General features: G+C 39.1%; 46 protein-coding genes (1 of these 46 only partly in view). 40 read left to right on the top strand and 6 right to left on the bottom strand.

The features are described from left to right. The coding region (locus ACO6HM_RS06500) for a hypothetical protein (RefSeq protein WP_485390315.1) at positions 1 to 535 on the top strand (535 nt) is incomplete at its 5' end. After that, positions 510 to 3,350, top strand: coding sequence for a hypothetical protein (locus ACO6HM_RS06495; RefSeq protein ID WP_485390314.1), 2,841 nt, complete (start codon positions 510 to 512; stop codon positions 3,348 to 3,350). The genes ACO6HM_RS06500 and ACO6HM_RS06495, both read left to right, overlap by 26 nt. A gap of 250 nt (positions 3,351 to 3,600) precedes the next feature. On the opposite strand, the gene ACO6HM_RS06490 is transcribed toward ACO6HM_RS06495, so the two are convergent. After that, entirely contained in the window at positions 3,601 to 5,502 is a 1,902-nt protein-coding gene (locus ACO6HM_RS06490; RefSeq protein WP_485390313.1) for a flagellar hook-length control protein FliK, read from the bottom strand. A 217-nt stretch (positions 5,503 to 5,719) separates the two neighbouring features. On the opposite strand from ACO6HM_RS06490, the gene ACO6HM_RS06485 reads away from it, so the two are divergent. Both ACO6HM_RS06485 and leuS read left to right on the top strand, forming a co-directional pair. Next, positions 5,720 to 6,493 carry a PilZ domain-containing protein gene (locus tag ACO6HM_RS06485; RefSeq protein WP_485390312.1) on the top strand — a complete coding sequence of 258 codons (774 nt, stop codon included), beginning with the start codon at positions 5,720 to 5,722 and terminating at the stop codon, positions 6,491 to 6,493. A gap of 53 nt (positions 6,494 to 6,546) precedes the next feature. Then, positions 6,547 to 9,000 (top strand): leucine--tRNA ligase, encoded by a 2,454-nt coding sequence (gene leuS, locus ACO6HM_RS06480; protein ID WP_485390311.1) that lies wholly within the window; start codon positions 6,547 to 6,549, stop codon positions 8,998 to 9,000. A gap of 185 nt (positions 9,001 to 9,185) precedes the next feature. Here leuS and ACO6HM_RS06475 read toward each other — a convergent pair whose 3' ends face one another. Continuing rightward, positions 9,186 to 9,596 carry a PIN domain-containing protein gene (locus ACO6HM_RS06475; protein WP_485390310.1) on the bottom strand — a complete coding sequence of 137 codons (411 nt, stop codon included), beginning with the start codon at positions 9,594 to 9,596 and terminating at the stop codon, positions 9,186 to 9,188. After that, on the bottom strand, positions 9,580 to 9,816 hold the full coding sequence (locus ACO6HM_RS06470; protein ID WP_485390309.1) for a hypothetical protein: 237 nt from the start codon (positions 9,814 to 9,816) through the stop codon (positions 9,580 to 9,582). Before ACO6HM_RS06470 ends, ACO6HM_RS06475 begins: the two co-directional genes overlap by 17 nt. 220 nt (positions 9,817 to 10,036) lie before the next feature. Between ACO6HM_RS06470 and ACO6HM_RS06465 the strand changes: the two genes are divergently transcribed. After that, positions 10,037 to 10,879, top strand: coding sequence for a hypothetical protein (locus ACO6HM_RS06465; protein ID WP_485390308.1), 843 nt, complete (start codon positions 10,037 to 10,039; stop codon positions 10,877 to 10,879). Positions 10,880 to 11,041: 162 nt separating this feature from the next. Continuing rightward, complete coding sequence (gene purB, locus ACO6HM_RS06460; RefSeq protein WP_485390307.1) at positions 11,042 to 12,475, top strand: adenylosuccinate lyase; 1,434 nt, start codon at positions 11,042 to 11,044, stop codon at positions 12,473 to 12,475. Between the two features lie 72 nt (positions 12,476 to 12,547). On the opposite strand, the gene ACO6HM_RS06455 is transcribed toward purB, so the two are convergent. Further along, entirely contained in the window at positions 12,548 to 14,065 is a 1,518-nt protein-coding gene (locus ACO6HM_RS06455) for an ABC transporter permease (RefSeq protein ID WP_485390306.1), read from the bottom strand. Further along, positions 14,062 to 14,787, bottom strand: a complete 726-nt coding sequence (locus ACO6HM_RS06450; RefSeq protein WP_485390305.1) for an ABC transporter ATP-binding protein — start codon at positions 14,785 to 14,787, stop codon at positions 14,062 to 14,064. The genes ACO6HM_RS06455 and ACO6HM_RS06450 overlap by 4 nt, the downstream gene beginning before the upstream one ends. 172 nt (positions 14,788 to 14,959) lie before the next feature. Between ACO6HM_RS06450 and ACO6HM_RS06445 the strand changes: the two genes are divergently transcribed. The 19 genes from ACO6HM_RS06445 (at position 14,960) to ACO6HM_RS06355 (ending at position 36,335) form a co-directional block, all read left to right on the top strand. Next, positions 14,960 to 15,667 (top strand): response regulator transcription factor, encoded by a 708-nt coding sequence (locus ACO6HM_RS06445; protein WP_485390304.1) that lies wholly within the window; start codon positions 14,960 to 14,962, stop codon positions 15,665 to 15,667. Next, positions 15,664 to 16,872 carry a sensor histidine kinase gene (locus tag ACO6HM_RS06440; RefSeq protein ID WP_485390303.1) on the top strand — a complete coding sequence of 403 codons (1,209 nt, stop codon included), beginning with the start codon at positions 15,664 to 15,666 and terminating at the stop codon, positions 16,870 to 16,872. Before ACO6HM_RS06445 ends, ACO6HM_RS06440 begins: the two co-directional genes overlap by 4 nt. A 150-nt stretch (positions 16,873 to 17,022) precedes the next feature. Continuing rightward, positions 17,023 to 18,111, top strand: a complete 1,089-nt coding sequence (gene leuB, locus ACO6HM_RS06435; RefSeq protein WP_485390302.1) for a 3-isopropylmalate dehydrogenase — start codon at positions 17,023 to 17,025, stop codon at positions 18,109 to 18,111. 155 nt (positions 18,112 to 18,266) lie between these two features. Then, on the top strand, positions 18,267 to 19,940 hold the full coding sequence (ilvD, locus tag ACO6HM_RS06430; protein WP_485390301.1) for a dihydroxy-acid dehydratase: 1,674 nt from the start codon (positions 18,267 to 18,269) through the stop codon (positions 19,938 to 19,940). A gap of 34 nt (positions 19,941 to 19,974) precedes the next feature. After that, positions 19,975 to 21,681 (top strand): biosynthetic-type acetolactate synthase large subunit, encoded by a 1,707-nt coding sequence (ilvB, locus tag ACO6HM_RS06425; protein ID WP_485390300.1) that lies wholly within the window; start codon positions 19,975 to 19,977, stop codon positions 21,679 to 21,681. A gap of 107 nt (positions 21,682 to 21,788) precedes the next feature. Beyond that, on the top strand, positions 21,789 to 22,871 hold the full coding sequence (gene serC / locus ACO6HM_RS06420) for a 3-phosphoserine/phosphohydroxythreonine transaminase (protein WP_485390299.1): 1,083 nt from the start codon (positions 21,789 to 21,791) through the stop codon (positions 22,869 to 22,871). Positions 22,872 to 23,011: 140 nt separating this feature from the next. Beyond that, on the top strand, positions 23,012 to 24,172 hold the full coding sequence (locus ACO6HM_RS06415; RefSeq protein WP_485390298.1) for a phosphoglycerate dehydrogenase: 1,161 nt from the start codon (positions 23,012 to 23,014) through the stop codon (positions 24,170 to 24,172). Positions 24,173 to 24,493: 321 nt separating this feature from the next. Further along, positions 24,494 to 24,970 carry a hypothetical protein gene (locus ACO6HM_RS06410; protein ID WP_485378768.1) on the top strand — a complete coding sequence of 159 codons (477 nt, stop codon included), beginning with the start codon at positions 24,494 to 24,496 and terminating at the stop codon, positions 24,968 to 24,970. A gap of 9 nt (positions 24,971 to 24,979) precedes the next feature. Then, positions 24,980 to 25,435: a hypothetical protein gene (locus tag ACO6HM_RS06405; RefSeq protein WP_485390297.1), complete on the top strand. Its 456-nt coding sequence runs from the start codon at positions 24,980 to 24,982 to the stop codon at positions 25,433 to 25,435. A gap of 107 nt (positions 25,436 to 25,542) precedes the next feature. Next, on the top strand, positions 25,543 to 25,935 hold the full coding sequence (locus tag ACO6HM_RS06400; RefSeq protein WP_485390296.1) for a hypothetical protein: 393 nt from the start codon (positions 25,543 to 25,545) through the stop codon (positions 25,933 to 25,935). Between the two features lie 131 nt (positions 25,936 to 26,066). Beyond that, a complete protein-coding gene (locus ACO6HM_RS06395; protein WP_485390295.1) occupies positions 26,067 to 26,750 on the top strand; it encodes an ABC transporter ATP-binding protein in 684 nt (227 codons plus the stop codon). Beyond that, positions 26,743 to 29,154 (top strand): ABC transporter permease, encoded by a 2,412-nt coding sequence (locus tag ACO6HM_RS06390; RefSeq protein WP_485390294.1) that lies wholly within the window; start codon positions 26,743 to 26,745, stop codon positions 29,152 to 29,154. Before ACO6HM_RS06395 ends, ACO6HM_RS06390 begins: the two co-directional genes overlap by 8 nt. A 313-nt stretch (positions 29,155 to 29,467) precedes the next feature. Continuing rightward, positions 29,468 to 30,121, top strand: coding sequence for a YesL family protein (locus ACO6HM_RS06385; RefSeq protein ID WP_485390293.1), 654 nt, complete (start codon positions 29,468 to 29,470; stop codon positions 30,119 to 30,121). A gap of 31 nt (positions 30,122 to 30,152) precedes the next feature. Further along, positions 30,153 to 32,270, top strand: coding sequence for a glutamine synthetase III family protein (locus ACO6HM_RS06380; RefSeq protein ID WP_485390292.1), 2,118 nt, complete (start codon positions 30,153 to 30,155; stop codon positions 32,268 to 32,270). A 150-nt stretch (positions 32,271 to 32,420) separates the two neighbouring features. Continuing rightward, a complete protein-coding gene (locus tag ACO6HM_RS06375) occupies positions 32,421 to 32,978 on the top strand; it encodes a manganese efflux pump MntP (RefSeq protein ID WP_485390291.1) in 558 nt (185 codons plus the stop codon). 208 nt (positions 32,979 to 33,186) lie between these two features. Next, positions 33,187 to 34,182, top strand: a complete 996-nt coding sequence (locus ACO6HM_RS06370; RefSeq protein ID WP_485390290.1) for a transporter substrate-binding domain-containing protein — start codon at positions 33,187 to 33,189, stop codon at positions 34,180 to 34,182. Then, positions 34,182 to 34,856 (top strand): amino acid ABC transporter permease, encoded by a 675-nt coding sequence (locus ACO6HM_RS06365; protein WP_485390289.1) that lies wholly within the window; start codon positions 34,182 to 34,184, stop codon positions 34,854 to 34,856. The genes ACO6HM_RS06370 and ACO6HM_RS06365 overlap by 1 nt, the downstream gene beginning before the upstream one ends. Beyond that, positions 34,846 to 35,595 (top strand): amino acid ABC transporter ATP-binding protein, encoded by a 750-nt coding sequence (locus ACO6HM_RS06360; RefSeq protein ID WP_485390288.1) that lies wholly within the window; start codon positions 34,846 to 34,848, stop codon positions 35,593 to 35,595. Before ACO6HM_RS06365 ends, ACO6HM_RS06360 begins: the two co-directional genes overlap by 11 nt. A 398-nt stretch (positions 35,596 to 35,993) precedes the next feature. Further along, the gene (locus ACO6HM_RS06355) at positions 35,994 to 36,335 is read left to right on the top strand and encodes a hypothetical protein (RefSeq protein WP_485390287.1); all 342 of its coding nucleotides are present in this window, start codon (positions 35,994 to 35,996) and stop codon (positions 36,333 to 36,335) included. Positions 36,336 to 36,465: 130 nt separating this feature from the next. On the opposite strand, the gene ACO6HM_RS06350 is transcribed toward ACO6HM_RS06355, so the two are convergent. Beyond that, positions 36,466 to 37,740 carry an ArsB/NhaD family transporter gene (locus ACO6HM_RS06350; RefSeq protein ID WP_485390286.1) on the bottom strand — a complete coding sequence of 425 codons (1,275 nt, stop codon included), beginning with the start codon at positions 37,738 to 37,740 and terminating at the stop codon, positions 36,466 to 36,468. Between the two features lie 234 nt (positions 37,741 to 37,974). Between ACO6HM_RS06350 and ACO6HM_RS06345 the strand changes: the two genes are divergently transcribed. From ACO6HM_RS06345 to ACO6HM_RS06275, 15 genes are all read left to right on the top strand, one after another. After that, complete coding sequence (locus tag ACO6HM_RS06345; protein ID WP_485390285.1) at positions 37,975 to 39,504, top strand: YifB family Mg chelatase-like AAA ATPase; 1,530 nt, start codon at positions 37,975 to 37,977, stop codon at positions 39,502 to 39,504. Continuing rightward, on the top strand, positions 39,501 to 40,601 hold the full coding sequence (gene dprA, locus ACO6HM_RS06340; protein WP_485390284.1) for a DNA-processing protein DprA: 1,101 nt from the start codon (positions 39,501 to 39,503) through the stop codon (positions 40,599 to 40,601). The genes ACO6HM_RS06345 and dprA overlap by 4 nt, the downstream gene beginning before the upstream one ends. 107 nt (positions 40,602 to 40,708) lie before the next feature. Continuing rightward, positions 40,709 to 42,784, top strand: coding sequence for a type I DNA topoisomerase (gene topA, locus ACO6HM_RS06335; RefSeq protein ID WP_485390283.1), 2,076 nt, complete (start codon positions 40,709 to 40,711; stop codon positions 42,782 to 42,784). 320 nt (positions 42,785 to 43,104) lie between these two features. Then, on the top strand, positions 43,105 to 43,878 hold the full coding sequence (gene codY / locus ACO6HM_RS06330) for a GTP-sensing pleiotropic transcriptional regulator CodY (RefSeq protein WP_485373750.1): 774 nt from the start codon (positions 43,105 to 43,107) through the stop codon (positions 43,876 to 43,878). A 208-nt stretch (positions 43,879 to 44,086) separates the two neighbouring features. Further along, on the top strand, positions 44,087 to 44,482 hold the full coding sequence (gene flgB / locus ACO6HM_RS06325) for a flagellar basal body rod protein FlgB (protein ID WP_208428289.1): 396 nt from the start codon (positions 44,087 to 44,089) through the stop codon (positions 44,480 to 44,482). A 43-nt stretch (positions 44,483 to 44,525) separates the two neighbouring features. Continuing rightward, positions 44,526 to 44,969, top strand: a complete 444-nt coding sequence (flgC, locus tag ACO6HM_RS06320; RefSeq protein WP_208428290.1) for a flagellar basal body rod protein FlgC — start codon at positions 44,526 to 44,528, stop codon at positions 44,967 to 44,969. A gap of 49 nt (positions 44,970 to 45,018) precedes the next feature. Then, the gene (gene fliE, locus ACO6HM_RS06315; protein WP_485390282.1) at positions 45,019 to 45,342 is read left to right on the top strand and encodes a flagellar hook-basal body complex protein FliE; all 324 of its coding nucleotides are present in this window, start codon (positions 45,019 to 45,021) and stop codon (positions 45,340 to 45,342) included. A 34-nt stretch (positions 45,343 to 45,376) separates the two neighbouring features. Further along, positions 45,377 to 46,987 (top strand): flagellar M-ring protein FliF C-terminal domain-containing protein, encoded by a 1,611-nt coding sequence (locus ACO6HM_RS06310; protein WP_485390281.1) that lies wholly within the window; start codon positions 45,377 to 45,379, stop codon positions 46,985 to 46,987. 3 nt (positions 46,988 to 46,990) lie between these two features. Beyond that, positions 46,991 to 48,007, top strand: a complete 1,017-nt coding sequence (fliG, locus tag ACO6HM_RS06305; protein ID WP_208428293.1) for a flagellar motor switch protein FliG — start codon at positions 46,991 to 46,993, stop codon at positions 48,005 to 48,007. After that, the gene (locus ACO6HM_RS06300) at positions 48,000 to 48,830 is read left to right on the top strand and encodes a FliH/SctL family protein (protein WP_485390280.1); all 831 of its coding nucleotides are present in this window, start codon (positions 48,000 to 48,002) and stop codon (positions 48,828 to 48,830) included. Before fliG ends, ACO6HM_RS06300 begins: the two co-directional genes overlap by 8 nt. Before the next feature lie 21 nt (positions 48,831 to 48,851). Next, a complete protein-coding gene (gene fliI / locus ACO6HM_RS06295; protein ID WP_485390279.1) occupies positions 48,852 to 50,168 on the top strand; it encodes a flagellar protein export ATPase FliI in 1,317 nt (438 codons plus the stop codon). A 46-nt stretch (positions 50,169 to 50,214) separates the two neighbouring features. Then, positions 50,215 to 50,685, top strand: coding sequence for a flagellar export protein FliJ (fliJ, locus tag ACO6HM_RS06290; protein ID WP_485390278.1), 471 nt, complete (start codon positions 50,215 to 50,217; stop codon positions 50,683 to 50,685). Then, positions 50,678 to 51,505 (top strand): MotE family protein, encoded by an 828-nt coding sequence (locus ACO6HM_RS06285; RefSeq protein ID WP_485390277.1) that lies wholly within the window; start codon positions 50,678 to 50,680, stop codon positions 51,503 to 51,505. The genes fliJ and ACO6HM_RS06285 overlap by 8 nt, the downstream gene beginning before the upstream one ends. 85 nt (positions 51,506 to 51,590) lie before the next feature. Next, on the top strand, positions 51,591 to 53,075 hold the full coding sequence (locus tag ACO6HM_RS06280; RefSeq protein WP_485390276.1) for a flagellar hook-length control protein FliK: 1,485 nt from the start codon (positions 51,591 to 51,593) through the stop codon (positions 53,073 to 53,075). A gap of 17 nt (positions 53,076 to 53,092) precedes the next feature. After that, positions 53,093 to 53,594: the 5' portion of a flagellar hook assembly protein FlgD gene (locus ACO6HM_RS06275; protein ID WP_485390275.1), read on the top strand. Its footprint extends 401 nt past the window's final position; 502 of the gene's 903 nt are visible here — the first part of the coding sequence; its start codon is at positions 53,093 to 53,095; the stop codon falls past the right edge of the window.

Below are 53,594 nucleotides of genomic sequence, written 5' to 3'. Positions count from 1 at the left end.
CAGTACGGAGGATATTGCTGAAATTAGTGATACATTATTTCCTGTAAGGGTAGACATGGATATAGAAACATTGTATTCGCATATCAATGTTGGCTTGGCTTTTCCGGCTAATGATTCCGATCAAGACAAGGTATATGTAGTTAGTTTTAGTGTAGATGGTGGGAAAACTTTTAATGACAAAAAGTCTGAATCACACGAATCAGGTTTGTCAGTTGCACCTATAGAGGTTACTGTATCAGGGAAAAAATCAGAGAAACCGAATCCAGGAATAGATCCTGTTCCTGCTAAGAATCCTGCGGTTAGTGAGATAACATTATTACGCCAGTATGAAGAGATGATATCTTTATCTATTATAGGTAAAGATTTGACAGGAGCAAAGTTCAAGGAAAAGGTAACAAATGAGGACGGATCATTAGTTGAAGGATACAAGGCTGCTAAATGGGGCAAGGCCCTTGATACCGGAATCTCTCAGGTATTCTATCTTCCAACGAATGACACTGATAAAGAAATTGTTTATAATATATATCAGCATTGACGGCGGTAAGACCTTTCTTGATGACAAGGTTGTGACCGTAAAATTACCTGGGAAAGAACCTGTTTCAAATAATCAGGTGACTAAAATAAGAAAGACGGAGCACTCATTTGATCCAGATGGTGGAAGTTTAACAATTACAGTTACTACAAAAGAGGATACCACAAAGGATAAGATTAAAACTAAGGTAACCCGTATTTATAACGGTGTTGAAACAGAGGCAACAGATATAAGGCTAAGCATAACCAATGTCCCCGGTAAAAACAATATGTTTATGGTGGCTGTTGTTTTTCCTTCAAATACCCAAAAGAATTCTGTAGAATACAGGATAGCCTTTAATGCAAAGGGTTCTGATACAGAGTTTCAGTCAGAACCGGTGTTTAAGGCTACCGTTGCCGGCACAAGTGAAGATGAAGTACCAGCTATGCGGGTGCTTTCCATCAAAGCATCAAAACCTGTACTTCCTAAGGAAGGCGGAAAGTCCAATATTACCATTAAGGGTGAAAATATTGAAACAAGTAAATTAGAGCCTGAGATTACAAAGACAGTGGGCGAAGAGACTAAGCCTGTTACATTAAATGTAGAAAAAGTAGGAGGAGGAAGTTCTGCTTCATTTACTATTACCTTCCCTCAGACTGAAGGAGATAAGGCTGAGGTTTACAACATAAAAATAGGTGGAAAGAGCACTACTGTTACTGTGGGTGGCAGAATTGTAGGTACTTTACTTGATATACTTCCAAGCAGGGTGTACACCGATAAAGAAAAGAAAGTAATTACAGTATTTTTTGATGAGGATATTTTTGCTGTAGAAAGTGATTATAAAGCACTTAAAAACGGTATTACACTTAAGGCAAGAAAAGACGGAAAAGAAATAGAGCATAAGCTTACAGATGAAGATAAGGTAGTCATAGAGGGAAACAGAATAGTGATTACCCTTGCCACTCCTTTTGACGGAGAAATCAATTCAAAGATTGAAATTGATGAAAGACTTATAAAAGACAGTAAGGGAAATGAAGCAAAGAAGATTTCCTATATTATTGAGATAGCTAAAACCATAGTAAACTCTGCTGAGTTTATAAAGGGTGAGGTACTTACCAATAAAGGTGGAGACGTAGAGGTAAGGCTTGTAGGTGAGGGCTTTATGAAGGAAGTGCTCGGTATGAAAGCACCTGAAAATACACTGGTAAAGGTACTTGAAAATAATAAATCAAAGACTGAGCTCTACGGGATTACAACAAAGCTTGGTAAGAAAGTAAACGATGATAAGATTAAGATAACTACCAATGAAGAGGGGACAGAACAGATAATTTCATTTGCCCTTCCTTCCAATGAGACAGGAAAGACCAAGACCTACTCAGTAATGATATCACTTGACGGAGGTCGTACTTTTACTTCTGCTCAGGCAGTTAACATCCTTGAAAATAGGGCGAAGAGACTGGTAGCCTCAGTTCTTCCTACAGGCGAAAATGACGGCAAGCCAAGTCTTAGCTTTATGTCAATTACCTCTTATGGTACACAGGGTGGTGGAAAAGAAGAGGCAGACATTACCCATACAGAGACTCCTAATGGTCAGGAAAGTAAGAAGACTTGGGTAACTGCCTATGGTGCAAACCTTGACAAGAGCTTAACAAAGATAAGAATAATTGACAGAAATAATATTATCTGGTACCCGCTCCAGAATGAGGGCACTTCAGACAGTACCTCCAACTTCATCATGGTTAGCTCAGACGGAACAGGTATCTTCGGAAGCGGCAATACCCAGATGCTTGAAGTAATAGGTATGAACAATATCCTTACAACAGAAACCTTTACATACCAGCTCGCAGTAGATGGTAAGAACTACGACACAGAAACTGTGGTAACTGTTACAGTTCCTTATGATGGTGGAGCTAAAAACACCAAGAAAGAAATGACTGAAGACTTTATTAGAAATGTAAAAGTAAGTCATGTAACCGACACAGGAAAGGTTCTTGAGGCTGAAACAGTAGTGAGAGGTTATTCATGGTCAAAGCTTAGGTCATTTGGTATCAGAGCTAAGGAGTTTGCTAACTGTAAAGTACTTGGCTATAGGAAGGATGGAAGTGAAGAACTCACCCCTATGACCGGTCTTAATGAAGGGAATGTAGAGAATCTTAAGTCAGTTCAGTTTGTTTATGAGGAAAAAGCACCGGTTGTAGAACCAACCGCACCTGTAATCCCTTCAACGCCAGTAATTCCTATAGCACCTGCTGTAACTGAAAACTTTGTTGAAAATGTAATTAAGCCGGGCACAGAGATAAAGGATATAACAAAAGACGGTACTCCACTTGGTGGAAGTAAGGAGAATACAAACCAGAGCAATTCTAAAAAAATATCCTTTTCTACATCTAAAGAAACTTTCAAAATAAGTAAGGCATTTTTAAAAGCTTTAGATAAGAGTGAAAGAAACATAACAATAGCAGTTAAAAATGGCGAGGTTACATTATCCGGTAATGAGCTTAAAAATACAATAAAAGGCTCATCTTACCTAAAGATTGTTAAAAAGAATAATGCAAAAGAAGTCAAAAAAGCCCTTAAGAGTAAAAAACACACAGGGCTTAAGGCGGCATACGGAAAGAGGCTTTATGAGGTAAAACTTGTAGTAAATGGTAAGAATATCACTAAAACCGCTTCAGGTCTTACCATTTCCCTTAAGGCAGGAAAGATAGAAACAGGAAGTATATATGTGCTTAACCTTAAGTCAGGAAAGAAAATTAAGGCAAAGTATGACAAAAAGACAAAGTCAGTTGTATTTAGAACAATGGAGCTTGGAAAATTTGTGGTAACTTTGAAAAAATAATTAAACCTAAACTATTTGCGATATCACCTTATAGTCACATACAGCAAAATACTTATGCTACTACTCTATGTGGAATGAGAAATGTGACCTATGTAGTGAATAATTGCGGTTAAGAGTGGTTAGAATTAAAGAACCGGCCTGGGACATATCATATCCTAAGCCGGTTCTTTGTTGAGTGTCAAAGGATAATAAATTTTCCTGCAAGCAAGCCTCTCTCGAATTTTTATACTTTTAACACCGTATCACAAAACTACGCCCTCACATCAAAGGTATATCTGCTAAAATTATTGCTTTCAACCTCAGAAGGGATGAAGTCATTAACAGGGTTAAACTCGCCGGACAACAGCCTTTTTTCCTCTTCTTTATCAGTAGTCTTTATGACCTCGCTTTTTGGATTAAATCCCTGCTTTGTAAGCGCACTGTCAAGCTCGAAAAGATTGTCTGTTATAAGCTTTCCTGAGCTGTCATCATTAAGGAAGAACCTTGTAGACACTGTGCCCTCATTTAGCTCGATTCTTATATTCATTCCACCGAGACTCTTCATGTCAAGGTGTAGAAGACAGGATATACCATTTCCTCCTGACACCCTTTTTCTATGCTTATCCGAATAGACATATAAATCTCCGGTTGTGGTCTGACCGTTCATCCTTATAGGAAGTTCCGTAAAATTATACATCTGATTCATTTCATTCATAAAATTCATATTCTGTTTGGTCTGTCCCAAATCGGTAGAAAGCTTGGCAGAGGCCTGCCCCGCTGTGTTGTCAGCCAGAGTCTTAAGCTTGTCTATCTGTTCATCCATCCTCTTGTAGAGATTAAGAACGGCATCCTTTTCAGTTAACTCCTCCGCAGACAGAGTCCAATCAGTATGAACAAGCATCTTAAGAGTCTTGTGGAAATCATCCGACTTAAGAAGCGCCTGCTTAAGCTCAGGAGGAAGATTGGTGTTACTTAGTATATCTTTAATATGATTAGCGGCCTCACTAAGGGTTGCACTTTCAGGGAGAAGCTCGGCAAGCATGTCATTTGCGATAGGAAGTCCCTTTCCTGTTAAGTCAGTTACCTGCTTCATAAGATTATCAAGCTTTGATAGGTCAGCTTCAGGCAGGGTTTTTAAGAGGTCTGACAATTCACTGAGACTTATCTCTCCCTTTATGAGGTTTTGAAGCTTGGCTGCATCCACGTCTATGTCAGCATTTTCAAATAAGGTAAACACTTCAAGGCGTTGTTCTTCATTTAATATGGATGAAATAGGAGTTTCGCTTGTTAATGTGACATTTACAGGTTCTCCATCCTCAGTGATTAAACTAAGGTCAGTCACTGTAGCCCCCTCTCCTGCAAGGTTATCTAAAAGCTCTGCAAGATTTGTAGGGGCTGTGGCAGGAAGGCCAGCCTCGTCATTTGCCACAAGTGAAAGCACCAGCTCATCAGGCTCCTTGCCTATGTTGAATATATCAAGGAGGTCAGAGGCTAACTTTGCCCCACCCTCAACATTTCCATCAGAAAGGAGACCCTCTATCATTCCAAGCATGTCCTTGAAGTTCTGCTCGGTGGCAGCTGCAAGCTCAGTCCTGCCAGTGCTGTACATTTCAAAGAGCTTTGTAGATTCAGGATTTACATCTAAGCCAGCCTTATTCATAAGCACGAGATTAGTCATAGATATTTCAGGGTTTTTGAGGGATTGTTGGAGCATGCCATTTATCATCTGCTTGCTAACGGGGTATTCATTTTTAATGAGGGCCGTGACCAGCTCTTCATTTTTAGGGGAAAATGGCAGACCGGAGGCGTCAAGAGCCTTATACACTACATTTTCAAGGGTAGTCCCTGTCTGCATAGTTTTTAGCATAATATGTCCGTCCTCGCTGTCTACCACCCTAAACTTAGCCCCATCACCAATGGAAAGTTCGGAATTATTATCATACCTGGCTGTCATAGTCTGTCCGTTTTCAAGCTCTAAGGTAAGCTCCCCAGGGGATATGTTGGTCACTTGACCTGACAATACCTGCCCCTTAGACAAGCTGTCAGAATTCACTCCACCTGCAGTGGCGCCTGAAACAGCTACCTTAGAGACTTCACTGCTTTTTGCGACTGATGCCGATTCCCTTCCGCTTGAAACCCCTCCGCTTGGCACTCTTGATATATCTAATGGCATATTTCCTCCGTTATTCCTCCTAACAATTAACTCATATATTTATACTATCGGATAAAACAGGTGATTTCTGTAGTGATACTATTACTGTGGCAAAGGTAGATGATGTAAAACTAAAATGTGGAAAATTCCATAATTAGATAGACAGATAAGGCTTTGATAGTTATAATAACTAGAGAAGAGTCAGTACTTATTATTTGAAAGGAATTAGGTATCGGGCATGGATGCAATCAATACTGGAGTTATTAATATAAATGAACTGCTGCCGGGGGCAATGATAAGCCTGACAGCCAGAAAGGGTGATAAGTCTTACAGGTTTGAAAGCTTTGTTTTAGAGTTTCAAGAGAAGGAAGACCTGGATTATATAAAGACTCTAAAAGGTGACTATGTGATTGTTGAGCCAATAAGAGTAGAAGATAAGATAATCAAGTTTGCTGCTGAGGGAGTCAGTTATTTTTTAATAGGGAATCACAAAGAAAAACCTTATTTATTTGAAAAAGTATTCGTAGACAAGATAAATCTTCCCCTATACGGAACGGCGCATATCATCAGGTCGGAAGTGGAAGGAAAGAGATTCAACAGAAGAGATTACTTTAGGCTATGGCTTGGACAGCACTGTAATATTGCTCTAAGAGGCAGCAAAGCTCAGCACGATGCTATGGTGAAGGACATAAGCAGTACAGGTGTCGGCCTTATCGTTAAAAAGGAGTATGAAGTCAATGTCGGAGATGCCATAGAGATTCAGTTTAATTTTGAAAAATACAATGAGCAAAAAGAAGACTATACCTTTTCACTCCATACCCTTTTGGGGGAAGTAGTAAGGGTGGTTGATAAAAATGAAAAGGCTAACCTGGTAGGTTGTAAGTTAACCGAAGGACAGGAAGAAGTAAGCAAATTTATTGCCCAAAGGCAGAGGGAAAGAAACCGGGTAGGAAGAAAAACAAATGACCTCATAAGTATGTTTGTGGGAAAAGACAACAGTGAAGAGAATTAGTTTAGATTAGAAGTTTGTATATTTTTTTAGTTTAGATAAAAGGAGATAAGAAAATGCCTGATAATGAAAGAAAACCATATAATCCTGCCGAGATAGAGCCTAAGTGGCAGAAATACTGGGCAGAAAATGAGACCTTTAAGACAGATGTATGGGACTTTAGTAAGCCTAAGTACTATGTGCTTGATATGTTCCCATATCCATCGGGAGTGGGCCTTCACGCAGGGCATCCTGAGGGCTATACAGCTACAGATATCGTATCAAGGATGAAGAGGATGCAGGGCTACAATGTACTTCATCCAATGGGGTATGATTCATTTGGCCTTCCTGCGGAGCAGTATGCGGTAAGCACAGGTAATAACCCAAATGGCTTCACCGAGAAGAATATAGTGTCATTTTCAAATCAGCTTAAAGAACTTGGCTTTGACTATGACTGGTCAAAGATGATAGCTACTTCAGACAAAAATTATTATAAATGGACTCAGTGGATATTTGAGAAGCTCTATGAAAAGGGTTATGCAAAATATATGGATATGCCTGTAAACTGGTGCGAAGAGCTTGGTACAGTGCTTTCCAATGATGAAGTAATTGACGGCAAGAGTGAGCGTGGCGGCTTCCCTGTGGTTAGAAAGAACATGAAGCAGTGGGCTATCGACCAGGTTGCCTTTGCTGAAGAGCTCCTTGAAGGCCTTAACGAGATAGACTGGCCTGAATCAACCAAAGAAATGCAGAGAAACTGGATAGGAAAAAGCGAGGGCGTAGAGGTTGATTTCAAGATAGTCGGTGGTGGGGAATTCTCCATCTATACAACCTGTATAGAGACTATTTACGGTATCACCTTTATGGTGCTTGCCCCTGATGGTGAGACAGTTAAGAGCCTTATGCCAAGGATTAAAAATAAAGAAGCAGTACAGAAATACATAGATGAAACCCTCAAAAAGAACGATATGGATAGAACTGAGCTTAATAAAACAAAGTCTGGCTGTGTGCTTGAGGGAATATATGCTATAAATCCTGTAAACGGTAAGGAAGTCCCTGTATACATAGGTGACTTCGTACTTGCAAGCTATGGTACAGGAGCTGTTATGGCGGTTCCAAGCCACGATCAGAGAGATTTTGAGTATTCTGAGGCACATAACATACCAAGGATACAGGTAATAGACGGTGGTGATGTGAGTGAGCATGCCTTTGAAAAGCAGGATTATCTTGGCAAGGGCTGTAAGCTTATGAATTCTGAAGAATTTAGCGGACTTACTGTAGAAGAGGCTAAGGAAGCAATCACAGAAAAGCTTGTTAATATGGGAGTAGCAAGAAAGAAAGTCAACTACCACTTCAGAGAGTGGATATTTGCGAGACAGCGCTATTGGGGTGAGCCTATTCCTGTAGTCCATACAGAAGACGGCAGAGTGGTTCTTCTTCCTGAAAGTGAGCTTCCTCTTGTGCTTCCTGAGCTTGATGATTACAAGGGAAAGAATGGCAAAGCGCCTCTTGAAAATGCCACAGAGTGGAAAGAATACGATAAAAACGGCATTAAGGGAAAGCGTGAAACCTCTACAATGCCAGGTAGTGCAGGAAGCTCCTGGTATTATATGCGCTACATAGACCCTAAGAACAATGATGAATTTGCCAACCAGGAACTCCTTAAGCATTGGCTCCCTGTAGACCTTTACATAGGCGGACCTGAACATGCGGTGGGACACCTTATGTATTCAAGGATTTGGAACCGTTTCCTTTACAACGAGGGACTTTCTCCTGTTAAAGAGCCATTTAAGAAGCTTGTGCATCAGGGAATGATACTTGGCTCAAACGGCATCAAAATGGGTAAGCGTTATCCTGAATATGCGGTAAATCCAAGCGACATAGTCAGGGATTACGGAGCAGATACACTTAGAATATATGAAATGTTTATGGGATCTCTTGAGGCATCCAAGCCTTGGAGTAAGCAGGGTGTGGAAGGCTCAAGGAAATTCCTCGGAAGAGTATTCTTCTACTTCTCAAATCCTGAAAACCTTGTAAGAGCCACAGAAGAGGGCTATAACGAACTGCTGGAAGAGCATAAGCTCATCTACAATCAGACTGTTAAAAAGGTAACAGATGATTTTGAGACTCTTGGCTTTAATACAGCTATAAGCCAGATGATGATATTTATGAATGCCGTAACCAAGGGTAAATGCCCTATGGAATACGCAGAAGGCTTTGTAAAGCTGATATCCTGTATCTGCCCTCATCTTGGAGAGGAACTCTGGGAGATGTTCGGACACACAGGCACAATAGCTTATGAAACCTGGCCTACCTATGATGAGGCGGCTCTTGTGGTAGATACCGTAAAGATAGGCGTACAGGTAAACGGCAAGGTAAGAGGTACTATTGAAATCGGTGCTGAGGCAGAGGAAGAAGAGGCTATGAAAGAGGCGCTTGAGATAGCATCAGTGAATAAAGCAATAGATGGAAAGCCTATAAGAAAGGTGATTTATGTAAAAGGCAAGATACTTAATATAGTGGCGAAGTAGGGATAGACTATTGATTTTTATGGGAGTTTATGATATTATTTAATTGAGCGAAGAAGGGTGTGGTCGTTCGGTTCACATCTGGAGTTCCTAAATGAGAGTTGGTTCGCTCTCCCGAATAGGCTTTCAAGCTGAACAATGAACCTTGTTAAACCAATGCTCCTGAGCTCTCAGGGGCATTGGTGTTTTTATGCATATATTTCCAACCACTCGCTAGGAGTAATGATTGGTATAGAACAATCTTCATAGTCTTTTTTATTCAATGTTATAAGATAATCCACTCTATTATTGTACCCTGTTGTATATTGAACACAGTCCTCAAAATCCCGCCATTTTTGTTTAAATGCATCTTGAATATCTTGTTCAGTTACAGAAATTACAGTAACAAGATAGAAAATATTCTCTAAAATAGTATAAGTACGATTTAAATCTTTTGTTTCTTTACGAATGATGTAAAATAAGTCTGTTACAGAAGATGCGGTTATATATGATATAATCTCTTTCTCTCTAATTTTTTTGAATAGCTTTATGGAATTATCATATCCGCGCCTTTTAAATATCAAATCTAAAAGTACATTGGTATCAATAAGTAGTTTCATATCTCTCAGTTATCCTTTCCTCTCTATATACATCAAGAGTTTTACCGCTTTCAGGGATTGCACCAACAATATTACTTAAAATTTCATTTAATGGTTTATCATTAACAGGTAAAATATTAGTTTGTTGTGCGCTAATGAATTGAACAAAGCTGTATATAGTTTCTATCTGGTTTTCAGGTAGAATATTAAGCAAGTTTATTGTTTTCTCTAAAGTTGACATAAGTATCTCCTTTCCACATCTTAAGGAATAAGTTTTTTATATTATAACATTATTTATGTAAATTAACTATTGTTTTTTTGTACAAATACGAATATCAAGATTTGCAAGCACAGAAATAGACAATTTAAATGTCCTTTTACATTCGAATTAAATAGTGTATAATAAATGAAATTATAACTTTGATAAACAACAAAAAGCTAATTGCTTTTACGGAGGAAAAATGGCAGATAAACAATATGAATTTGCTACCCGCCTCGCCGACCTTGTGGCTCAGGCGCAGATTAGCGGAAATAAGGTTCACGAAAGTGATATAAAAGAATTTTTTGAAGATTTAGAACTTGATGATGCGCAGTTTGACCATATTTTTGCATACCTCAAGGCATCACATATTACAATAGAAGGCTACGAAACCAAAGAAGAAATCGAGGCTGAGGTTAAAAAATATGAAAATGCTGCGAAGGAACAGCTTGAAGAAGCAGCAAGAGAGGGCTATGAGAAAAAAAGCAGGATAAAAAAGAAAAAAAACAGGAAGGACCTTAAATTCCATTCTGAATTCTTAAATATGTATCTGGAAGAATTAAGAGACATAGAAAAAATGACTGCAAAAGAAGAAGAAAGGCTGCTTAAACTAGTCCTTAGCGGGGATGAAAAGGCTGAGGCAGACTATATAGAAAGAAAACTACACAAAGTAGTGGAAATAGCGAGGGGCTTTGAACTAACGGAAGATTATTTTAAGGAACTGATAGCAGAGGGAAATGTAGGCCTGCTATTGGGATTAGCTGAGCTAAAAGCTTTAGAAGATGAAAAAGAGCCAATTGAGTTTATTGAAAGCAGAATAGAAAGTGCAATGCAGGACTTTATCGAAGAGAGCCTTGAGATAGAAAGTACAGCAAACGCTATGGTAGCAAAGGTAAACTTTGTCAGTGACGCAGCCAAAAAAATGAAAGAAATAAACGGTTCATCACCTACACTTAAAGAACTTGCAAGCTATACTAATTTGACCGAAGCTGAACTAACTGATATCATAGAACTGTCGGGTGATGAGCTAAAAAGTAACGAGTGATTTGATTATATTTGCTAATCACTGAATAGTACAATTATATTTAGTAAGCTTTTCAATCAAGAACACTCAGTATCTTAAGCGAAATTATTCGCGAAATATCAAGAAAGCACATAATTAAGCCGCAGACTTAGAATTTACACCATCTACATACAGGAGGATAATATGAGTACAGACCGTTATATCAGCCCACTTTCAGGGAGGTACGCAAGCAAGGAAATGCAGTACATATTTTCACAGGATAAGAAATTCACTACCTGGCGAAGACTGTGGATTGCCCTTGCAGAAGCAGAAAGAGAACTTGGCCTTAATATCAGCGAAGAGCAGATAGCAGAGCTAAAGGAGCATGTAAACGATATCAACTATGATGTAGCCATAGCCAGAGAAAAAGAAGTCCGCCACGATGTTATGAGCCATGTCTATGCCTACGGAGTACAATGTCCTAAGGCAAAGGGAATCATTCATCTTGGAGCAACCTCCTGCTATGTAGGAGACAATACAGACATTATCATAATGACTGAAGGCCTAAAACTCGTTAAGAAAAAACTTCTTAATGTAATGAGTAAACTTGCTGATTTTGCTGATAAATATAAGGCTCTGCCAACTCTTGCCTTTACTCATTTTCAGCCTGCACAGCCTACTACTGTAGGAAAGAGGGCCGCACTTTGGCTAATGGAGCTTACGCTTGACTATGATGATATCTGCTATCTTATAGACAGCATGAAACTGCTTGGTTCAAAAGGAACTACAGGTACACAGGCAAGTTTCCTCGAGCTTTTTGATGGAGACCAAGAGAAGATAAAGAAAATAGATAAGTTAATTGCTAAGAAGATGGGATTTGCAGACTGTTACCCTGTATCAGGACAGACCTATTCAAGAAAGGTGGACTCAAGAGTTCTTAATGTACTTGCGGGAATTGCATCAAGTGCCCATAAATTCTCAAATGACATCAGACTGTTGCAGCATCTTAAAGAGGTGGAAGAACCATTTGAAAAGAGCCAGATAGGTTCATCTGCTATGGCTTACAAGAGAAATCCTATGAGAAGTGAGCGTATCGCATCCCTCTCAAGGTATGTGATGAGCGATTTGATGAACCCTTACATAACTGCGGCTACCCAGTGGTTTGAGAGAACTTTGGACGATTCTGCCAACAAGCGTCTGTCTGTACCTGAGGCCTTCCTTGCTATAGACGGCATCCTTGATTTGTATATGAATGTAGCTGACGGCCTTGTAGTTTATGAGAAGGTGATTGAGAAGCATATAATGGCTGAGCTTCCATTTATGGCTACTGAGAATATAATGATGGACGCGGTGAAAAGAGGAGGAGACAGGCAGGAGCTTCACGAGAAGATAAGAACCCTGTCTATGGAGGCTGGAAGGAATGTAAAGGAAAGAGGACTTGACAACAATCTCCTTGAACTAATTGCAGCCGAACCATCCTTTAACATCACTCTAGAAGAGCTTAAAAAGCAGATGGATCCGTCCAAGTACACAGGCCGTTCCAAAGAGCAGGTAGAGGACTTCTTAAAGGAAGTCATAAGGCCTATACTTGAGGAAAACAAGGCTCTGCTGGGACTTGAGGCTGAGATAAATGTATAGATGAATCCATGATATACACATACCGGCAGAGATATTAGCCTTTATCCTCTGCCGGTTTTCTTATACCAAAAATTAGACATGCGTTCTTACATCAGTGTTTTTTATGAATAATATGCCGACTGCGATGGAAGCGATAATCCATATAGAAGCCGAAATCAAAACCATAGGAAGATTAAGATTTTCTGTAATTGATGTGCTTCCTGCTCCATATATCAGTAAAGAATATGGCGTCAGAAAATATAAGCCCTTCATAATGAAAGCAACTCCGCTTAGGCATCCAAGGAAAGCTATGGCAACAGGTAATGCAAAAGAATGTAATATAAGTGACAACAAATTTTGTACTGCTGTAATCGCCATCACAGAGATGAGCATTGCAAGAATCCTGCTCCAGAACAACGTAGGTATGCTGTCAGGAATGCCAAGAATTTTCCCGGTAGCGACATATATAACTACCAGCCATATAATACACAGCGAAGATACAAAGGAGGTGGCAGCCCACTTATCCTTAAATAATTTAAAAGGAGATGTCACAGATAAAATGAGGTTCCAATTGCTTCCCAGATGCTCCATCCTCCACTGAAGGCTGCATACAACTCCTATTAACGGCGCAAGGAAGAAGAAACTTAGGAAAATGGAGTGCTGTGTCCACAAATCACCCCAGGTAAAATGAAGAACACCTTGATTCTGTGTAAAATTAATTGTTCCAATTGTGGCAGATATCACAGGAATCAGAATAAAAGGAATCCATACAGGATTACGCTTTAACTTAATTAGCTCTGCAGGAATACCGCTGTGTAGAGAGTGTGTTGCTCTTACACGGCCACTGCTCCCTAGTGCTTCTCCAGGCTCTGTTGCAGAGAAAAGGTACAGGCCAATCAAAAATGTACAAAGAAGATAAATTAGTGCAACAACAATCTGTGTATTTGCAGGCAGTTCCCAGAATACATTCATAGTGCGGGTTGATTTCTCATAATCCATACTTACACAGCTAAGAGAAATTAGAACTGACCAAGGAGTCCAAGCGGTCTTGCTTATAAATGCAAGGAATAAACCTGTCAGGGTACCTCCGAAGCCTATGGAGAGTGCTGCAAACTGGTTTGGAAACAAGAGTGAAATCAGACACTGCACCTGAAACAAAATCATGCCACTTATAATTTCTGCAAAAAAGGTAATCATAATGACCGAATTAGGCACATTTCCGCGAAAACCAAGGTACTTGCCTAAAAGACCTACGCAACTTATCTGTATGATGCAGAATAATACTATGTGAATAAGTCCATACAGATTTTTAGAAAGAAATATATTGCGTTTGCTGCACAAGGTAGATATAAGATTCCACATAGTACCTTTGTTCTCGACATCAACAGTCTGACTGGCTAGGATTGCCATATAAACTGAAAGTAAAATGCTGTTAACTAAAGGAATTCCATAAAATACATTCAACCATTGCTGGCCATCATTTTTTATACCCTTAAACAGAAGAAAGTAATTTAATACTAACATTACAATAAGAAGTAGAAAATGATGTTTATGACGGGATTTCATAAATTCAATATGAACTAATTTTGGAAGTTCAACTATATGTGTCATAATGACTCCTTTCCACCTGTAAGTTTAAGGAAGGCATCTTCAAGCCCCTCACCCTTTGTTTCTAATTCAGCAAGAGTTCCCTGATAGAGCATTTTTCCCTGATTAATAATGCCAACATAGTCAGCCATCTGTTCGACTTCACTAAGAAGGTGACTGGAAATAATCACAGTAATACCCCTTTCTTTTGGCAGTGAACTAATCAGCTCTCGGATTTCATGTATTCCTGCAGGATCAAGGCCGTTGGTAGGCTCATCTAATATTAAGAGCTTAGGACCTCCAAGCAGTGCCATAGCAATTCCCAGCCGCTGTTTCATACCAAGTGAATAGTTTTTTAACTTTTTATCACGTTGCTCAAAGAGTCTGACTGTCTTAAGAGAGCGTTCGATTTCATCCTCTTTGACTCCTTTTAGTTTCTGTATGATTTGCATATTCTCAAGACCTGTAAGATGCCCGTATCCACCAGGGTTCTCTATAAGACTTCCGGTTTGGCCAAGGATGGAAAGCTTGTTTGAAGAGTTTAACTTTTGATTAAAGACCTTGATTTCGCCTGAGTCAGGATGAATGAGCCCTAGTATCATTTTAAGGGTGGTACTTTTTCCTGCACCATTAGGACCAAGAAAACCATACACAGAGCCAACGGGTACTTGCATGGATAGCTCCTTTACACGGTATGTGTTTCCGCTTTTTTTGCTTAGATTGATTGTTTCAAGAATATAATTCATAACCTTACCTCCAAAAAATTTAAGATGTATTATGTTTACGAGTGATAGGATACATTAAGAAGATTATGTAAACATTGCGCTAACATTAAGCTTACATTAAGAAATGCAGGATTCGTTGAGTATTGATATAAAATGCTGTATAGTTAATGTAGTATATATAAGAGGTGAAAATATGGATAAGACAACTTGTAAAATATTGTTAGTAGATGATGAAAAAAAGCTTGCAGACCTGGTAGTAAGTATATTAAAAAGAGAGGGTTATTCTTCCATAGATGTGGCAGAGGACTGTAGGGGGGCAGAGGATAATATCATTAGGAACAGTTATCACTTAATTCTGTTAGATGTGATGCTTCCGGATGGGAATGGCTTTGAACTCTATGAGAAACTACATCAGTTAGGCTATTTATCAGAAATACCTGTTATATTTTTATCTGCAAGAGATGAAGATACAGCAAGGCTAAGAGGACTGGGACTTGGCGCAGATGACTATATCACAAAGCCTTTTCTTACGAAAGAATTACTTCTTAGGATTGCTGCTGTTCTTAGAAGAACATATAAACTAGAAGAAGGCACAGGCTTACTTAGGTGCGGGGATGCATTAGTGGACCTTGACGCGGGAGTTGTAAAGCGTGAGGGCAAAGAGGTATCACTTACATCTAAAGAACTTGCCTTACTTCAGGTACTTTACCGCAACAGAGGAAAGATTGTAACTATGGATACGCTATGCAATGCGGTATGGCCTGAAGGCAACTATGGACTGGAAAGTTCATTGATTGTTCATATGCGCCATCTAAGGGAAAAGATAGAAAAAGATCCGTCAAAGCCTGAATTTCTTACGACAGTACGTGGACTTGGATATAAATTGGAGAAAAACAGATGAGACAAAGAAAAAAGGAAAAATTTCAGTTTTTCGCAGGTATAATACTAATGGCATTTGTGCTTCTTATTTTGGATACTTTAATATATGCAATTATAGTTTTAAATATACCGGATGCTCACTGGAATGAAAGCAATCTTATAGAACATATTAGTGTGGAAGGTGGGAATTACAGGTTAGATGATAAAGAAAAAGAAAGAATCATAAAGAATAACCAATTTGCCATGCTATTAAATGAGGACGGTGAGATTATTTGGAGTGAATCACTACCTAAAGAATTGCAAAAGAAATATAGTATTCAGGATGTGGTAAAATTTGTAAGATACTACCTTGATGAATATCCGGTTCATACTTATATAGTAAAGCAGGGGATTCTGGTGATTGGAGATAAAGAAAAACAGGTATGGAAGTATACGTTGGAATATAATAAAAATGATATTAGAAATGTTATTCTTATGACACCTGTTATACTGCTTATTAATGCACTGGTTCTAATCATTGTTCCCGTATTGCAGCAGAAAAAATACCAAAAGCGCAGGGAAGGGGAACGGACAGAGTGGATTGCAGGTGTATCTCACGATATAAGAACACCTCTTGCTATAATTCTAGGGAATACTGATATGATTCTTGATCCGGAAGTAGGAACAGATATCTCCAAGAACGTTCAACAGATTAAGGTACAGGGACTCCGCATCCGCAGATTGGTTGAAAATATGAACCTTTCCAGTAAACTTGATTTTAGCTTTGGTAAGTTTGAAATGAATAAAGCTATAATAAGCAAATTACTTAGAAAAACACTTACTGAATTTATAAATCAGATTGAGGATGAACATTTTCAATTTGACATAGAAATAGATGAAAGCCTTGACAATCTTGAACTTTCGGTAAATGAAGATTTGGTGGAAAGAGTTTTGGTTAATCTTGTCCACAATTCGATTGCGCACAACGAAGATGGCTGCAATATCATAGTCAGGCTGTATAAGGATAAGAGAGGTCACATTTTACTGGAAGTAGGAGATGATGGAAAGGGAGTGTCAGAAGAGGTTCTAAACAAGTTAAATGATAGAAATTATGCGAATGAACCTAGTAGCGGAAGCCATGGCTTAGGGCTTAAAATAGTCAAAAAAATCGCAGTCTTACACAGATGGAAAGTACATTTTGAGAAAAGAGAAGGAGAGGGATTTATCTGCGTTATAAGACTTGCATAGCACAATCTTTTTGGTAATAATTAGTTTCATAATTCCTAAGTATAAGTAATATTCCAAACTGTTATGTTTAATAAATGGTACACCCTTGCATTTAAGGCGGTCATATTGTATTATTATGGGAAACATTTGTAAGCAGGAGGAAGAAAGTATATGGAAGCTAATATTACCCTTATAAAAGGTGATGGAATTGGTCCTGAAATAGTGAATGAAGCCGTCAAAGTGCTTGATGGAATAGCTTCCCTATATGGTCATAAGTTTAACTATAATGAGATTCTTATGGGTGGCTGCTCGATAGATGAGTATGGCATCCCTCTTACAGATGAAGCGGTAAAAACAGCAAAGTCTGCTGATGCAGTTTTGCTTGGTGCAGTTGGAGGCAATACCGATACTTCACCTTGGTACAAGCTGCCGCCTGAAAAGCGCCCTGAAGCAGGGCTGCTTAAGATAAGAAAAGAACTTGGGCTCTATGCCAATATAAGACCTGCGATTTTATTTGATGAACTAAGGCATTCCTGTCCATTAAAGGAGTCTACAGGAGAAAAAGGCTTTGACTTCGTCATCTTCAGAGAACTGACCGGAGGACTCTATTTTGGAGAAAGAAGCACTACAGTAGTAGAAGGAAAAAGGAAGGCAGTAGATACCTTGGTATATACCGAGGATGAGATAGAAAGAGTAGCAAGGAGAGCCTTTGAGGCTGCACAAGGTAGAAAAAAAGAGGTTTGCAGTGTAGATAAGGCAAATGTGCTTGATTCTTCAAGGCTTTGGAGACAGGTCGTAGCGGAGGTTGCAAAGGACTTCCCGGAAGTAAAGCTTACCAATATGCTGGTTGATAACTGTGCTATGCAGCTAATAGCCAATCCTGCACAGTTTGATGTTATTCTTACTGAAAATATGTTTGGAGATATACTCTCAGACGAAGCAAGTATGGTAACAGGTTCCTTAGGAATGCTCCCTTCTGCAAGCCTTGGAGAAGGAAGATTTGGTCTCTATGAGCCAAGCCATGGTTCAGCTCCTGACATAGCAGGTAAAGACAAGGCAAACCCTATCGCAACCATAATGTCATCAGCCATGCTCCTTAGATACTCATTTGGACTAAGTAAAGAGGCAGAAAGCATAGAAGAGGCTGTGAAATCAGTGCTTAAAGAGGGTTATAGGACAGGAGACATTTTCAGTGAGGGTAATACCTTAATCGGTTGTAAGGAAATGGGAGACAGGATAGCACAAGAGATATCAAAGTAAGGCGCTACTTTATATATATATTGAAGATTTAGACTATACGACGAAAATTAAGACTTAATGAATATGAGCCATAAGGCGAGAATTACGACTGTTTTTGAAAAAGTTATTATAACATTGATTAGATACATAGAATAGTTAGATGAAAGGAAGATATAATGAAAAGTGATAACGCTAGAGCCGGTATGAAGCAGGCACCGGCAAGAAGTTTGTTTAATGCACTCGGCTTTACTGCTGAGGAAATGAAAAAGCCAATGGTAGGTATAGTAAGCTCATACAATGAGATAGTACCGGGGCATATGAATATTGATAAAATAGTGGACGCAGTAAGGCTTGGAGTAGCAGAAGCAGGCGGTATGCCTGTGGTCTTCCCTGCTATTGCAGTCTGTGATGGTATAGCCATGGGACACGTGGGAATGAGATATTCCCTCGTTACAAGGGATTTGATAGCTGATTCTACAGAATGTATGGCACTTGCACACCAGTTTGATGCATTGGTTATGATACCTAACTGTGATAAAAATGTACCCGGCCTCCTTATGGCGGCTGCAAGGGTGAATGTACCTACAGTCTTTGTATCAGGCGGCCCTATGCTTGCAGGCAAGGTAAAGGGCTGTAAGACAAGCCTTTCCTCTATGTTTGAGGCAGTAGGAGCCTATGCAGCGGGGAACTTAAGCGAAGAAGATGTACTGGAATATGAAAATAAAGCCTGTCCAACCTGTGGCTCCTGCTCAGGTATGTATACAGCAAATTCAATGAACTGCCTTACAGAGGCACTTGGAATGGGACTTCGTGGCAACGGCACCATCCCTGCTGTATATTCAGAGAGAATTAAGCTTGCAAAACACGCAGGAATGGCAGTCATGGAAATGTTTAGAAGAGACATAAAACCTCGTGACATCATGACTCGTGAAGCTATAATCAATGCACTTACAGTGGATATGGCACTTGGCTGTTCTACCAATTCCATGCTCCATCTCCCTGCTATTGCGCACGAGATAGGATTTGACTTTGACATAGCATTTGCAAACCCAATTAGTGAGAAAACTCCTAACCTCTGCCACCTTGCACCTGCCGGCAACACCTATATGGAAGACCTAAATGAGGCAGGAGGCGTATATGCGGTAATGAAGGAGCTTGCAGACATTGGCCTCATCAATACCGAATGTATGACAGTTACAGGCAAGACCATAGGCGAGAATATTAAAAATGCTTACAATAGGGATGAAGAGGTTATCAGGCCTGTGAGCAATCCATTTAGCAAGACAGGAGGCCTTGCCGTACTTAAAGGCAATATCGCACCTGACGGAAGCGTTGTAAAGCGCTCAGCGGTTGTAGAAGAAATGATGGTACACGAAGGCCCTGCAAGGGTATTTGAGTCAGAGGAAGATGCCGTAGCTGCAATCAAGGGTGGCAAGATAGTGCCTGGAGATGTAGTGGTTATCAGGTATGAAGGGCCAAAGGGAGGCCCTGGTATGAGGGAGATGCTAAACCCTACCTCTGCAATAGCAGGTATGGGACTTGGCTCATCTGTAGCCCTTATAACTGATGGAAGATTCTCAGGTGCATCAAGAGGAGCATCCATAGGTCATGTTTCTCCTGAGGCAGCAGTAGGAGGACCTATTGCACTCATTGAAGAGGGAGATATTATTTCAATTAACATCCCTGAAATGACACTTAATGTAAAGCTTTCAGATGAAGAGCTTGAAAATAGAAGAAAGAACTGGAAACCAAAGGAAATGGCTGAGGTTACAGGCTATCTAAAGAGATATCAGGCTATGGTTACATCAGGCAACAGAGGAGCCATACTTGAAGTGCCTAAGATGCAGTAATATATTTATTTGATTGAAAGGAAAAGGAGAATTTATGGCAGAACTTAATGGATCGCAGATACTTGTTGAATGTTTGAAGGAGCAGGGAGTAGATACTATTTTTGGATATCCTGGCGGAGCAGTATTAAATCTCTATGATGAGCTTTACCGCCATCAGGATGAAATAAAGCATATCCTTACTTCTCACGAGCAGGGAGCTGCACATGCAGCTGACGGATATGCAAGGGCAACAGGTAAGGTCGGAGTCTGCCTTGCGACAAGCGGTCCGGGTGCAACCAATCTTGTAACCGGTATTGCCAATGCATATATGGATTCTGTTCCTATGGTAGCAATTACAGGAAATGTAGGCACCAATCTTCTTGGAAAGGATTCTTTTCAGGAGGTAGACATAGCAGGCGTGACCATGCCTATTACAAAGCATAACTTCATTGTAAAGGATGTAAAGAAGCTTGTAAAGACTATAAGAAGAGCATTTAAGATAGCTGCAAGCGGAAGACCCGGCCCTGTGCTTGTGGATATAACCAAGGATGTAACAGCCAATAAATGCGAATACAAAAAAGAGGATGTTAAGAAGGCGGATAAGGCCAAGAAAGAAAAAAGCTTTACTGAAAAAGAGCTTGATAAGGCAGCAGAAATGATAGCTAAGGCAAAACGCCCTGTCATTTTCCTTGGTGGCGGTGCCATCATCTCAGAAGCACACAAAGAAATAAAAGCCTTAGTTGACCTTATGGATGCCCCTGTTTGTGATTCTCTTATGGGAAAGGGAGCATTTGACGGCACTGACAAGCGCTATATGGGAATGATTGGTATGCACGGCACTAAGACTGCCAACTTCTCAGTTACTGAATGTGACCTCCTTGTGGTGCTTGGTGCAAGATTCTCAGACCGAGTTACAGGCAATACCAAGAGCTTTGCAAAGAGAGCCAAGATACTTCATATAGACATCGATCCTGCTGAAATAAATAAGAACATTAAGGTTGACCTTAGCATCGAGGGAGATGTAAAGGATGTACTTAAGGAGCTTAACAAGAAGCTTACTAAGCAGTCCCATGATGAATGGATGGAGCATATTGCAGAGATGCAGGCAAAGTATCCACTCAGATATCACGAAAATGAACTTACAGGCCCATATTTTATAGAGGAGCTTTACAGACTTACAAAGGGTGACGCCATCATTTCTACAGAAGTAGGACAGCATCAGATGTGGGCTGCACAGTTCTACAAGTATAGTAAGCCTAGAACCCTGCTCACATCAGGTGGTCTTGGAACTATGGGCTACGGGCTTGGAGCGTCCATCGGAGCGCAGATAGGCCTCCCAAACAAGCAGGTTATCAACCTTGCGGGAGATGGATGCTTCCGTATGAATATGAATGAGCTTGCAACTGCCGCACATTACAATGTGCCTATTATCGAAGTAGTATTTAACAACAATGTACTCGGTATGGTAAGACAGTGGCAGACTCTCTTCTACGGCAAGAGATACTCTCAGACTCTGCTTTCTCAGGATATTGACTATGTAAAGCTTGCTGAGTCAATGAATATAAAGGCTTTTAGGGTAACTAAGAAAGATGAAGTTGACGAGGTTATTAAGAAGGCTCTTAAGGCTAAAGGTCCGGTATTCATAGAAGTTGTAATCGATAAGAATGAAAGCGTATGGCCTATGGTGCCAGCCGGCGCAACTCTAGAGGAGACTTTCTCTGAGGAGGATGTAAAGGAAAAAGAGGCTAAGGCTAAGAAGTAAAGATAGAAATTAAAGAAACAGACTTGCATAAAGTAAGGGCTGTTTCTTTTACTATAAAGTATAGCAATAAGAATTGTGAATACTTTAACGAACAGAGGAGGGAACATATGGAAAGAGTTTATAATTTTTCAGCAGGACCTGCAGTGCTTCCCGAGGAAGTACTTAAAGAGTGCCAGGAAGAAATGATGAATTATGGGGGCAAAGGTATGTCAGTTATGGAGATGAGCCACCGCTCCAAAGCCTTTGAAAGCATTATAAATACTGCAGAAGCTGACCTTAGAGAGCTTATGAACATTCCTGATAATTATAAGGTGCTTTTCTTACAGGGCGGAGCCTCACTTCAGTTTGCCATGATTCCTATGAACCTTATGAAAAATAAGGTGGCTGACTACATTATCACAGGTCAGTGGGCAAAGAAGGCCTTTGAAGAAGCAAAGATATACGGTGATGCTGTAGCAGTGGCATCCTCTGCCGATGAAACCTTTTCATATATTCCTGACTGTAGCGACCTGCCTATAAGGGACAATGCAGACTATGTATACATATGCGAAAATAATACAATATACGGAACCAAGTTTAAGACTCTGCCTAATACAAAGGGCAAGACTCTTGTAGCTGATGTATCCTCCTGCTTTTTAAGCGAGCCTGTGGATGTAAGCAAATACGGTATCATTTACGGAGGAGTCCAGAAGAACATTGGACCTGCAGGAACTGTAATTGTGATTATAAGAGAAGATTTGATTACGGAAGATGTACTTCCCGGTACACCTACAATGATGAAGTACAAGATACATGCAGATAATAAGTCACTTTACAATACCCCACCTGCCTACGGTATCTATGTATGCGGCAAGGTATTTAAATGGCTTAAGGCGCAGGGCGGGCTTGGCGTGATGAAGGAGAAAAATGAGAAAAAAGCTGGTATTCTTTACGATTTTCTTGATAATAGCAAATTTTTTAAGGGCACAGTCAGAAAAGAAGACCGTTCTTTAATGAATGTACCTTTTGTAACAGGGAATGAAGAGTTGGATGCAAAATTTATAAAAGCGGCACAGGCAGCAGGCTTTGTAAACCTTAAAGGACATAGAAGTGTTGGTGGAATGAGAGCAAGTATCTACAATGCCATGCCGATAGAGGGAGTAGAGAAACTTGTTGAATTTATGAAGAAATTTGAGGCTGAAAACCTATAGTCTAAATGATAACGGCTGAAACATTTGTAATATTTAGGACTTAAAAAATATTAAACAGGTACAACTGAAATATATCTGTGGAAATATTAAAATTACAGGACAAAATATGAGCATCTGGGAGCTTGTTAGGGGGGGATACTATGTATAGAATAAAAACATTAAATAATATATCAGACATAGGACTTAAAGAGCTTGATGAAAATTATAGCTTTGTAGAAGAGTTGAGTGAGGCAGATGCTGTTCTTGTAAGAAGTGCAGATATGAAGTCTCTTGAACTTGGTGACAATCTTCTTGCCATAGCCAGAGCAGGTGTCGGAGTTAACAATATCCCTCTGGATAAATGTGCTGAGCAGGGAATAGTTGTATTCAATACTCCGGGAGCCAATGCTAATGCGGTTAAGGAGCTTGTTATAGCAGGACTCTTCCTTGCTGCAAGGGATGTGGTAGGTGGAATCAACTGGGTGCAGGATAACAAGGATGCAGAGGGGCTTTCTAAGCTTGTAGAAAAGGAAAAAGGAAACTTTGCAGGCAATGAGATAGAGGGGAAGAAACTTGGTGTAATAGGCCTTGGAGCCATAGGTGTGCTTGTTGCCAATGCATCAAAGAGACTTGGAATGGAGGTTTACGGCTGCGACCCTTATATCTCTGTAGAACATGCCTGGAGTCTTTCAAGGGATGTAATCCATGTAAAGACTGTAGAAGAGATATATAGAACCTGTGACTATATTACAGTACATGTACCTCTTATGGATGCAACTAAGCACATGATAAATGTTTACAGCCTTGGTCTTATGAAAGACGGAGTAGTTATCTTAAACTTCTCAAGAGATGCCCTGGTAAATGATGAGGATATTGAAAAAGCGCTTGCCAGTGGTAAGGTTAAGAAGTATGTAACTGACTTTCCAAATGAAAAAACAGCTAATATGAAAGGTGTTATAGCTATTCCACACCTTGGAGCCTCTACGGAGGAATCAGAGGATAACTGCGCAGTTATGGCAGTTAAGGAAGTTGTAGATTACCTTGAAAAGGGAAGTATAAAAAACTCTGTCAACTACCCAAACTGTGAGGTAGCAAAGCATACAAGTGTTTCACGAATTACCATATTACATAAGAATATCCCGAGCATGATAACTAAATTTACAACTGTGCTTTCTTCTTACAATGTAAATATTGAGGAGCTTGTAAACAAGAGTAAGGGAGACTATGCCTACTCTGTATTTGACATAGATACCATAGTTACAGATGAAATGAGAAAGGCACTTAGTGAGATAGAGGGAGTGCTTAAGGTAAGAAGTATCTAAGAGTGTAAAATGGCTGAAAATATAAATATCATAATCTATAAAAGGACATTTGCTTGATAAATTATATATATTTATCAGGTAAAAGTCCTTAATTTTTGGATGAATACTTTAACATTATATGACATATATATCTATATTCTGCAAAAAGTACATCAATATCTCTTTAAATTAAATAATTTTAGATATATAATATAAATAGAGAAGAAATGTAAAGGAGAAGCATTTGTGGTGGTAATGCTTGTATCATAGACATACTTTCATTTTTAGATGAACAATGATAAATATAATTGTCTGTAATAAACTTATGGAGGTATTGGTATCATGAAATTGTTGAAAAATCCATGTTTTATTATGTTTAAGTTGGGGTTTGTAGTTTCACTAATACTTATTGTAGCAGAAAAAATGCGTTTTATATCATTAGAATATGAGATAGCATTGCTTACTAATATCATATTTGCAGTATGCTTTGGATTCTTACTATATTTGGTAGCATATAATATTAAAAGAAATAATTTAATAAAAAATGGTTTAGTCTTTGATGCTATAGTGCTGGGAATAAATGATACATATTTGGGCTTTAGGATTGGAGGATTTAGATATTTTAGGTTGAATTATAGCTACATAAATCAAAATAATGAAACTGTATACAATATAAGTAATTTAATATATATCAATATATATGATTTTTCGTATATAAGAAAGCTAAATAATTATGAACTTAATAGGTTATTTAGAATAAAAATTTATGTTGCAAAAGATGACTCAAATAAATACTTGGCAGAAGTTTATAGAAAGTAGGTGGTATTTATGAAAAACAGAATTATAGGGATAATGATATGTCTAATGGCTGTAGCGGGAATCCTTCTATTTCCACTTAAGAGAGAAGTAACCTTAAAAAAACCAATAAAGCATTTTATTAAAGGTGTGCTTAGTGAACAAAGTGAAATAATAATAGATGGTGAAATTAAATATAACCTGTTAAGCTCAAAGATGAAGTTTATTGGTGATATTAATATTGAAGAATTCCATAGTCAATTAAGGAATGTAAAGGTTGAAATAATTTTAGATAAAAAGGATACCGTTGAGGTTCCTATTATTCGTGCGGGTATTCAAGACACCTCAAAAGGAGCAGAAGCTGTAAATGAGTCTATAGGTATCATGCGTATTAAAGGTGATTTTGACAGTTTGATACTTTACCCTATAGACAAAAATAGCGGGTCAATTAATATCAATAAGGATGACTATTGGACTTGTGATGATTAAGGAGATGTATAACCGTTTGTCAAATAAAAGCTGTGTTTAATCAAGTATTATTCCGCAGTGTTCCTTACAATTAGAGTGGAGAATGAAAATGTAAAGGAGAAACGGATATGAAAAGGAAAAAAATTATTAGATTTATTCCAATTGTTATAGAATGTTTAGGGATTGTATTTTTGTTTTATATCTATTTTATTAATACATCCTCGTATTCTAATCATGTAATTGCACTTTTCTTATGTTGTGTGATTGCGCCAATTATTCAATGTATAATAGATTTTAGTGATAAAAGAAATTTGAAATTGATAGTTGGAAATGTATCGCTGATTGTCATTGCACTGTTTGCGCTGTTTCTAGGAGAGTATGTAGCTACAAATATTTTTCATTTACAATTTGTCAGCTACCTACATTATCCTGGAATGATGATTAACACAGTGCTATCAATAATTGGTGCGATATATGTAACAATAGTATTTTCTTTATCCAAGCATCAAACCAGTAATTAGTAATTAAGAAAGAATAAATATTGTACCAGTATATCTATAGAGGAGATAGCATAAAATACTCATCCACAACATTATGATGTAACTACATAATTGCCTATTTTTTAGATAAAGCCGCAAAAGGACAGGTAAATATGGGAAAGTCGGAAAAGGTAATATTACGCTGCAATAAAGTTTCGAAAATATACAAAAGTGGTATGCAGCAGACAAAAGCACTGTCAGGGGTGAGTCTCAGTTTCAATGAAGCTTCGATTAATTTGATTTATGGGAAGAGTGGCAGTGGAAAATCTACGTTATTAAATGTACTGGCAGGTATAGATAGTGCTTCTGATGGAGATATTTTATTTCAAGGAAAAAACTATGCTGTTATGACAGAAAGAGAGTTGGCAAAACTTAGAGGGGATAACTATGGATTTATATTTCAGGCATATCATCTTATACCACATATTACCGCAAAAGAGAATATTATGTGCCCGTCTTATGTTAATGGGAAGCCCATTGATACCAAGTACTTTAGCTTCTTGGTTCAGGAATTAGGTATAGCTGACTTGGTGTTAAAATGTCCTTATGAATTATCAGGAGGAGAGCAGCAAAGAGTAGCGATAGCAAGAGCAATGCTGTTAAAGCCGTCAATAGTGTTTGCTGATGAACCGACAGGGAATTTGGATAGTGAAAATACAAAACTCATAACCAACTTATTCGATAACCTGAATAAAAAGTATGGGACCACATTTATCATCGTTACACATGAAGAAAATCTCATGCAAAATCCTGATCAGATTATAAGGATAAAGGATGGTGAAGTTGCCGATGAATAGTAAAAGAACAAGGTATATTAAGTTAATTCATATACTATTTCAGAATAATAAAGCACTATTTATAATATCTTTATTGACATCAGCAATTGGATTTTGCTTTATTTTTACAGTAACATCCACAACCAATATGCTCATACAAAACAACAGGGATAATCTTATTAATACATATGGCAAATTTCTCGCTGTTATATCTGGTGTTGATGAGAAAACTGAAGCGAATATAAAAAATGAGTTAAATGATTTTGTATACAAAAGATTCGAAGTCGGAGGTAATGTAGTATATTCAGGCAAAAAATTAACTTTTGGCTCGATGGAAAAGAGTATTGGGGATGTCTTGGCTTTCAGCCTTATTAAAGGAGAATGGCCGAAGAAAGAAAACGAGATTGTAGTTGAAGAATACCTGACAGAATTATTTAAGATTAAAAACAACAACCTGCCATCGAAGATAAGCTTTGAGAAAAATGGGATAAAGACTGATTTTGTAATTACCGGCATAATTTCTAATTATTCAAGTAGACTGTCTGCGTCAACTTTTATAGAAAAGGATATAAATGTATATCCCACAGTAATATTTGCAGATGGTATGCTAAAAGATACAAAGCAGTCGTTGATTGTTTTGCAAAAGAAACTTAGATTCAATTCTATTGAAAGAGATATAAACACGATATTGAATTGGGGAAGTAATTATGACATCAAACTTAGCCATGATATGAGTATTAATTCAAAACTAGCCTCAAAAGGTTATGGTGAAGACTTGCTGTTTACCAGATTATTATATCTTGTACTTACCAATTTTCTGCTGTTGCTCGGGGAAGTTATCATAATAAGAACGCTGCTTATATGGAACAGCAAGACAATGGCTTTGTTTAAAGCACTTGGGCTTCATTCCAGGCAGGAAAGAATACTGTGGTTATACCTGATTGGATTGCTTGCAGTAATAGGATTAAGCGTGGGATTTACTTCATCAGCTATATTGGGAGTTTTATATATAAAAAGGAATTTTGGAGGATATCAGTATTACATCAGAGAATTGCTTCATACTTTTTTATTGGAAAGCAGCTTTATTAGCGTAATAATTGTACTGTTTTGTGTTGATTCAGCCAGAAAGAAAGCAGGTTCACTCATAAATGAAATGCTGATAGATCTGCGATTTACAGTCAGAAAGTATAGATTTAGAAAAATGGATATATGCGTTGTTATAATGCAAATGATTTGTATGTTTTTTATCATAGCCTCATTTAGTTTTTCAAATAGATTTGAGATGGAAAAGGGTGACATAAATTACGATTTATATAGCAAGTCAACAACCACAAGCAGCATGCTTAGAGGGTATAGCATAACTGAGAACAACGAAAGCTATTTTGACTTTGATGTAGTAAATGACCTACATAAATACGGTGATATGATTAAGCTCCAAATGGAAGCTGAAACCAATCAAAGCTCTATATTGGTAGACAAGGACGATAAGACTTCCAGCTTTAATGAATATTTAGAGTATAGAAGCAGTGAATGGAAAGATAATGAGAATGAGGAAAAGTGGTATGAGATATCAAAAGAGGCTGAGAGGTATAATGTTTTACCTGATAGGACTGTTAAGATTATTATACTAACTGAAAAAGAATTCGTATTATTGTTAGATAAACTGGGAATAGGTGAGAATGATGTTGGCTCAGACAAGGATAAGAATTGCTTAGCGTTTCTACCTGAGCTCAGTTATAGCGTTTCAGGTAAGAACGAAATTATACAAGTGGGAGGAATTAGAAAGAGCGAAAAAGGATTGCGGTTTTATAAAGAAAAATTTAAAGCAATGCTGTGGAATGCTGAAAATGAAGAAGATAACGTAATACAGCTTGTAATGAAGGAGAATACAGCGAAAAAAAGTAAACTGATTTTAGGATATGACAAAATCAGTATCAACTTGAGAGCAGATGCACCATTATCAGTTAAACGTGATGTGGATACAAGAGTTTCATTAATTATGTCATCAATACAGGGAGGTATGCTTGAATCATCAGTTCTAAGGAATAAAGAGAATAAATTGATGGGAGATTATACTGCTATGCTGTCAGGTTCTATGGTATACTTTTCTTTGATAGTAGTATGCCTGTATATAGTTTTAAGCAGCTTTATCGATTGGGAAAAACATAAACATGAGTACGGCATATTGCGAAGCTTTGGAATGAGCTATATCAGTTTATGGAGAAAGATATTTTTTAGATATTTCAGTAGCATATTTATAGCCTGCATAGTTTTAGCGCCGTTGGTAAGAGGAGCTTTTGGGGTGGAGATACTGAGCAATGCTCAAATTTTGTTTTCAATTATGATAAACATAATTATTACATTTTTGTGTGGAAGCGTTGTATACTGGCGCTATAAGAGCAAATCCATAGTAAATATGCTATAATTAAAGACACATCAATAGGAGTGGCAGTATATCAACCTATGCACATCAATTACATAATCTCACACCTTATAGGAGATAAACTTTTTTATCCACTTTAAGGTGTGATTTTTTTATAGACTTATGACTGTAAAAGATAAATCGCTGTTTTATCTTACATACATCAAATAAAACACTGTAATAATACTAAGAAAAGGGGAGAGAATTATGTGGTTTTGTAGGCAATGGGGCATTTTTTCTCTTGACATCTCGTTCGAATACATAGATAATTATATAGTTGTGAGACATCAGCAAAGAAAAGATAGAGGTTATTTTTATGGGTAATTTATTTAATATGAACAATTTTTTCTTCCGCTTTATGGGGAAGCTTTTTGATACAGTGGCACTTAGCATAGTCTATGTTTTGGTCTGTATTCCTATTGTGACCATAGGACCTGCTACCTCGGCACTCTATTATTCAACAGTTAAATCAATAAGGCGAGACAGGAGCTATCCTATCAAAGAGTTTTTCAAAGCATTTAAGAGGGATTTTAAGCAAAGCTTCATAGTAGGGCTTATTCTTGTTGTAGTAGGACTAATTCTGTATGTGGACGTTAAATTTGCTATTAATTACATAAAAAACAGCCTTACCTATATGCGCTACCTATACATTGTTATCGGTATAGTTATGTCATTTATAGCAATATATATTTTCCCACTTATTTCAAGGTTTTCACTAAAGCTCACAGGGCTGTTTAGACTGTCATTTTATCTGGCGATAAGACATCTGCTTACAACGGTTGTTTCTATCATTTTGTTGTTTGGAAGCTTTGTTTTGGTATATATTTCAGCCGGACTTGCGATGCTGTTTGTACCTGTGACTGCCAATTTGCTAATTTCGATAATGATGGAGAAGGTACTCCAAAAATGTATGGGCATGGTACAGACAGACGGTGAAAATGAGAATAAGGACGAGTGGTATCTGGAGTAATTGTTAAATATTATCGGGAAAGAGGAAGAGTATGTCCGAGGAAAAATTTGCGCTGCCAAGGGATTTTGCGAAAAATGTATTTAATGACGAGGTAATGAAAGACAGGCTCCCAAGCGATGTATACAAAGAGCTTAGAAAGACCATAGATAACGGCGAAGACCTTAACGAGAAGATAGCAAGAGCTGTAGCACATGCTATGAAGGCTTGGGCTATGGAGAGAGGGGCTACCCATTTCTCACATTGGTTCCAGCCTATGACTGGGATTACCGCTGAGAAGCATGACTCCTTTCTAAAGCCTGAGGGCAAGGGCGGGATAATAATGCGCTTCTCAGGTAAGGAGCTTATTAAGGGAGAGTCAGATGCCTCTTCATTTCCATCAGGAGGCCTTAGGGCAACCTTTGAGGCTAGAGGTTATACTGCCTGGGACTGTACTTCTCCGGCTTTCCTAAAAGAAGATACAGCAGGTGTAACCCTCTGCATACCTACCGCATTTTGCTCATACACAGGTGAGGCACTTGACGAGAAGACTCCACTGCTTCGCTCGATGGAGGCTATAAGCAAGCAGGCTACAAGGATTGCAAGACTTTTTGGAGATGAGGATGTTACAAGTGTGAGCTGTTCGGTTGGCCCTGAGCAGGAATATTTCCTTATCGACAGAGAAGACTTCCTAAAAAGAGAGGACCTCCTCTTTACAGGCCGTACTCTATTTGGAGCTATGCCTCCTAAGACTCAGGAGCTTGATGATCACTACTATGGCAACATTCCTGAGCGTATAGAACTTTTTATGAAGGAGCTTAATGAGGAGTGTTGGAAGCTTGGTATCTACGCTAAAACCCAGCACAATGAGGTAGCTCCTGCTCAACATGAGATGGCGCCTGTATTTACTACTGCAAATATTGCCACTGACCACAACCAGCTTGTTATGGAAACTATGAAGAAGGTGGCAAAGCGCCACGGACTTGAGTGCCTCCTTCACGAGAAGCCATTTGCCGGTGTAAATGGCTCAGGAAAGCATAACAACTGGTCTATAGTGACTGATACAGGCAAAAATATGTTGGATCCTGGCAAGACTCCACACGAAAATGTACAGTTCATGCTCGTACTTGCCGCTATAATAAAGGCTGTGGATGAAAATGCCGTACTTCTTAGGCTTTCGGCATCCAATCCCGGCAATGAGCATAGGCTTGGTGCAGATGAGGCACCTCCAGCCATTATATCCATTTTTCTTGGAGACCAGCTTGAAGACCTTGTTGAGCAGATTATTGAGACAGGTGAAGCTACTTCAAGCAAGCAGGGAAGGAAGCTTGATATTGGAGTACACAGCCTTCCTAACCTCTTCCTTGATGCAACAGATAGAAACAGAACCTCTCCTTTTGCATTTACTGGTAACAAGTTTGAGTTTAGAATGGTGGCTTCGTCAATGTCGATTGCAGGGGTAAATACCGTACTCAATACTATAGTTGCAAGTGTATTTAGAGACATGGCTGACAAGCTTGAAAAGGCAGAGGACTTTAATCAGGCTGTACACGACCTTATTATAGATACTCTCACTGAGCATAGGAGAATCATATTTAACGGAAACGGCTATTCTGAAGAGTGGGTGAAAGAGGCCGCAAGGCGTGGACTTCCTAATACAAAGTCAATGGTGGAGGCAATTCCGTCACTTATTGATGACCACACTATAGAAGTATTTGCAAGGGAAAAGGTGTTAAACTGCACTGAGCTTGAGTCCAGAGCTGAGATTCAGTACGAGAAATATACAAAGACCATCAACATAGAGGCAAAGACCATGATTGATATGGTAAGGAGGCTTTTCATCCCTGCTGTCATTAAGTACCAGACTGTACTTGCAAAGGCGATAAATGAGATGGGAAGTACAGGCTTGGAACTTGAGTGCTCTATGCAAAAAGATTTACTTAAGAAGATATCTTCACTTCTTACTGCTGCCAATAAGCAGGCAGATGAGATGGAAAATATGATAATAGATGCTAAGAAGCTTCCTGAGGGAAAGGCACAGGCTGAAGCATTTAATACTAAGGTAGCTCCGGCTATGACAGAGCTACGTGAGAGTATTGACAACCTTGAAGTTATTGTTGGCAGGGATTATTGGCCTGTACCAACATATAGTGATATATTGTTTGAAGTTTAAGTTGAATAAATGCATAAATATCCGCATTGAAAAGATATTTATGCATTTTATCGTCTAAGAGCAGCTGTCAAAAGATAATTAATATTATTACATACAGCTTGTATAGATTTTATATTTAGTACTTGTATTCTGATATGTAAGGGGTAAGTTATGAATATAATTGATATATTGGTTATTGGAGTAGGGCTTTCTATGGATGCCTTTGCGGTATCCATCTGTAAGGGCTTAGCTATGAAAAAGATGGATATAAAGAAGGCTCTTGTCTGTTCGCTCTACTTTGGAGTATTTCAGGCGTTGATGCCTCTTATCGGCTTTTTGCTTGGAAGCGGATTTAAGAACGTGGTTAGCTCCATCGACCATTGGATAGCCTTTGTGCTTCTTGGTATCATAGGCATAAATATGATAAAAGAGGCGAAATCCTGTGACGTTGTAAATGACTCAATGGATGTAAAGACCATGCTGACACTAGCGGTTGCAACCAGTATAGATGCCCTCGCTATAGGAGTAACCTTCGCCTTTCTTAAGGTAAGTATAATTCCAGCTGTATCCATCATCGGTCTTATTACCTTTGTCTGTTGCTTCATCGGAGTCAAGCTTGGAAGTGTATTTGGAGAAAAACTAAAATCCAAGGCAGAGATAATGGGTGGAGTCATGCTCATACTTATTGGCACTAAGATACTGATAGAGCATCTGTTCTTTCAGGGGTAATGAATATAAAAATAGAAGAAAAATCACTCCGACTAGGAATAGTCTGGAGTGATTTTTTTAAGAAATTCTGAAAATCACACAGTATAACTATTTAAAATAAATGAATATTTATGCAAACTTATGCTTTAAATATTCATTTATTTGTGATATAATCTGTTCATAACATAATTCAAATGAAGAATATTTATTCACAGAGAGGAGATACACTATGAAAAAATCAGTTAAACTTGTTGCAGCCTTAACCCTTACCTTAGCCACTATGCTTACTGCCTGTTCAGGAAGTTCTACTAAGACAGACAGTACAAAGAGTGCTTCAAAGACAGGCTCGGTTACTACATCGACAGCCAAGACAAGCAGTGACACAACTTCAGGAAGTGCTGGCGCAGGAAGTACCACATCGGCTAATACGTCAGGAACTGCGAAGCTTGACCTTTCAAATATTACAGGTGAAGGAGACAAGCTTGACAAGATTCTTGAGGCAGGAGTTATAACCTGCGCAACCAGCCCTGACTTTGCTCCCAATGAATTTATAGATATAAGCAGCGGTGAAACCAAGTATGTAGGCTGTGATATGGACCTTGCTCAGTATATAGCTGACAGCCTCGGAGTAAAGCTTGAGATTGTGCCTATGAAGTTTGATGCGATTAAGGCCGCAGTTACCACAGGTCAGGTAGACATGGCAATAGCAGGGCTTGCTTATACAGAAGATCGTGCGAAGAATATGCAGCTTTCAGACCTTTTTGGTAATACAGATGCGGATGAAGGCCAGGGAATTGTTATTCTTAAAGAAAATGCAGATAAGTTAAAGACTGCTGATGATTTTGCGGGAAAGACAGTACTTGCTCAGAATGGCTCAGTACAGTTTGACCTAACAACAACGCAGCTTCCTAAGGCTAAATGCACTCCTGTTGCAGATGTAAATAATGGAGCAATGGAGGTTATGACAGGTCAGGCTGATGGGCTTACACTTGACCTTGCAGTTGCAAAGGTAATAATTAACACTCATAAAGAGCTTGCTATCAGTGATTTTCAGTTTGAGTATGAATCAAAAGGAAATGTTATTGGCTGTACAAAGGGTGAGACCAAACTCGTAAATGCGATAAATCAGATTGTTAAAGAAGTAAATGATAAGGGGCTTTATAAGCAGTGGAAGGATAAGGCGGTGGAACTTGCTAAATCACTAGGAGTAGAGGTTAATAATTAATGGGAATTTTTAACAATATAGTTTTTTTGATACAAAAATATGGAATCTTGTTTTTAACAGGTACAGGATATACCCTGTTATTAAGCCTAATAACAGTATTTTTTGGCTCAATATTAGGATCTGTATTGGCTGTACTTAAAAATAACAGGTTCCTAATAGTAAGATCTATTTCAACAGCCTATATAGAGATAGTAAGAGGCACGCCTATACTGTTACAGCTGTATATATTTAAGTTCATGCTTCCTGAAGCTATACCGGGATTCAAGCCATCCACCTTTGTGTGCATACTTGTAGCACTTATATTGAACTCGGCTGCCTATGTATCAGAGGTAATCAGATCAGGCATAGAAGCTGTAGACAAAGGACAAACTGAGGCGGCAAGGTCGCTTGGACTTAGTAAAAGACAGACTATGTTTAAGATAGTATTGCCACAGGCTGTACGGTATATACTTCCTGCACTGGGTAACGAGTTCATTATGATGATTAAGGAAACCTCTCTTGCTTCTGTATTCTTTGTGGGAGACCTTATGACTCAGTTCCAGACCATATCAGGAGCAACCTTCCTTACAATGGAACCGCTTATTATAATTGGTATCATATATTTTGTACTTACATTCAGCCTCTCTAAAGGAGTTGCTGTACTTGAAAGGAGGATGAAGGCAGGTGAGCGCTAATCATAATGAATATTTAATAGATGTTGTTAATTTACATAAAAGCTTTGGCGATCTTAAGGTGCTTAAAGGAGTGACTGAGCATATCAAAAAGGGTGAGGTAGTATCTATAATCGGGCCATCAGGAGGCGGGAAGTCTACCTTTCTTCGCTGCCTTAATCTCCTTGAAGTGCCTGATAAGGGTGAGATATATTTTGAGGGAACCAATATAACCGATAAGTCTGTAAACATAGACATCCACCGTCAAAAGATGGGCATGGTTTTCCAGCATTTCAATGTCTTCCCACATCTTTCAGTTGGTGAAAATATCACTCTTGCTCCCACCTTACTTGGTAAGAAAAACCCTAGGGAAGCTAAAGATAAGGCAAGGGAGCTGCTTAATAGAGTAGGGCTTCTTGAAAAATATGACGAGAAGCCAAACAAACTCTCAGGCGGTCAGAAGCAGAGGCTTGCAATTGTAAGAGCCCTTGCAATGGAGCCTGATGTAATGCTCTTTGATGAGCCAACCTCAGCCCTTGACCCTGAGATGGTAGGAGAGGTGCTCTCTGTTATTAAAAGCCTTGTAAGCGAGGGTATGACAACTGTAATAGTAACCCACGAAATGGGCTTTGCAAGGGAGGTCTCCGACAGGGTTCTCTTTATGGACGGAGGCATCATAGCAGAAGAAGGAAGCCCTGAGGAGATATTTGGAAGCCCTAAGAATGAAAGAACTAAGGACTTTTTAAGTAAGGTGCTTATATAAATGACATAGTGATGAGAGGTTAGGCTACAGCTTGGCCTCTTTTTGCTTAGTTTGAATTAAGACGTGGGATATAGTATAATTAAGATGATTACTCGGTTCAAACCGAGTCGGAGGTAACCGAGTAAAGATAATTAAGGAGGATAATAGTTATGAGTAAAAAATTTCTATATGCAATAACTTTTCTTCAATTATTTGTGTCTGTTACAGGAATAGTACTAATAATAATGAATTTACTTGGAATCCGCAAGACTGATAATTTATTTATGTTTGTATTTTTGACAATTTTAGCGATTACTCAGTGTATAGACAATTTCGCTAAAATTAGAGATAAAAGTCATAACCAATGATGACTCGGAATGAACAAGGAAGTGTGAATAATTAAGAAGGGCGGTAATTTAATGGAATTTAGAAAATATTTTTCTTTTTATAGTGAGCCCATACCAGCAGAAGATGTAGAATTGTTGACAGAGAATATTTTAGATGATTTATATGCGTCATCATCTGAAGTAGATCAGTTAAACATTTTCTTTTACTTACAAAATGAATATTTTTTTCTGAAAAATACAGATAAAGTGAGTGAGATGGCTTATATATGCTACATAATCTCGTATTATTTATTTACAGCGTTGACGCCGCCACATTCGGAAGAACTTGCATTAGAATACATCAAAGAGGCTGTAAGTTTAGAACCAATTGAAAAATATAAAGAGTGGATGGAATTTGTGAAGAAGGGGAATTAAAAGGTGTATCATTTCAAAAGGAAGTCCGCTCCTAATAATATTCCCTTAGTGAGTCTTGAAAATATTATTAGGAGCAGTTATTATTTAAAACTATGTTTATCTAATAAAAGTATAATCTAAGCAGCATTTCTTATCTCCATACAAACCAAATAAAGAGATAGCCGGCAACAACAGCAGCGAGGGTGAAAGGAACACCTATTTTCATAAAGTCCTTAAATGAAACTTCATAGCCTTCCTTGCGAAGAAGTCCTATACCTGCAATATTGGCAGAAGCTCCGATAGGGGTTATATTACCACCAAGAGTAGCACCTATAAGGAGACCAAAGAAAAGCAGATATGGGGCAATGCCAAGCTCATTAGAAACACTTGCTATTACAGGAAGCATGGTAGCTACATAAGGGATATTGTCTACAAAGGCAGATACAAGAACCGAGCCCCACACTATGATTGTAAAGAGAACGAAGATATTTCCTCCTCCTACATGTACAATGATATCAGCGAGGTCTGTGATGATGCCCTGCTCCTGAATACCGCCTATTACAGTAAAAAGACCTGCAAGGAGAGCCATAGTTGCATAATCCACATTCTTTATATTCTCTATCATAGTCTCTTTGTCTTTGGTTGCGATGTATTCCCAAACCACACAGACAACTCCCCAGACCATACAGATGACACCATTTGTTATCTCAGGCTTGTTAGGGATGAAGGAAGCAGCTATAAGGAAAACTATGTGTCCGACCATTGCGATAGTAGGAATCATATCCTTAACCTCTGTATGCTCATCAGAAGATACAGGCATTGTGTCCTTACGGAAAATTAACATCATAATAGGTATGGTAAAGAGGGCTCCAAGTTCAACTGCAAAGAAGATGCCGGGCTTACCCTGCATGATGAAGAAATCCATAAAGTCCATCTTGGCAGCACCTGCTAGCATAATGGAAGTAGTATCGCCGACAAGAGTAGCCGCACCCTGAAGATTCGAGGATACTGCGATTGAGATTATCATAGCAACAGGAGATATCTTCAGCTTTTTACATATCGCAAGTGCCACAGGGGCAACCATGTATACAGTAGCCACATTATCTATAAAGGCTGAGATAATGCCGGCAAAGAGGGACATAAATATCGTAGTCCACATGACATTTGGTGAAAGATTAAGTATGTGGTCTGCTATGAGGTTTGGCATCTTGGACTGGATAAAATAATCCACTATGATTACCGTACCAAATATCATAAGCAGGATATTCCAGTCTATGGTGTGAAACAAGTCGCCTATAGGAAGTATTCCAAGCACCAGGAAAATAGCAGCAGTTCCGCAGGCAATATATGGTCTTCGCTTTGCGGGAAGGAATATCATAAGGGCATACATAAGGACAAAGAGTGCAATTGCGATTGTTTTTAACATGTAATCTCCTTTTATAGATGTGATATTTATGTATCATACACTATATGTGGCATTGGTTGCAAGATGTTTTGTTATGAAATCATAATTAAAGCTTAAAAGCCAAATTTTTGCAGGTAAGCTTTAAAAAAATATATTTTGCCCTTATTTACAAAAACTCCAATTGCTTGTTTACAAAGTCAGCAAATGATATTATAATTGGTTTGACTATTCTAAGATTCACTGATAAGTGAGATTATGTTTTCTAGTGTAAAAAGTGTTGCCTTATCCGGCATCAACGGTATTATTACTAGCGTAGAGGCAGATATAAGGAATGGACTTCCATCCTTTAATATGGTTGGTTTTCTGTCTACGCAGGTAAGAGAATCGGGAGAAAGGGTTAGGGCAGCTGTTCTTAATTCGGGCTTTTATTTGGAGCCTAAGAGAATTCTTGTAAATTTATCCCCTGCAGACATTAAAAAAGACGGGACTTCGTTTGACCTTGCGGTGGCAGTGGCCATACTTGCAGCCCAACTAAGCCTTGACAATGACTACCTCTTAGAGACGGCCTTTGTAGGTGAACTGAGCCTAAGTGGAGAAATAAAGTCTGTCACAGGCGTGCTCCCTATGGTGAGCGCCGCAAGAGAGGCTGGCATTAGGAGGGTTGTACTTCCTGTGGCAAACTATAGGGAGGCAAAGCTGGTTGATGGCATTGAAATCATAGGTGTAGCATCGCTCCTTGAAGCCGTTGAGGTTGTGCAAAAGAGAGTAGAAAAGGGTAGAACAATCGATATAGAACCGCCTATAAGCGATGATAAGAAGCTGCCTGATTTTTCTGAGGTACATGGGCAAGAGGGGATTAAGCGGGCAGTAGAAATAGCTGTGAGTGGGATGCACAATATACTTATGATAGGCCAGGCAGGCTCAGGGAAAAGTATGCTTGCAAGCCGTATTCCGTCTATTATGCCACCTATGTCTGTGGATGAAAGTCTTGAAGTGACCAAGATATACAGTATATCAGGCCTCTTAGAGGAAGGGCGGGGGCTTATAGAAACCAGGCCTTTTAGGTCTCCTCATAACTCTATATCACTCCCGGCCTTAGTTGGAGGAGGAAGCAAAGTAAGGGCAGGAGAGATTAGCCTTGCTCATAATGGAGTCCTTTTTTTAGATGAGTTACCTGAGTTTAACCGCCAGACCATAGAGGTGCTCAGGCAGCCTCTTGAGGAGAAGAAGATAACCATAGGGAGAATAAACGGAACTGCAACCTATCCCTCTGATTTTCTGCTTGCGGCTGCAATGAACCCCTGTAAATGTGGATTCTATCCTGATAGGAAATTTTGCCGCTGCAATGAGGTTCAGATAAAGAACTATCTATCAAGGGTGAGCAGACCGTTGATTGACAGATTTGACATAGTTGCTGAAGTAAAGAGAATAAGTTTTGACAGCATCTTTAATAAAGAAGAAAAGGCTGGTGAGAATTCAGACGAGATAAGGAAAAGAGTCCTTGCGGCACGGGACATTCAGGAGGAGAGATTTAAGCACGAATCAATACATTTTAACTCTCAGATGGATTCTAAGATGACTGATGAATTCTGTAAGATTGACCAAAAGACCAAAGCCCTCCTTGAAGAAGCATATAAAAACATCAATCTAAGCCTTAGAGGATATTACAGGGTACTTAAGGTGGCAAGAACCATAGCCGATATGAGGCAAAAGGCGGAGGTTGGGGAGTTTGAAGTGGCTGAAGCCATCCACTATCGTGAAATGATTGAGAGGTTTTGGGGATGAGAGAAGAATTACTTATGTTTTGGCTCTCTTTAGAGGGGTATATAGCCAAGATAAAATTTGACATACTTGAAGCAAACTTTGGAAGCTTAGCTGAGGCGCACTTGGCCATAAGCAAGGGAAAGTATAGCAATATCAAGGGGATAGGAGAAAAACAGCTTGAAAGACTTAGGTTTCTCTCAGATATGTCCGAAATAGAAGATAAGTATGCGAACATGGTAGAAAAGGGAATAAAGTATACTCATTATTTTAAGAAAGACTATCCTGATAAGCTTAGGAATATATGCTCTGCGCCCATAGGATTGTTTTATAAGGGAAGCTTACCAAATAATGAAGAAAAAATAATAAGTGTGGTGGGCTCAAGAGATGCTACAGAGAAAGGCTTGTATTATGCAGGGAAAATATCCGAGGAGCTATCAAATAACGGTGTAAGCGTGGTGAGTGGGATGGCTTTGGGAATTGACTCCTCTGCACATAACGGTGCGCTAAAAGGAGAAAAAGGTAAGACCTATGCAATCCTCGGCTGTGGAGTGGATATTTGCTATCCGGCGAATAATATAGAGCTGTATTTGTCTATTGTAGAAAAAGGAGGAATAATCTCCGAATTTCCTATAGGAACGAAGCCTGTGAGGGCGAATTTTCCACAAAGAAACCGCATAATAAGCGGACTATCCGATGGAGTCTTTGTGGTAGAAGCCAGAGAGAAAAGTGGGAGCTTAATCACTGCAGATATGGGGCTTGAGCAGGGTAAAAATATATACGCCCTCCCCGGTAGAAGTGAGGAGCCTCTAAGCCGTGGAACCAACAAACTTATTCAGTATGGAGCGAAGCTTGTAGGTGATGTAAATGACATACTTGAGGATTTTGATTTTCCCATTTTAAATGCTAAACAGGAATGCCTTCAAAATTTAATACTTGAAAGCAACGAAAAAATAGTGTATTCTACCCTCTGTTTGATACCAAAGCATATTTCTGAAATTTTATCTGAAACAGGACTTGATGAAGGAGAGCTTTTTATTATACTACTTAGGCTGGAATTTAAGGGATATGTGAGGCGGACAAGCTTTGAATATTATATAGCTGTTCCGTCATATATATGATACAAGAGAAAAAAGTATGGAATTTGATTAAAGAGAAGTTTAAGTACTCCTGTATCATAGGGTGTCTGAAGTTTTGATAAGGATTTAAGGAGAGGAAGAAGAATAGGATGTCTAAGTATTTGGTAATAGTTGAATCGCCGGCAAAAGCAAAGACGATTAAAAAATACCTTGGTACAAATTATGAAGTTATCGCTTCCATGGGACATGTAAGGGATTTGCCTAAGAGCCAGATGGGGGTGGATGTTGACAATGATTATGAGCCAAAGTATATAACCATAAGGGGAAAGGGAGACTTGCTCCAGACTCTTAGAAAGGCTGTAAAAAAGTCCGATAAAGTTTATCTTGCAACTGACCCGGACCGCGAAGGTGAAGCTATTTCCTGGCATCTTGTCAATGCTCTTAAGCTTGAAGAAGGAAAATATAAAAGAATTACTTTTAATGAAATCACAAAGACAGCAGTTAAAAATGCTATAAAGTCCCCAAGGGATATAGATATGGATCTTGTGGATGCACAGCAGGCAAGGCGTGTGCTTGACAGAATGGTGGGCTACAGCATAAGTCCGCTTCTTTGGAAGAAGGTAAAGAGAGGACTTTCAGCAGGAAGAGTACAGTCTGCTGCACTTAAGCTTATATATGATAGGGAAGAAAAGATTAATGACTTCATCCCTGAGGAATACTGGACTTTAGACGCTTACCTTTTAGCTAAGGGAGTTAAGAAGCCTGTAGTTGCCAAGTTCTACGGAGATGATACTGGTAAGCTTGCTATTAATTCCAAGGTCCAGATGGACAAGATAATGAAGGAACTTAAGAAGGCTTCTTACAAGATTACTGAGATTAAGAATTCCGAGAGAATGAGAAAGGCACCTCTTCCTTTTACAACCAGTACTCTTCAGCAGGAGGCTTCAAAGAGCCTTAACTTCTCTACACAGAAGACCATGCGTATAGCGCAGCAGCTCTATGAAGGTGTTGAGATAAAAGGACAGGGGCTTGTGGGACTTATCTCATATCTTCGTACTGATTCGACCAGAATTTCTGAAGAAGCAGACAAGGCTGCCAGAGAATATATAGATAAGGCCTATGGAAGTAAGTACCTTTCAGAGTCACAGGAGTCTAAAAATAGGGGCAAGAAGATTCAGGATGCCCACGAGGCAATAAGACCTGCACATACTGATCTTTCACCTGTCATTGTGAAAGAGTCTCTTTCAAGAGACCAGTTCAGGCTATATTCCCTGATTTGGAAGCGTTTCATAGCAAGCAGAATGAAGCCTGCGATATATGACATGAAGAGTGTAAAGATAGCTGCAGGCAAGTATATATTTACTGCTTCGGCTTCCAAGCTTAAGTTTGACGGCTTTATGTCGGTCTATGTAGAAGCTGATTTTGAGAAGGAAGAGGACAGCATATCTGCAAGCATAGATGAAAAGACTGAGCTTAAATTTGATAAATTTGATGCTATTCAGCATTTTACTCAACCTCCGGCACACTTTACCGAGGCTTCGCTTGTAAAGACCTTAGAGGAGCTTGGCATAGGAAGACCTAGTACCTATGCACCGACAATTACCACAATTCTTGCCAGAAGGTACGTGGTTAAGGAAAATAAGGCAATTTACATTACTGAAATCGGCACTATAGTAAATAAAATAATGGTAGCAGCCTTTCCGGAGATAGTAGATACCAACTTTACTGCAACTATGGAAGGACTTCTTGATAAGGTTGAGGCGGGAGATATAAAGTGGAAGGAAATAGTTAGAAACTTTTACCCTGATTTGGCCAAGGAAGTTAAAAGAGAAGAGGAGAACCTTGAGAAGATTGAGATTCAGGATGAGGTTACGGATGAAATCTGTCCTAACTGTGGCAAAAATCTGGTTATCAAATATGGTCCTCATGGCAAATTCCTTGCCTGCCCGGGATTTCCTGATTGCCGATTTACCAAACCTTATCTTGAAAAGATTGGCATAGCCTGCCCTGTATGCGGCTCTGAGGTTGTTATAAGAAAGACAAAGAAGGGAAGACCTTTCTACTCTTGCGAGAAGAGTCCTGACTGTGATTTTATTAGCTGGCAGAAGCCTTCAGAGGTAAAGTGTTCTGAGTGTGGCTCATACACTGTTGAAAAAGGTGGAAAGCTCGTGTGTGCCAATAAGGAATGTCAGAAAGTTGCAGGAGAAGTTCCTAAACACAAATAATAATACCATCACTCTGAATGACAATTGCAGTTTTCGGTGCTTTAAAGTACTTAAAATTGTGTGATTTAGCAGAATTGAAATGCTAAAAAATTTATAAGAACTATTAATAAATGCTTTTGTAGGAGTCAAATAAATTAATAATTTAAGCAATTAATTAATTTATCTTGATTATTAATACAATTGTGTGGTACAATAATTGTGTACAAACATATTCATTCTAAATTTGCTTCATGAGATAGATTTATATTTTCATAAAACAATATTGAATGAATGGTAAACTTCAATTTATCTCTTTTTAGAGAACATCAGGAGGGGCCAAAATGAGTGTTCAGTTATTGGATAAGACCAGAAAAATCAACAAGTTACTTCACAACAATGATTCTCGTATGGTGGTTTTTAATGATATTTGCGGGGTGTTAAGCGAGATTTTAGATTCAAATATCATAGTACTCAGCAAAAAAGGGAAGGTTTTAGGAATCAAAAACAGAGATGACATTCCTGCTATCCGGGAACTAATCAAGGACAATGTCGGCTCATATATAGACAGTGACCTTAATGAGAGACTGCTTAGTATCCTGTCAACAAAAGAAAATGTTAACCTCATTACCTTGGGCTTTGAATTCAAGGAAGTTAATGATTATCAGGCTATCATCATTCCTATAGATATAGCCAGTGATAGGTTTGGAACTCTGTTTATCTACAAGTTGAAAGAACCTTACAACATTGACGACATCATTCTTGCGGAATACGGCACTACCGTAGTTGGACTTGAGATTATGCGGTCTGTCAATGAAGAAAATGCCGAAGAGAGCAGAAAGATTCAGATTGTCAAATCAGCTGTAAATACTCTTTCTTTCTCAGAACTTGAGGCAATTACCCATATTCTTAGTGAATTAAACGGCAACGAGGGTGTTTTGGTTGCTAGTAAGGTGGCTGATAGAGTCGGAATCACAAGGTCGGTTATTGTCAATGCTCTTAGAAAGTTTGAAAGTGCGGGAGTAATCGAGTCGAGGTCTTCAGGTATGAAGGGTACCTATATAAAGGTGCTTAATGATGTAGTATTTGATGAATTAACCAAGGTTAAAAACAAGTAATAAGGTATTTATGTACAGAGGGATTTGGTTTTTGCTAAATCCCTTTGTATATTTTAAAACTAATTTCCATTTTAGGTTGTAATTTTGAGAAAATATATTATAATAGATATGTTAAGGTACAATTAGCATGCCTATATCTATGCGTTTTTGGCATGTGCTATTTTACTCTTAACGGTATATAAACGTATATAGTATAGGAGTTATGATTATGATTGCATCGGATGCATATAATTTTATCAATGTCCTGGGAAAGGCTGCAGATGCCAGTTGGATGAGGAATAATATTATTTCCAATAATATTGCCAATAATGATACCCCGGGATATAAGCGCAAGGATGTGCAGTTTGAGTCCTATCTTGCAATGGAACTTATAAGAGGAGGCAACCTAAGAAGCAGGGTTGCTAACACAGACCTCGACAGACTTGACGGCATTGCTTATACAGACTATTCAAGTCTCAGCTATAGAGCTGACGGAAACAACGTAGACATCCATACAGAGAATACTTATCTGGCGGAGAACCAGCTTAGATATTATACTCTCTTAGATTCTATGACACAGGAGTTTTCTAGACTTAAGATAGCGTTAACTTCAACCAGCCAGTAAAATTAGTATTGGAGATATTATTATAAAAAGCGAGGTATAGGAAATGTCAGTTTTTGGAGCTATGGATATAAGTGCAACAGGTATGACTGCACAGCAGCTTAGAACAGATATAATTGCGCAGAATATTGCTAATATAAATACTACAAGAGACGAAAATGGCCATGTATACAGAAGAAAGAATGTAGTATTCGTTGAAAAAGATGTAACAGGCTTTTCACAGATTCTTCTTAGGACTGCAGGAAGAGTTGGCAATGGAGTAAAGGTATCAAAGATATACACTGATACAGAGAGCCCTGTAAGGCTTGTATACGATCCTTCACATCCTGATGCAAATGAAGATGGATATGTAGAGTATCCTAATGTGAATACAGTTCAGGAAATGACTGATATGATAGATGCTACAAGATCTTACGAAGCAAATGTAACCGCTTTCAATGCGACTAAAAATATGATATTAAAGGCGCTTGAAATGGGCGGAGGCCAGTAATTAACTAAGTTTACCGTAATTTAATTATATTATATTGGAGATGATTGTAATGGATATTGCTGCAATAGGTAGTTTAGTTCCACTTAAAAATATTAACGGTGTTAATACTAAGAGTTCTGAGGCCGGCATAGTTCAGGGAAGCACAGAAGGGTTCGAAAGTATATTCAAATCAGCCCTTGACATGGTTAAGCAGACCAATGACCTCACAAACGCAGCGGAACAGGAAGAAATGAAATTTGCACTGGGCAATTCAGACAACATAGCGGACCTTATGGTTGCACAGAGAAAAGCTAATATTTCCCTACAATATACGGTAGCCATCAGGAATGCAGTAATGAGTGCTTATAGAGAGATAATGAATCTTCAGTTCTAATTTAACTTATATACTGCTGAGGAGAAGATTGTAGATGAATACGCTTTTAGAACGATTGAGAAAGATTCCGGCAAGATTCCTGGAATTCTGGAATAAATATTCGCCTGTGCAGAGAATACTGATGATAGCTGTGGGTGTAGGTGTCTTTCTTGCAATCATATTGGTATCCTACTTTGTCACAAGACCGGTAATGACTACACTGGTCAGAGCTGAGAAAGCCGCTGATACAGCAAAGATTACCGAACTCCTGACGGAAAACGGGATTTCTTATGATTTATCATCAGACGCACTGACAGTATCGGTAAATGAAAAAGATTATTCAAATGCCTTATTGGTGCTAGCTAAGAATGATATTCCATCCATAGGAATGTCAATTGATGAACTTTTTGATAATAGCTTTTCGACTACGGAAAGCGAAAAGAAGCTAAAAGCCAATATATACAAACAGGATTGGTTGAAACAGGTTCTCTTAAATATGGACAGTATTGAAAATGCCGTTGTTTCAATCACATCACCGACAACAGGTAATACTCTTTTTGCAGAAACTAAGGACACTTCTGTAAGTGTTATTCTTACCGTAACCAGTGATTTTAAGCAGGAGAATGCAAAGACTATTGCGAATATTCTTGCAGGAGCTGTAGGTAATGACAGCACAAAGGCGATTACCATAGCAGATCAAAATGGCAATCTGCTTTTTAATGGTGCAGATAATGATGTATTTAGTGGAGGCATTAACTCAATAAGTGATTATGAGAAAAATGTCACCGGAGTGAAAAAAGAGGAGATATACAAGCTGCTCGTTGGGCTTCCTGCCTATGATGATGCAAAGGTAGCAGCCAATTTCGCATTTGACATGAATAAAATCAGCTCTGTATATACTGAATATACACCTGCTGAGGGTGCTGAGCAGGGACTTAAGTCACACGACTATACCTATGATGCCCAGAATTCCAACGGTAACGGAGGAACTCCGGGAACGGATGCAAACAGTGAGACAGACTACATGGTTCAGGACGGAGCAAATGCTAAAGGAAATGTAGCTATTTCTGAAAATGACTATTTACCGAATAAAAAGGTAACCAACACAGAAGCAGCCATGGGCGCAATCAAGCCTAATGAGTCTTCAATTGCCATAACGCTCATTTCCTATAAGAACTACAATGAAGCAGAGATGAAGAAGAACGGACAGCTTGACGGTACAACATTTGACGAGTTTATGTTTGCCAATCAGGCTGCCACAGAACTTACAGTTCCGGCAAATGTGATAACCCTTGTATCAAGGGCTACGGGAGTTCCTGAGGCAAATATTCAGATACTTGCCTGGCAGGTACCTATCTTCCAGCCTGAGGAGGGAGGAAGCTTCTTCACATTTACCAACATACTTATGTTAGTATTAGCAATTCTCATAGTTGCTCTCCTCATCTTCGTTGTATTTAAGGGACTTGCACCTGTTGAGGTTGTCGAACTTGAACCTGAACTTTCTGTTGAGCAGCTTCTTGCTACAACTAAGGAGAATCAGTCACTTGATGATATTGAGTTCTCTGATAAGTCCGAGACCAGAAAGATGATAGAGAAGTTTGTTGATGAGAATCCTGAGGCTACAGCTCAGCTCCTTCGTAACTGGCTGAGTGATGAATGGGGGTAAATAATGTCTAACAAGACTTATAGCGAATATACAGGTATTGAAAAGGGTGCAATCCTTATGATTGCGCTCGGACCTGAAAAATCATCATCAGTGTTTAGGTATCTTAAAGATGAAGAAATAGAGGAGCTTACACTTGAGATAGCCAATACAAGAAGTGTGGCTCCGGATATAAAGGATGCTGTCTTAGATGAATTTTATGAAATATGTCTGGCTCAGCAGTATATCTCAGAAGGTGGTATCGGTTATGCGAGAGACCTTCTTGAGAAGGCTCTTGGAGCAGACAAGGCTCAGACAGTTATTGGCAAGCTTACTGCAAGCTTGCAGGTTAGGCCTTTTGAATTTGTAAGAAAAGCAGACGCATCACAGCTCTTAAGCTTTATACAGGACGAACACCCTCAGACCATAGCACTCATACTTTCTTACCTGCCAACATCACAGGCGGCTGCGGTAGTGTCTTCACTCCCACCTGAGAAGCAGCCTGACGTTGCAAGGCGTATAGCTACTATGGATAGGACTTCTCCTGATGTTATAAAGGAAGTGGAAGACGTGCTTGAAAAGAAACTGAATTCTCTTGTCAACCAAGATTATACTATTGTTGGTGGTGTGGACAGCATTGTTGAAATCCTCAACACAGTTGACCGTGGTACAGAGAAGCATATTATGGAGACTCTTGAAATTGAAGAACCTGAGCTTGCTGACCAGATCCGCAGGAAGATGTTCGTATTCGAGGATATCCTGCTGCTTGATAACAAGTCAATTCAGCGTGTACTTCGTGACGTTGACAACAACGACCTCTCAATTTCTCTAAAGAATGTAAGCGAAGAGGTTCAGACTGCAATATTCACCAACCTTTCAAAGCGCCTTGCTTCTATGATAAAAGAAGAGATGGAATTTATGGGACCTGTGCGTGTTAAGGATGTTGAGGAGGCACAGCAGAAGATTGTCAATATTATCAGAAAGCTTGAAGATTCAGGAGAAATTATTATTTCACGTGGTGGAGGAGACGAGATAATTGTCTAATATTATAAAAGGTTCAAGAGCTAGAGAAGAAGCTTCGAGCTTTGTGATAGACTCTAATTCAAGGGTTGGTTCTTATTTTTCAAATCTTGTTAAAGAACAGGAAGAAATGGCATCAAATGAGCCTGAAGTAAGAAAGATAGAGCCTTTGGCTGAAGTTTCGCCTGAAATAGCAGTAGAAGAACAACCAAAGCTTTCTCCTGAGGAGATTGAGGAGGAGGCAAGGAGACGTGCTGCTGAGATTATAGCAGAGGCCAAGGAGCAGAAAAAGCAGATAATGAATCAGGCTGTAAAAGAAGCCAAAATAAAGGAGAAAAGCCTTAGAGAAGCTGCCTCTGAGGAAGGCTACAAGGAAGGACAGCTTAGGGCTAAGGAAGAATATGAGAACAAACTCCTTGAGCTTGAGGATGAAAAAGCGAAGCTTAGGGAGGAAATGAATGCAGAGATAGAGAGGCTTGAGCCTATATTTGCGGAGCTTGTAATCAATTATGTTGAGAGGCTTACAGGAATAGTTGCCAACGAGTATGAAGCTGTCATCTACAATATGCTTGTAGCAGCTATAAATAATGCAGACTCCAGCCGATTTTACGTTATTCACGTACCTAAAGAGCAGTATGAGTATGTAAGCACCAGAGAAAGCTACATAAGAGAGATAGTAGGAGACCGCGTTAACATAGAAATTATAGCGGATCCGGTACTCCCTCTTAACAGCTGTAAGATAGAGACTGACTCCTGTGTTATTGATACCGGACTTGACACGAGACTTACAACTCTTGTCAATTCCATAAGGCTTCTTGCAGGAGGAGGCAAAAAGAAGGATGATTAAAATGATAGGAGGGTAATAGTATTGTTCAACGTTAATAAGTATTATTCCCTTTTAGACCAGCCACTGGAAAAAAAGTACGGCAAGGTTACAAGGCTCATAGGGCTTACAATCGAATCCCTCGGGCCTAGTGCCAATATAAATGATTTATGTATAATATATTCCAATAATAAATCCGACAAGGGAACCTACGCAGAGGTGGTTGGATTCAGAGATAACCGTATTTTGCTGATGCCCTATGGAGATGTTGAGGGTGTTGGTATAGGGAGCCTTGTTGAAAGTACAGGAGCTCCTTTTCACGTTGCAGTAGGTTACGATATGCTTGGAATGGCTGTAGACGGACTGGGAAGGCCTATAGCATCTGATGGGACCTTTGAGAAAGAGGACAGCTACTCTGTTGAGGCTATGCCGCCTGATCCTTTTGCAAGACAGATGATAGAGGAAGTTCTACCTCTTGGAGTGAAGGCTGTAGATTCTCTCCTTACCATAGGTAAAGGGCAGAGAGTGGGTATATTTGCCGGTTCAGGTGTAGGCAAGAGTACGCTTATGGGTATGTTTGCAAGAAATACCAAGGCAAGCATCAACGTAATCGCCCTGATAGGAGAGCGAGGCAGGGAGGTTAGAGAGTTTATAGAACGTGACCTTGGAGAAGAGGGTATGAAACGCTCAGTAGTTGTTGTGGCTACCTCCGATCAGCCGGCCCTTATCAGAAAGAAGGCTGCAAAGACTGCTACAGCTATAGCTGAATTCTTTAGAGACAAAGGGGAGGATGTACTACTTATGATGGACTCACTTACCCGTTTTTCTATGGCTCAGCGAGAGATAGGACTTGCGAGCGGTGAACCACCTGTAACCAGAGGCTACCCGCCAAGTGTATATTCAGAGATGCCTAAGCTCCTTGAAAGAGCAGGGAATGGAGAAAAAGGTTCGATTACAGGCTTGTACACAGTGCTTGTAGACGGTGATGATATGAATGAACCTATAGCAGATACCGCAAGAGGTATACTTGATGGACACTTCATTCTTTCAAGAGCCTTGGCTCAGAAGAATCATTACCCTGCCATAGATGTACTTCAAAGTGTGTCAAGATGTATGTCATCAATCGTAACTAAGGAGCATAAGAGGCTTGCAGGGACAATGAAAACAGTAATGGCGACCTATAATGGAGCAGAGGATCTTATCAATATAGGGGCGTACAAGGCAGGAGCCAACCCTGATATTGACTTTGCTATAAGCAAGATAAAAGAAGTAAATGCGTTTTTAATGCAGAGTACTGATGAAAAGTTTTTGTTTGAAGATGAGATAGAGGGATTAAGGTCGATATTTGCCGAGGCTGAATAAGTATTTATCCCCTACCATGAACATTCATTAAAGAATAAGGTGGAATATGGCGAAATTTAAGTATAGGATGCAAAACATCCTGGAACTGAAGATGAAGCTTGAAGAACAGCAGAAAATGGATTTGGCTGCAGCCAGAATCAACCTAAATGAGGAAGAGGACAAGCTTAAAGAGTTATATGAAAGAAAAAATGAATATCAGGAAGCCTTGCGTGAATCCTGTAAAAATAAGCTAAATGTCCATAAAATAAGGATGAGTACCCTTGCTTATGAGAGCATGGATGATGTTATCAGCCGCCAGAAGATAGAAGTAAAAAAGGCTCGCGGCAAGGTTGCCATAGAACAGGACAAGATGGGTGAGGCTATGAAGGAGAGAAAGATTCAGGAAAAGCTTAGAGAACGGAATTTTGACAGATTTGTAAAAGAAGTCGCATACGAGGAAGCGGCTATGGTAGACGAGCTTGTAGCTTATAAATATGGATCTGATGTAAATTCAGAAAAATGGAGGATAGATGGCTGATATAGATGAGATGGATGAGCTTGACAATCTGGATGAAGTAGAAGATTCAGGCCAGTCTAAGGGAAAAAAGAAAGACAAGAAGAAAAAAAGTGAGGAAAAAGAAGGCATATTTAGCAGGATACTTACCATCATTATCGTGATTTTCATTGTAGCCATTTGGCTTGCTATATTTGCCCTCCTTATAAAGTATGATGTGGGTGGCTTTGGCTCCACTGTGCTTAGGCCAATGCTTAAAGACATACCGGGCATCAATCAGATATTGCCTGATATTCCTGATGAGCAGGCTGCAGAGGAGAACAACTATCCTTATAAAAATCTACCTGAGGCAATGGATAGAATAAGTGAGCTTGAAGCCGAGCTTGCTGCAGCAAACGGAACTAAGAAAGGCAATGCTAATTACCTTGCCCAGCTGGAGGCTGAGGTTGCAAGGCTTAAGACCTTTGAAGAGAACCAGCTCCAGTTTCAGAAGGAGAAGGATAAGTTTGATAAAGAGGTAGTCTTTAATGACAAGGCACCGGATATAGAAGAATATAAGAAATACTACGAATCCATAGATCCTGACAATGCTGCTGAGATATACAGACAGGTGGTTGAACAGCAGGATACTGAAAAGAAGCTTATAGAGCAGGCTGAAATGTATAAGAGCATGAAGCCCGAAGAAGCAGCGGCCATATTAAACGGTATGGGTGGAGACCTTGATTTGGTTGCCAATATTTTACTTCATATGAAGACCAAAGAAGCCGGGGCCATACTTGCCAAGATGGATGCAAACATGGCCGCCAAGATAACGAAAAAAATTTCAATAATGCAATCAAGATAAGCTTAAGTTTTGCTCCTTTTTATCCGATATTAGTTGTAGGGTATATTTTATGCCATATGTATAACGGATAGAAGGGAGATTTTTTATGGTAACAGCTCAGATTAATGCTGTTTCACCTGCAGTTTCTTCCAAGGCTAAGGTACAGTCCGTCAAAGCGGATGGTTCATTCTCTGATATATTAGGTAAAGAGAGTGCTACATCAGCATCTAAGGGCGGAACTAAGGAGGCTAAGGGAAGCAACAGCATAGTCTCTGAAAAGTACTACAAGGAAGACAGTAAGGTAGAGGCTGATAACAATCAGACAACTGGTAAGCCAAATGACAAGATGAATACTGACAAGAAAAACGAGGCTTATAAGGTAAAAAATGATAGTTATAAGACTACTAAGGATAGTTCACTTGGAACTGCTGTCGAAGAGACAAAAAGTGGTGAAGGGCAGGATGAAAAGGCAGAGTCTTTAATGGCAATAATTGCAAGTATGTTTACTCAGATTTCTGATAAGACAGGAATTGACGAAACTACAGTTAAAGATTATATTGTCAACAACGATTTAACATCTGCAGATTTGCTGGACATTAACAGCTGGAAAGGTCTTGTTACTGAAGCTAACGGACTTACAGATATTTCAGCTATACTCACAAATGATGAGGCATTTAAGGATTTGGGAAACATATCTGATATAATAAATGCTCACCTTGCTGAGATGGGGCAAATGACTTCCGGAATGACAGAAGGAGTCACAGATGATGCACAGATGCCGGATACAATAGTCATACCTGAGGAGGTTGCGGTTAAAACAGATGAGCTTCTTACAAAGTTTGTAAAGAGTGATAATGTAGAAGCCTCCGCACCTAAGAAGGAGGAGACTTCTGGTAAGGAAGTAGATGAGACCGGCAGCGCAGAAGAACTTGCTGCATTTTCTGCTATGGCAGATAAAAATGCGTTGGCAGGTGCACATACTCAGTCAGGATTTGAACAAAGCAGTTCTAATTCACGCGAGAACAATCAGACTACTGCTGTAGAAGACGTTTCAGCTCCTAATCAGAACCTATTTGACAATATAGCTGCAAACCTTCAAAAGCTTGAAGGGATGAACTCACTACCTGAGGGAACTACAGCAAGAGATATACTTAATCAGGTTACAAGCCAGATAAAGAACTTACATGCACCTGATAGGACAAGTCTTGAATTTATGCTTACACCCGCCATGCTTGGTAAGGTAGCAGTAAATGTATCCTCTAAAAATGGGATATTACAGGCAGAATTTAGGGTGGAAAATGCACAGGCAAAGGCTGCACTTGAGAGCCAGATTGCAGACCTTAAATTAAATTTTGAAAATCAGGGACTTAAGGTATCAGAGGTTTCTGTCATGATTAGCGAAAATGGAATCGGAAGCAACGATCAGGGAAAGAATACAGGTGAAGAAGGTAAGAAGAATTCCGGCAAAAGAAACAGAACTTTTGCAATTGATGGTGATGAAGGAATAGATTATGTGATGACTTCACCTGAGGAGGCAATTAGAGCTTATACTGACGGAGATACAGGAAGCAATATTAACCTCGGTGCCTAATTATAGAAAGGTAGAATATGAGCGATTTTAATACAAATTACAGTTCTACAAGAACTGACAGTGGTCTTCAGGCACAGGTAATAGATGGTGTTATTAGCAAGACCAACAATATAGAAAAAATTAAGACTGCTGATGAGCTAAATAAGCTTGGTAAAGAGTCATTTCTTAAACTTCTCGTTGCACAGATGGAGAATCAGGATCCAATGCAGCCACAGAGTAATACCGAGTGGGTATCTCAGCTTGCGACCTACTCTACACTCGAGCAGATGCAGAACATGAATGCTGTAATGACCAATTCACAGGCTTTTGGTCTAATTGGTCAGGATGTAATAGTGGCCACCAAGAATGCTGATGGCAAAGAATCCACAATAAGCGGAAAGGTTGACTTCGTATCCGTTAAGGGCAACAAGTCATATCTGTCAATAGATGGCAATCTCTATCCGTCATCAGACCTTCAGTCAATCATTAACCCTGACTATATAAAGGGCAATGTGATTCCTAAGGTTGAGAACAAGGATT

The organism is Catonella sp. (assembly GCF_057250765.1).
Note: the sequence above shows the minus strand (reverse complement) of the source record. Positions and strands in the feature narration are given on the sequence as shown.

Coding starts and splice junctions, on each gene's coding strand:
- ACO6HM_RS06490 (WP_485390313.1), bottom strand. CDS start 5,502: ATGCCATTAGATATATCAAGAGTGCCAAGCGGAGGGGTTTCAAGCGGA.
- ACO6HM_RS06485 (WP_485390312.1), top strand. CDS start 5,720: ATGGATGCAATCAATACTGGAGTTATTAATATAAATGAACTGCTGCCG.
- leuS (WP_485390311.1), top strand. CDS start 6,547: ATGCCTGATAATGAAAGAAAACCATATAATCCTGCCGAGATAGAGCCT.
- ACO6HM_RS06475 (WP_485390310.1), bottom strand. CDS start 9,596: ATGAAACTACTTATTGATACCAATGTACTTTTAGATTTGATATTTAAA.
- ACO6HM_RS06470 (WP_485390309.1), bottom strand. CDS start 9,816: ATGTCAACTTTAGAGAAAACAATAAACTTGCTTAATATTCTACCTGAA.
- ACO6HM_RS06465 (WP_485390308.1), top strand. CDS start 10,037: ATGGCAGATAAACAATATGAATTTGCTACCCGCCTCGCCGACCTTGTG.
- purB (WP_485390307.1), top strand. CDS start 11,042: ATGAGTACAGACCGTTATATCAGCCCACTTTCAGGGAGGTACGCAAGC.
- ACO6HM_RS06455 (WP_485390306.1), bottom strand. CDS start 14,065: ATGACACATATAGTTGAACTTCCAAAATTAGTTCATATTGAATTTATG.
- ACO6HM_RS06450 (WP_485390305.1), bottom strand. CDS start 14,787: ATGAATTATATTCTTGAAACAATCAATCTAAGCAAAAAAAGCGGAAAC.
- ACO6HM_RS06445 (WP_485390304.1), top strand. CDS start 14,960: ATGGATAAGACAACTTGTAAAATATTGTTAGTAGATGATGAAAAAAAG.
- ACO6HM_RS06440 (WP_485390303.1), top strand. CDS start 15,664: ATGAGACAAAGAAAAAAGGAAAAATTTCAGTTTTTCGCAGGTATAATA.
- leuB (WP_485390302.1), top strand. CDS start 17,023: ATGGAAGCTAATATTACCCTTATAAAAGGTGATGGAATTGGTCCTGAA.
- ilvD (WP_485390301.1), top strand. CDS start 18,267: ATGAAAAGTGATAACGCTAGAGCCGGTATGAAGCAGGCACCGGCAAGA.
- ilvB (WP_485390300.1), top strand. CDS start 19,975: ATGGCAGAACTTAATGGATCGCAGATACTTGTTGAATGTTTGAAGGAG.
- serC (WP_485390299.1), top strand. CDS start 21,789: ATGGAAAGAGTTTATAATTTTTCAGCAGGACCTGCAGTGCTTCCCGAG.
- ACO6HM_RS06415 (WP_485390298.1), top strand. CDS start 23,012: ATGTATAGAATAAAAACATTAAATAATATATCAGACATAGGACTTAAA.
- ACO6HM_RS06410 (WP_485378768.1), top strand. CDS start 24,494: ATGAAATTGTTGAAAAATCCATGTTTTATTATGTTTAAGTTGGGGTTT.
- ACO6HM_RS06405 (WP_485390297.1), top strand. CDS start 24,980: ATGAAAAACAGAATTATAGGGATAATGATATGTCTAATGGCTGTAGCG.
- ACO6HM_RS06400 (WP_485390296.1), top strand. CDS start 25,543: ATGAAAAGGAAAAAAATTATTAGATTTATTCCAATTGTTATAGAATGT.
- ACO6HM_RS06395 (WP_485390295.1), top strand. CDS start 26,067: ATGGGAAAGTCGGAAAAGGTAATATTACGCTGCAATAAAGTTTCGAAA.
- ACO6HM_RS06390 (WP_485390294.1), top strand. CDS start 26,743: ATGAATAGTAAAAGAACAAGGTATATTAAGTTAATTCATATACTATTT.
- ACO6HM_RS06385 (WP_485390293.1), top strand. CDS start 29,468: ATGGGTAATTTATTTAATATGAACAATTTTTTCTTCCGCTTTATGGGG.
- ACO6HM_RS06380 (WP_485390292.1), top strand. CDS start 30,153: ATGTCCGAGGAAAAATTTGCGCTGCCAAGGGATTTTGCGAAAAATGTA.
- ACO6HM_RS06375 (WP_485390291.1), top strand. CDS start 32,421: ATGAATATAATTGATATATTGGTTATTGGAGTAGGGCTTTCTATGGAT.
- ACO6HM_RS06370 (WP_485390290.1), top strand. CDS start 33,187: ATGAAAAAATCAGTTAAACTTGTTGCAGCCTTAACCCTTACCTTAGCC.
- ACO6HM_RS06365 (WP_485390289.1), top strand. CDS start 34,182: ATGGGAATTTTTAACAATATAGTTTTTTTGATACAAAAATATGGAATC.
- ACO6HM_RS06355 (WP_485390287.1), top strand. CDS start 35,994: ATGGAATTTAGAAAATATTTTTCTTTTTATAGTGAGCCCATACCAGCA.
- ACO6HM_RS06350 (WP_485390286.1), bottom strand. CDS start 37,740: ATGTTAAAAACAATCGCAATTGCACTCTTTGTCCTTATGTATGCCCTT.
- ACO6HM_RS06345 (WP_485390285.1), top strand. CDS start 37,975: ATGTTTTCTAGTGTAAAAAGTGTTGCCTTATCCGGCATCAACGGTATT.
- dprA (WP_485390284.1), top strand. CDS start 39,501: ATGAGAGAAGAATTACTTATGTTTTGGCTCTCTTTAGAGGGGTATATA.
- topA (WP_485390283.1), top strand. CDS start 40,709: ATGTCTAAGTATTTGGTAATAGTTGAATCGCCGGCAAAAGCAAAGACG.
- codY (WP_485373750.1), top strand. CDS start 43,105: ATGAGTGTTCAGTTATTGGATAAGACCAGAAAAATCAACAAGTTACTT.
- flgB (WP_208428289.1), top strand. CDS start 44,087: ATGATTGCATCGGATGCATATAATTTTATCAATGTCCTGGGAAAGGCT.
- flgC (WP_208428290.1), top strand. CDS start 44,526: ATGTCAGTTTTTGGAGCTATGGATATAAGTGCAACAGGTATGACTGCA.
- fliE (WP_485390282.1), top strand. CDS start 45,019: ATGGATATTGCTGCAATAGGTAGTTTAGTTCCACTTAAAAATATTAAC.
- ACO6HM_RS06310 (WP_485390281.1), top strand. CDS start 45,377: ATGAATACGCTTTTAGAACGATTGAGAAAGATTCCGGCAAGATTCCTG.
- fliG (WP_208428293.1), top strand. CDS start 46,991: ATGTCTAACAAGACTTATAGCGAATATACAGGTATTGAAAAGGGTGCA.
- fliJ (WP_485390278.1), top strand. CDS start 50,215: ATGGCGAAATTTAAGTATAGGATGCAAAACATCCTGGAACTGAAGATG.
- ACO6HM_RS06285 (WP_485390277.1), top strand. CDS start 50,678: ATGGCTGATATAGATGAGATGGATGAGCTTGACAATCTGGATGAAGTA.
- ACO6HM_RS06280 (WP_485390276.1), top strand. CDS start 51,591: ATGGTAACAGCTCAGATTAATGCTGTTTCACCTGCAGTTTCTTCCAAG.